General features: G+C 70.2%; 37 protein-coding genes and 2 tRNA genes. 17 read left to right on the top strand and 22 right to left on the bottom strand.

What is annotated here, in order from left to right; translation table 11 throughout:
* Positions 1–281 precede the first annotated feature (281 nt).
* Positions 282–734: a hypothetical protein gene (locus E1264_RS44485; RefSeq protein ID WP_207935754.1), complete on the top strand. Its 453-nt coding sequence runs from the start codon at positions 282–284 to the stop codon at positions 732–734.
* Positions 735–784: 50 nt separating this feature from the next.
* Here the strand turns inward: E1264_RS44485 and E1264_RS06645 are convergent, their stop codons facing one another.
* Complete coding sequence (locus E1264_RS06645; protein WP_132170628.1) at positions 785–1,465, bottom strand: hypothetical protein; 681 nt, start codon at positions 1,463–1,465, stop codon at positions 785–787.
* Between the two features lie 357 nt (positions 1,466–1,822).
* Between E1264_RS06645 and E1264_RS06640 the strand changes: the two genes are divergently transcribed.
* From E1264_RS06640 to E1264_RS06620, 5 genes are all read left to right on the top strand, one after another.
* Positions 1,823–2,128, top strand: coding sequence for a DnaB-like helicase N-terminal domain-containing protein (locus tag E1264_RS06640; protein ID WP_132170626.1), 306 nt, complete (start codon positions 1,823–1,825; stop codon positions 2,126–2,128).
* Positions 2,125–3,138: a helix-turn-helix domain-containing protein gene (locus tag E1264_RS06635; protein WP_132170624.1), complete on the top strand. Its 1,014-nt coding sequence runs from the start codon at positions 2,125–2,127 to the stop codon at positions 3,136–3,138. The genes E1264_RS06640 and E1264_RS06635 overlap by 4 nt, the downstream gene beginning before the upstream one ends.
* A complete protein-coding gene (gene dnaB, locus E1264_RS06630; RefSeq protein WP_243710792.1) occupies positions 3,135–4,532 on the top strand; it encodes a replicative DNA helicase in 1,398 nt (465 codons plus the stop codon). Before E1264_RS06635 ends, dnaB begins: the two co-directional genes overlap by 4 nt.
* Positions 4,533–4,753: 221 nt before the next feature.
* Entirely contained in the window at positions 4,754–4,978 is a 225-nt protein-coding gene (locus E1264_RS06625) for a helix-turn-helix domain-containing protein (RefSeq protein WP_132170622.1), read from the top strand.
* Complete coding sequence (locus tag E1264_RS06620; protein WP_132170620.1) at positions 4,978–6,204, top strand: site-specific integrase; 1,227 nt, start codon at positions 4,978–4,980, stop codon at positions 6,202–6,204. Before E1264_RS06625 ends, E1264_RS06620 begins: the two co-directional genes overlap by 1 nt.
* Positions 6,205–6,269: 65 nt before the next feature.
* On the opposite strand, the gene E1264_RS06615 is transcribed toward E1264_RS06620, so the two are convergent.
* The 3 genes from E1264_RS06615 to E1264_RS06605 all read right to left on the bottom strand — a co-directional run bounded on the left by E1264_RS06615 (position 6,270) and on the right by E1264_RS06605 (position 8,690).
* Positions 6,270–6,345, bottom strand: a tRNA-Thr gene (locus E1264_RS06615).
* Positions 6,346–6,410: 65 nt separating this feature from the next.
* On the bottom strand, positions 6,411–7,895 hold the full coding sequence (locus tag E1264_RS06610) for an alpha/beta hydrolase (protein ID WP_132170642.1): 1,485 nt from the start codon (positions 7,893–7,895) through the stop codon (positions 6,411–6,413).
* Between the two features lie 93 nt (positions 7,896–7,988).
* A complete protein-coding gene (locus E1264_RS06605; RefSeq protein ID WP_165964040.1) occupies positions 7,989–8,690 on the bottom strand; it encodes a TetR/AcrR family transcriptional regulator C-terminal domain-containing protein in 702 nt (233 codons plus the stop codon).
* Positions 8,691–8,793: 103 nt separating this feature from the next.
* Between E1264_RS06605 and E1264_RS06600 the strand changes: the two genes are divergently transcribed.
* The 4 genes from E1264_RS06600 to E1264_RS06585 all read left to right on the top strand — a co-directional run bounded on the left by E1264_RS06600 (position 8,794) and on the right by E1264_RS06585 (position 14,158).
* The gene (locus tag E1264_RS06600) at positions 8,794–10,278 is read left to right on the top strand and encodes a DHA2 family efflux MFS transporter permease subunit (RefSeq protein WP_132170616.1); all 1,485 of its coding nucleotides are present in this window, start codon (positions 8,794–8,796) and stop codon (positions 10,276–10,278) included.
* A gap of 49 nt (positions 10,279–10,327) precedes the next feature.
* Positions 10,328–11,074, top strand: a complete 747-nt coding sequence (locus tag E1264_RS06595; protein ID WP_132170614.1) for a DUF427 domain-containing protein — start codon at positions 10,328–10,330, stop codon at positions 11,072–11,074.
* 975 nt (positions 11,075–12,049) lie between these two features.
* Positions 12,050–13,039, top strand: coding sequence for a ferredoxin reductase (locus E1264_RS06590; RefSeq protein ID WP_243710791.1), 990 nt, complete (start codon positions 12,050–12,052; stop codon positions 13,037–13,039).
* A 12-nt stretch (positions 13,040–13,051) separates the two neighbouring features.
* Positions 13,052–14,158 (top strand): acyl-CoA desaturase, encoded by a 1,107-nt coding sequence (locus E1264_RS06585; protein ID WP_243710790.1) that lies wholly within the window; start codon positions 13,052–13,054, stop codon positions 14,156–14,158.
* Positions 14,159–14,259: 101 nt separating this feature from the next.
* Here E1264_RS06585 and E1264_RS06580 read toward each other — a convergent pair whose 3' ends face one another.
* The 12 genes from E1264_RS06580 to topA form a co-directional block, all read right to left on the bottom strand.
* Positions 14,260–15,096 carry a GNAT family N-acetyltransferase gene (locus E1264_RS06580; RefSeq protein WP_132170610.1) on the bottom strand — a complete coding sequence of 279 codons (837 nt, stop codon included), beginning with the start codon at positions 15,094–15,096 and terminating at the stop codon, positions 14,260–14,262.
* A gap of 169 nt (positions 15,097–15,265) precedes the next feature.
* Positions 15,266–16,351: a S1 family peptidase gene (locus E1264_RS43170; RefSeq protein ID WP_165964039.1), complete on the bottom strand. Its 1,086-nt coding sequence runs from the start codon at positions 16,349–16,351 to the stop codon at positions 15,266–15,268.
* Between the two features lie 339 nt (positions 16,352–16,690).
* Positions 16,691–17,401, bottom strand: a complete 711-nt coding sequence (locus E1264_RS06565) for a S1 family peptidase (protein WP_132170604.1) — start codon at positions 17,399–17,401, stop codon at positions 16,691–16,693.
* Positions 17,402–17,800: 399 nt separating this feature from the next.
* Entirely contained in the window at positions 17,801–18,649 is an 849-nt protein-coding gene (gene ricT, locus E1264_RS06560; protein ID WP_132170638.1) for a regulatory iron-sulfur-containing complex subunit RicT, read from the bottom strand.
* Positions 18,650–18,714: 65 nt separating this feature from the next.
* Positions 18,715–19,719, bottom strand: a complete 1,005-nt coding sequence (locus E1264_RS06555) for a hypothetical protein (protein WP_243710789.1) — start codon at positions 19,717–19,719, stop codon at positions 18,715–18,717.
* A 276-nt stretch (positions 19,720–19,995) separates the two neighbouring features.
* Complete coding sequence (locus E1264_RS06550) at positions 19,996–20,916, bottom strand: fructosamine kinase family protein (protein WP_132170602.1); 921 nt, start codon at positions 20,914–20,916, stop codon at positions 19,996–19,998.
* Between the two features lie 5 nt (positions 20,917–20,921).
* Positions 20,922–21,404, bottom strand: a complete 483-nt coding sequence (locus tag E1264_RS06545) for a low molecular weight protein-tyrosine-phosphatase (RefSeq protein WP_132170600.1) — start codon at positions 21,402–21,404, stop codon at positions 20,922–20,924.
* 7 nt (positions 21,405–21,411) lie between these two features.
* Positions 21,412–21,996 (bottom strand): permease-like cell division protein FtsX, encoded by a 585-nt coding sequence (locus tag E1264_RS06540; RefSeq protein ID WP_165964038.1) that lies wholly within the window; start codon positions 21,994–21,996, stop codon positions 21,412–21,414.
* Between the two features lie 196 nt (positions 21,997–22,192).
* Positions 22,193–23,764 (bottom strand): S8 family serine peptidase, encoded by a 1,572-nt coding sequence (locus E1264_RS06535; RefSeq protein WP_243710788.1) that lies wholly within the window; start codon positions 23,762–23,764, stop codon positions 22,193–22,195.
* Between the two features lie 331 nt (positions 23,765–24,095).
* Positions 24,096–25,235 (bottom strand): DNA polymerase III subunit delta', encoded by a 1,140-nt coding sequence (locus E1264_RS06530; protein ID WP_132170594.1) that lies wholly within the window; start codon positions 25,233–25,235, stop codon positions 24,096–24,098.
* 19 nt (positions 25,236–25,254) lie between these two features.
* Positions 25,255–27,312: a dTMP kinase gene (tmk, locus tag E1264_RS06525; protein WP_243710787.1), complete on the bottom strand. Its 2,058-nt coding sequence runs from the start codon at positions 27,310–27,312 to the stop codon at positions 25,255–25,257.
* 103 nt (positions 27,313–27,415) lie between these two features.
* Complete coding sequence (topA, locus tag E1264_RS06520; RefSeq protein ID WP_243710786.1) at positions 27,416–30,112, bottom strand: type I DNA topoisomerase; 2,697 nt, start codon at positions 30,110–30,112, stop codon at positions 27,416–27,418.
* A gap of 255 nt (positions 30,113–30,367) precedes the next feature.
* Here topA and E1264_RS06515 point away from each other — a divergent pair, with 255 nt between their 5' ends.
* On the top strand, positions 30,368–30,553 hold the full coding sequence (locus E1264_RS06515) for a DUF5703 family protein (RefSeq protein ID WP_132170590.1): 186 nt from the start codon (positions 30,368–30,370) through the stop codon (positions 30,551–30,553).
* Between the two features lie 345 nt (positions 30,554–30,898).
* Here the strand turns inward: E1264_RS06515 and E1264_RS06510 are convergent, their stop codons facing one another.
* From E1264_RS06510 to E1264_RS06500, 3 genes are all read right to left on the bottom strand, one after another.
* Positions 30,899–32,377, bottom strand: a complete 1,479-nt coding sequence (locus E1264_RS06510; protein ID WP_132170588.1) for a chaplin family protein — start codon at positions 32,375–32,377, stop codon at positions 30,899–30,901.
* Positions 32,378–32,540: 163 nt separating this feature from the next.
* A complete protein-coding gene (locus tag E1264_RS06505; protein ID WP_132170586.1) occupies positions 32,541–33,209 on the bottom strand; it encodes a hypothetical protein in 669 nt (222 codons plus the stop codon).
* A 79-nt stretch (positions 33,210–33,288) separates the two neighbouring features.
* Positions 33,289–34,635 (bottom strand): M20/M25/M40 family metallo-hydrolase, encoded by a 1,347-nt coding sequence (locus E1264_RS06500; RefSeq protein ID WP_132170584.1) that lies wholly within the window; start codon positions 34,633–34,635, stop codon positions 33,289–33,291.
* Positions 34,636–34,716: 81 nt separating this feature from the next.
* Here E1264_RS06500 and E1264_RS06495 point away from each other — a divergent pair.
* A tRNA-Leu gene (locus E1264_RS06495) sits at positions 34,717–34,802 on the top strand.
* Here E1264_RS06495 and E1264_RS06490 read toward each other — a convergent pair.
* From E1264_RS06490 to E1264_RS06480, 3 genes are all read right to left on the bottom strand, one after another.
* Positions 34,784–36,562: a recombinase family protein gene (locus tag E1264_RS06490; protein ID WP_207935752.1), complete on the bottom strand. Its 1,779-nt coding sequence runs from the start codon at positions 36,560–36,562 to the stop codon at positions 34,784–34,786. The genes E1264_RS06495 and E1264_RS06490 overlap by 19 nt on opposite strands.
* Before the next feature lie 604 nt (positions 36,563–37,166).
* Positions 37,167–38,048: a DNA methyltransferase gene (locus E1264_RS06485; protein ID WP_132170582.1), complete on the bottom strand. Its 882-nt coding sequence runs from the start codon at positions 38,046–38,048 to the stop codon at positions 37,167–37,169.
* Positions 38,045–38,998, bottom strand: coding sequence for a hypothetical protein (locus E1264_RS06480; protein ID WP_132170580.1), 954 nt, complete (start codon positions 38,996–38,998; stop codon positions 38,045–38,047). The genes E1264_RS06485 and E1264_RS06480 overlap by 4 nt, the downstream gene beginning before the upstream one ends.
* 1,462 nt (positions 38,999–40,460) lie before the next feature.
* On the opposite strand from E1264_RS06480, the gene E1264_RS06475 reads away from it, so the two are divergent.
* The 5 genes from E1264_RS06475 to E1264_RS06455 all read left to right on the top strand — a co-directional run.
* Complete coding sequence (locus E1264_RS06475) at positions 40,461–40,790, top strand: pilin (protein ID WP_207935751.1); 330 nt, start codon at positions 40,461–40,463, stop codon at positions 40,788–40,790.
* A gap of 350 nt (positions 40,791–41,140) precedes the next feature.
* Positions 41,141–42,490 (top strand): hypothetical protein, encoded by a 1,350-nt coding sequence (locus tag E1264_RS06470; protein WP_165964037.1) that lies wholly within the window; start codon positions 41,141–41,143, stop codon positions 42,488–42,490.
* Complete coding sequence (locus E1264_RS06465) at positions 42,487–43,476, top strand: PrgI family protein (RefSeq protein ID WP_132170576.1); 990 nt, start codon at positions 42,487–42,489, stop codon at positions 43,474–43,476. Before E1264_RS06470 ends, E1264_RS06465 begins: the two co-directional genes overlap by 4 nt.
* 89 nt (positions 43,477–43,565) lie before the next feature.
* Positions 43,566–45,311, top strand: a complete 1,746-nt coding sequence (locus tag E1264_RS06460; RefSeq protein WP_132170574.1) for an ATP-binding protein — start codon at positions 43,566–43,568, stop codon at positions 45,309–45,311.
* A partial coding sequence (locus E1264_RS06455; RefSeq protein WP_132170572.1) for a type IV secretion system DNA-binding domain-containing protein occupies positions 45,308–47,510 on the top strand: 2,203 nt, incomplete at its 3' end. The genes E1264_RS06460 and E1264_RS06455, both read left to right, overlap by 4 nt.

The following is a 47,510-nucleotide window of genomic DNA, read 5'->3' as shown; positions in this document are numbered from 1 at the left end:
CCCACCCCCACCTCGATCCGCCGCCCCGGGAACCGCGCAACCGGTCCCGGGGCCTTCTACTGCCCGAGAAAGACGGACCCGTCATGTCCAACCCACAGGACTTTCCGCCCGTCGAGCAATCGCCGGTGGTCACCTCGCCCGACTGCCCGTACTGCTGCACCGTGAACACCTGCTGGGCCGCGCTCGCCCCCGATACATGCGGCGACCTGTGGACCTGCGGCAACGGTCACGAGTTCGTCTTCACCCCCCGAGGGACTGATCATCCAGCCCGAGGACGCGGGATGAGGCCCACCATCCTGGCCACGACGTCAGGGGGCACGACGTCAGGGGCACCGTCGCACCGGGCGTGCCTGGCCTGCGACCCAGGCCTGGTCATGCTCGGATGCGACACCGCGCTGAAGCTGCTGGCCAGCCACTGCCGCGACCCATTCCCACTGTGCCGACGTTGCGGACGGCTGGGCGTGGTCTACCTGCTCCACTTCACCCGGCCCTACAAGCACGCCCGGCACTACCTCGGCTGGACCCGCGACCTGCCCGGTCGCCTCGCCCAGCACGAGACCGGCACCGGTGCCAGGCTGCTGCAGGTCGTCGCCGACGCCGGGATCGAGTGGCGGCTGGCCCGCCTTTGGCCTGGCGGCCGCCACCGCGAACGCGCCATCAAACGCCAAGGCGGCGCCTCCCGCTGCTGCCCCATGTGCGGCGTCCGCCCACGCCCCGTCGCCACGAGTTCGTAACTCTGGGGAGCCGGTGGGACGCCGTCACCCCCAGTGGTCCATCATCGGCCTCAATGCCCGGCCTCTAGGGCCGACTCCACTTCCGGGTTGTCCGCGAGGTAGGCAAGGCTCTCGTGCACACGCTGGGCCAGCCTGTGCAGCCCGGCGTCCCCCACACCTGCCTGTTCGGCTTCGTACCGTTCTCGTTCGCGGCGGACGCGTTCGGCGAATTCCACCAGGCCGGGCGACGCTTCGTCCGCTTCGACCCCGCCGTCTGGCCCCCAGAACGAGGACGCGTTACGGCCCCACGTCTGGGGGTGCCTGCGTTCCAGATAGAAGATCACCGCGCGCAGATTCGGCGGGGCCAGATCGGTTTCGGTCTCCTCCACCACCTGACCGGTGGCCGGATCGCGGTACCGCCGTGTTCGCGTCTTCACCGCGTACCCGCCTTCGGCGATCTTGCGGAGCAACGCCGCGTTGATTGCCCCGCCACGCGCGTGCGCGCGCATAGCCGACTGCCAAAACTGCCAAAAGGGCTCATCGGCCGGGTCCGGGTCCTCCCCGTTCACCACGGCCTGGGCGGCCTTCTCGCCGCGGCGCATCCACCGGTAGTACGTCCGGGGACTGATGCCCGCCGCGACGGCCGCGTCCTCGATCGTCGTGCCGTAGCCGATCGCCTCGATCAGCCGGTCGCGGAGCTGGTCGTCCAGCAGCTTCAGGGGCCGGCCAGGTTCCCGCACGTCATCGCTCACGGGTCCGACCGTAGAGAACCGTCCCGCCTTGGGTCTTGCCCTACGCGCCGCTGCACGACCCGGCGCCCGCGCATGGCCATGACGCAGCCCAACCCCGGCGTGCACGGGAGGACGAGACGTTAAGGGGTCCGGTCGGTCAAAGTACGGACGCCGCTGGACGCCCCAGGTGTTCGGCGGCCGCACGTGGACCACTCGAAACGAGGACGAATGGAGGTATTACGCCAGCTGGCAGGGCGGTCGCAGCCGCCCCCGGCCCCGGCGCACCGCCCTCTCGCGTCAGCTCAACCGGTGCCTCGCGAGCACCCGCATCCCGTCACTGAAGATCCATCGCCTGCCGGAATCCAAGGGGGAATCTGAATGGCCAACCTCACGGTCGTCGCCGACCCGGACGACAACGCCGACTTCTCCCGCACCCTGCCCCACGACATCGGCGCCGAACAACAGGTGCTCGGCGCGATGATGCTCTCCCCGCGCGCCGCCACCGAGGCCCGCGAGCTACTGGACGGCACCGAGTTCTACCGGCCCGCCCCCTCAATGGCCACCGCGCACTACCGAAGACGGATACAACGACGGCTTCATGCGGGACCGGGCCCGGCGCACGGCCAGGGTGTGGGAGCCGCTGCTGGGCGAGGACGGCAAGAACGTTGCGGAGGGCAGGGATGACTGACGCCCTCGCTGAGCCCCGCGTCGTGCGAGACGCCGCGCTGGACTGGGTGAAGTTCGATGCCCGGATCGCACGAGACGGGTCGATCGATCCCGTGGACAAGGCCCTGTATGCGGCCCTGGCGTCGTTCGCCGACTCCAGGGACCGCGACACCGACGGCGAAGACGTCCCCACCCGCGCGACCCTGGCCGCCTGCATCGGCCGGTCGGTGGACACCGTCGACAGGGCCACGCAGCGCCTGGAGAAGCTCGGGGTCGTCCGCGTCGAGCGGCGCCGCAACCCGAAGAACCCGAAGTCGCACCTGCCGAGCATCTACACCCTTCTCGATCACGAATGGTGGGACGACCGCGCCGCCGCACGGACGGCGCGCCGGCGTACGGCCAGGGGTAGCCGCACAGATGCGGCCAGGGGTAGCCGCACAGATGCGGCCAGGGGTAGCCGCACAGATGCGGCCAGGGGTAGCCGCACAGATGCGGCGGTTCTTCTTCCCCCCAAGAATGAAGTAAAGAACCCCCCTCCCCCCCAGGTCACACACACACCGCGGAGCGAGGTGGCTGGGGTTGAAACGGGGGAGGGGGAGGACCTAGTCCGGGACGACAAGCGGCCGGCCGTCGATGAGGCCCTTGTCGCTGACATCTTGAGGATGCGCAACGACTGGGTCCGGTCGGACGTGGTGAAGGCGCTTGGCCACCCCAGGGTCACCGAGCGGCCCGCCGAGTTGGTGGCCGCCGCGTTCCGGATCGTGGCAGGCGACGATGCCACCGATTCCCCCGGCCGCCTCACGGCGGCGGGTCCGTGGTGGGCCGAGGCCGCCCGCACCGCGCGTCCCAAGCGGCCCGCGCTGCCGGATCGGTGCGACGACGCCCGCCACGACGCAAACGTCCCCCACGACCGGATGCTGTACGACGACCAGGGACGCGCCTCGCGCTGCCCGATCTGCCACCCCGCAGTCGCCCTCACCGGTGCCCGGTCGCCATCCACACCCGCGCAGGAGGCGGTCACGCCGTGACCATCGAACCAATCAACCGCGACTTCGACGACGCCCCACCGCAGGAGGAGTACCGGCAGCCGCGCCACGATCTGGTGGCCGAGCGGTCCGTCCTCGGCGCGATCATGCTGTCCGGACAGATCCTGGACGAGATCACCTCCATCGTCCGGCCGGGCGACTTCTACCGCCCCGCCCACCAGATCATCTACGAGGTGATCACGGATCTGGCGCGGCGGGGCGCCCCGGTGGACGCGGTTGCCGTCCACTCCGCGATCCGGGACCGGGGCCTGCTGGGCAAGGTCGGCGGCGGCCCCTACCTTCACACTGTCCTGTCCACCCCACCCACCGCCGCGAACGGCGCCTACTACGCCCAAATCGTGCGCCGCTGCGCGAGGATGCGCGCCCTGGTCACCACGGGGACCTACCTGTGGCAGATGGGCATGGACGGCGACCCCGACCAGGTGGAGGAGTTCGTCGCCCTCGCCCACGAACGGCTGATCGCCCACGACGACGACAACGGCGACGCCCCGCCCCCCTTCGCCGAGGCGCTGATGAAGGTCCTGGACCGCATCGAACGGGGCGAGGACACCACCGGCCGCATCATCGCCCCCTACGCCGACCTGGACGGGCTTCTCGGCGGGTTCCGCCCCGGCCAGCTCATCACCATCGCCGCGCGGCCGGGCGGCGGGAAGTCCATAGCCGCGACCGACATCGCCCGGCACGCCGCGATGAAGCAAAACATGCCGGTGTTCATGTCCTCGGTGGAGATGAACCGCGAAGAGATCATGATGCGGATCGTGTCCGCAGAGACCCGTGTCGGTCTGCACGCCATCCGCAACGGCACGAACCTGACCGATGACGACTGGCGCCGGATCTCCGACATGGTCAACCGCACCACCGAGGCGCCCCTGATCATCGACGACACCCCGAACGTCACGCTGGACACGCTGCGCGCGTCGCTACGCCGCATGCAACGCCGCGCCGACGTCCCGCCCGCGCGGCTGCTGACCGTGGATTACCTCCAGCTCCTGAAGTCCATCGGCAAGGCCGAGAACCGCCAGGTGGAGGTGTCCGAGCTGTCCCGGGGCCTGAAGCTGATCGCCCGGGAGTTCCACATCCCGGTGGTGATGCTCGCCCAGCTCAACCGCAACCCCGAGGCCCGCGCCGACAAGACTCCGGCCGTGTCCGACCTTCGCGAGTCAGGCGCCGTCGAACAGGACTCCGACGTGGTGATCCTGATCCACCGACCCGACATGCACGACAAGGCACACCCCCGCGCCGGAGAAGCGGACCTGATCGTAGGCAAGAACCGCAACGGGCCCACAGCCACCGTGACCGTCGCGTTCCAGGGCCACTACTCCCGGTTCGCCGACATGGCCGCCGACCATCTCCACACGGCAGAGCGGCCCCGATGAACCTGGGACCGAACAAGCCGATGGAAGGCACTGTGGCTCGCCCACCGAATCGTCAACCGCGCCCTGACCAACGGCCCCGCCCGGCCACTCCCCGCACCCCGCGACCGACACACCAGCCGACGCCCTGACCACCACCCGAAGAAGTGGACGGCCCCGGCGGTGAACCACCACGAACACCACGCCGGGACCGCCACCTCCCTGACACGAGAGGCACCCTAAGCATGGACGCCACCAACACCGGCGCGCAGCCGCCCCTGGCCAAACTCTTCTACAAGATCCCCGAAGCCATAGCCGTCCTGTCCCTCAGCCGCAGCGTCATCTACGAGGAGATCCGCAGCGGCCGTCTCCGCACCGTGACCCGCGGCCGGACCCGCCTTGTCCCGGCCGCCGCCCTCATCGAGTACGCCGAGCTCCTGGAGCGCGAGGCCGAGGGCGAGGTGGCCTGATGGCCACGACCGCATCGGCCAGCTCCGAGGAACCCGACTACGACAAGCCGAGGAGGAACAAGGGCAAGCGGCGGAGCCGCGGGGACGGCGGGCTGCACTGGGACGAGAAGCGTCGGCGCTGGATCGCCACGATCACGATCGGGTACACGCCGGCGGGCAAGCGCATCACCCGGAAGGGCAGCGGGCGGACGAAGACCGAGGCCAAGAACAAGCTGAAGGAGAACCTCCGCGATCACGAGGACGGGCTGGCCGTCGCGCCTCACAACTACACGGTCGCGGACGCCGTCCGGGACTGGCTGCAGTACGGCCTCGTGAACCGGGACGAGGACACGGTCGTCAAGTGCCGCAGCCTGGCGCAGAACCACATCATTCCGGAGCTGGGTGCCCGCAAGCTCCGCGAGTTGTCGGCCGATGACGTGGATCGGTGGCTGGGGCGGAAGGCCAAGTCGCTGAGCACGGACACGCTCCGCCAGCTGCGGTCGATCCTGAAGCGGGCGATCAACCGGGCCCAGGCCCGGGACAAGGTCAAGCGGAACGTCGTGCTGCTGTGCGAGGTGCCGCAGGGGAAGGAAGGGCGCCCGTCCAAGTCCCTGACGATCGACCAGGCGGCGGCGGTCATCAGGGCGGCGGAGAGGACGGCCATGTACGCCTACATCGTCCTCTCGCTTCTGGTCGGTGCCCGCACCGAGGAACTGCGTGCGCTGACGTGGGCCCACGTGGACCTTGAGGGCCGGCCGGACGCCGAGCCGCCGGTGCCGCCGTCCATCCGGGTCTGGCGGTCGGTGCGACGGGGTGGGAAGACGAAGACCAAGAAGTCCCGGCGGACCTTGGCCCTGCCCAAGAGGTGCGTGGAAGCGCTGCGGTTCCACCGCGACCTCCAGGCCGGGCAGCGTGAGAAGGCGGGCACGGCCTGGAAGGAGCACGGCCTGGTCTTCGCCTCCGCCGTGGGCACCGAGCGCAACGCGAACAACGTGCTGCGGTCCTTCCGGACGGTCTTGAAGAAGACCGACCTTGACCCGGACGACTGGACGCCGCGGGAGATGCGGCACAGTTTCGTCTCGGTGCTTTCGGACGCGGGCGTGCCCATCGAGGAGATCTCGCGGTTGGCCGGTCACAAGAGCACCGAGGTGACCGAGACGGTTTACTGGCACCAGATCCGGCCCGCCCTGCTGGGCGGAGCGGAGGCGATGGACGAGGTGTTCCCGGAAGAAGACCACGAACCTTAGTCACTCAGTAAGTCACTCACTCGTTAGCAAGGGCCCGTTCCGAAGATCGGAACGGGCTCTTGACCTGGAGCCGCCTATCGGAATCGAACCGATGACCTATTCATTACGAGTGAATCGCTCTGCCGACTGAGCTAAGGCGGCGTGCCGTGCGAGGCACGGCGGGTTGCAGTCTACCGGGTCTCCAGGGCAGTGCGTACACCGGTTATTCAGCGGCAGGTGGTGCCGTCCTTGGGCGGGTCGGCGGTGATCAGGTACTTGTCGGCGGCGTCGGTGATGCAGCCGTTGCCCTGCAGATAGGCGGTGTGACCGTCGCCGTCGAAGGTGAGGAGGACGCCGTTGGAGAGCTGCTCGGCGAGGCCCTGGGACCACTTGTACGGGGTGGCGGGGTCGCGGATGGTGCCGATGACGAGGATCGGTGCGGCGCCCTTGGCGGTGATGGGTTTCGGCTGCTGTTCGTTCTGGACGGGCCAGTAGACGCAGGGCAGGCCGCCCCAGACGACGAACGGGCCGAAGCGCGGGGCGGCCTTTCCGGCTTCGGTGGCGGACTTGCCGTAGGTCTTGAGGTCGGGCGGGTTGGGCTTGTCGACGCAGTTGATGGCCATGTTCGCGTCGGTCTGGGTGCTGTAGGTGCCGTCGGACTTGCGCTCGACCATCTCGTCCGCGAGGGCCAGGAGCATCGTGCCGTCAGCGTTCTGGATGGCCTGGGTGAGGGCTTGGCGGAGGACGGGCCAGTACTCCTTGACGTACAGCGCCCGGGCTATGCCCATGGTCGCCAGGGATTCGGTGACCTGACGCGAGTCTCGGGTGTTCTTGAGCGGTGTCTTGTCCGTCTTGGTCAGGAAGGAGGAGATGGTGGCCACAACCGCGTCGACGGAGTCGCCGAAGCGGCAGAAGCCTGCTTTGACGCAGTCGGCGGCGAAGGCGCGCAGGGCCGTCTCGAAGCCCTTGGCTTGTTCGATCAGCATGTCGGTCGAGGACAGCCTGGGGTCGACCGCACCGTCCAGGACGAGGGCACGGACGTTCTTGGGGAACTGCTCGGCGTAGAAGGCGCCCAGGTAGGTGCCGTAGGAGGCGCCGTAGTAGGTGAGCTTCTGGTCTCCTAGGGCGGCGCGTAGGACGTCCATGTCGCGGGCGGCGTTGACGGTGCCCACGTGAGGGAGTTCGGTTGTCGCCTTGGTCTTGCAGTTGTCTGCGAACTGCTTGCCTTTGGCGGCGAGCGTGGCCGTCTCCTTCTGGTCGTCCGGGGACGAGTCGGTGGCGAAGAAGTCGTCGAGTTGCGCGCCGGTGTTGCAGCGGACGGGGTCGCTGTTGGCGACGCCGCGGGGGTCGAAGCCGACGATGTCGAACTTGCTGCGCAGGTCGTTGCCGAACGTCCGGGCCGCCTGGCGGACGAAGTCCGTGCCGGAACCGCCGGGACCGCCGGGATTGGTGAGGAGCGAGCCGATGCGGTCCGACTCGTCCTGTGCGGGGAGCCTGATGACGGAGATGCCGACCTTTTCGCCCGATGGTTTGGTGTAGTCGAGAGGTACCTGGACGGTTGCGCATTCAAATCCGCCCTTGCAGTCCTTCCAGGACGGTTTCTGCTTGTAGAACGAGTCGAGGCCGACCGGGACGCTCGCCGACGCGGTCGCCCTCTCACCGTCGTCGTCGCTGCATCCGGTGACCGCCGCCACCGTCAGCACGGCGGCCACGCTGATGAACTTCGCTGCCCACACCTGGAGACCCCGTCTCTTCGTAACGCCACGTACGCCGTCGCCTACGCTACGTCGCCACGACGGCGGGGGCTACTTCTGCCCGTAGTCGTGTTCTATGCCGTCGAGCAGCCAGTTGAGACCCTGCTCGAAGTTCGCGCGCCCGTAGAGGCCCCTCTCGAAGACGGGCTTGAGGTGCGGGAACTCTCCGCTCTCTAGGAGCGCGCGGATGTATTCGCGCTCCAGGAGGCTGGTGTGGGCGCGTTCCAGGCCGTTATCACCGATCTCCAGGACGTGCTGCTCACGCAACGTGTAGCCCAGCATGTAGTGGTCGACGGTGGTGATGATGGCCACCATGCTCTCTGGGTCGTCAGTGAGCCGTGCCGCGGCGGCCAAGGACTGCTCTGCGTGACGCAGCCCGTTCGGCCCCACGCGCGGGGAGCGGTGGGAGAGCTCGAACATCCAGGGGTGCCTGAGGCCGGTCTCGCGTTCCTTGTGGGTGATCTGGAGGAACGCCTCGCGCCAGTCGTCCGGCAGATCGCCCTTGACCAGCGCTTCTTCCGCGACCTCGTCGTACATGAGGTCGAAGATGTCCTCTTTCGCGTCGATGTGGGTGTAGAGGCTCATCGCGCGCACGCCCAGCTCGCTCGCGATGCGGCGGATCGACACGGCGGCCAGGCCGTCGGCGTCGGCGACCTTGATCGCGGTCTCGACGATCGCCTCCCGCGTCAGCTTGGGACGGCGTCCGCCGCGGGAACGCGTCCACACGTCGCCTGACCTCGCTGAACCTGCCACACCAAAGATCCTACGCGATACAGCGTATCGATACGGTGTACGGATCGAGTGAGACGGTGTATGGTGCTGGCGATACAGTGTACGGATTCGGAGAGGTGGCCGGATGACCAGCGCAACGACCGCACCTCCCGCCGGCCGGAAGGGCATCGACCCGCACCTGCGCAACCTCGCGGTCGTCGTGCTGCTCGGCGCGATCATGACGGTCCTCGACTCCACGATCGTCAACGTCGCGGTCACGGCCCTGGGCAGGAGCTTCGACACCTCGCTGTCGACGATCCAGTGGGTGGTGACCGGCTACACCCTCGCCCTGTCCATGGCGATCCCGCTGTCCGGCTGGGCGGTGCAGCGGTTCGGCGCCCGGACGATGTGGCTCGTCTCGCTGGGGCTGTTCATCGGCGGCTCCCTGCTGTGCGGGCTCGCGTGGTCGATCCCCTCGCTGATCGCGTTCCGCGTCCTGCAGGGCCTCGGCGGCGGGATGCTGATGCCGGTCGGGCAGATGATGCTCGTCCGGGAGGCCGGGCCGGAACGGCTGGGCCGCGTGATGAGCATCGTCTCGGTCCCCGCGATGCTCGCACCGGTGCTCGGCCCGCTGCTCGGCGGCGTGATCGTCGACAATTTGAGCTGGCGGTGGATGTTCTTCGTCAACGTCCCGTTCTGCGCGATCGCGCTGTTCGCGGCCTTGCGGATGCTCCCGCGCGACACCGACCGCAGTGCGGACGCCCGTCTGGACGTCGTCGGCATGCTGCTCCTGTCCCCCGGCCTGGCGGCCCTGGTGTACGGGCTTACGGAAGCCGGAAACGGGACGAGCCTCACCGGCGCCGGCTTCCTTGCCAGCGTCGTCGCCGGAAGCGTTCTGGTCGCCGCGTTCATCGCGCACGCGCTGCGCAAGGGGGAAGAAGCGCTCATCGACCTGCGCCGGCTGGGCACCCGGGCGTTCACCGCCGCCACCGGAGGTCTCTTCCTCTACTGCGGCTCGGTGTTCGGGCTGATGATCCTCATCCCGCTGTTCGCGGGGATCGTCCGCGGCGAGTCGGCCCTGGAGGCGGGCTGGCTACTGGCGCCGATGGGCATCGGCGCGATGATCACGATGTCGGTGTCGGGGCGGCTGGTCGACAGGTTCGGCGGACGATGGTTCGCCGTGGGCGGCGTGCTGTGCGTACTCGCCGGTGCCCTGGCGCTCACCACGCTCGACCCGGGGACCGGCTCCGGCATGATCATGGGCACGATGTTCGTCGTCGGGCTCGGCCACGGCATGATCGCCCCCAGCCTGATGTCGATGGCCTACCAGGGCCTGCCGCGCGAGACGGTGCCCGCGGCGACGACCGGCGCGAACATCCTGGTCCGCGTGGGCAGCTCCTTCGGCACGGCGGCGATGGCGGTCGTCCTGCAGATCGCCATCCGCGGCGAGATCCCCGGCGCGTCCGGCAACCTGTCCGAGGCCGCGGCACGGCACACGGCGGAGACGCCCGCACTCCTGACGAACGCGTTCACCGAAACGTTCTGGTGGGCGGCGGCGATCCTGCTCCTCGCCCTCCCCCTGATCCTCGCCGTCCCCCGCAGGATGTCCGGATCTGGGCGAGATTCGTGAAATGGGTGAGGGGGTGGCATAGGAGAAGGGGCGACGGGGTTGGCCAGGCATGAGCACATCGCAGAAGACGAAGATCCGGATCGAGAAGAGCGGCAAGCGCGTCCGGGCCTATCTCGGCGGCCGTCTGGTGGCGGACACCACGGGGCCGTTCCTGGTGTGGGAGGTCCCCTACTACCCGACCTACTACTTCCCCGAGGCGGACGTGCGGGCTGAGCTCGTCGAGGAGGGACTGGGCAAGCGGTCGCCGAGCCGAGGCGACGCGACCGCTTACACAGTGAAGGTGGACGGGGCCGAGGCACGGGGCGGCGCCGTCCGGTACACGGAGTCGCCCATCGAGGAGCTGCGGGGTCTCGTCCGCCTAGACTGGGCGGCGATGGACGCCTGGTTCGAGGAGGACGAGGAGGTCTTCGTCCATCCGCGGGACCCGTACACGCGCGTGGATGTGCTGGCCGCCTCGCGGCATGTGCGGGTCGAGGTCGACGGGGTGACGGTCGCGGAATCATCCAGCCCGAGGTTGCTGTTCGAGACGGGCCTGCCGGTGCGTTACTACCTGCCGAAGACGCATGTCCGGATGGATCTGCTCGAACACACCGACACGGTGACGCACTGCCCCTACAAGGGCACTGCGGAGTACTGGTCGGTGCGCGCGGGCGAGAACGTCCATGAGGACCTGGCGTGGTCGTACCCGACCCCGCTGGACGAGAGCCGCAAGATCGCCGGTCTCGTCTGCTTCTACAGCGAGAAGGTCGACATCTTCGTCGACGGCGTCCTTCAACCCCGCCCGTCCGCGCGGTAGGTGACCGCCGGTGTGTTGGCGGCGATCGGGTGGTATGCCGACCGCCGTCCTCCCCTGTCGGGCGTAAGGCGGACTTGGTCTTCACCCACCCGGGAACGTCATGGCGGGCGTGGTCCGGTCGTGTGTCCGAGGTGCAGAGCCACGCCGCCCGCGCGGGACGGCTGACTTGCGCGACGGCGTAGCCGAAGAGTGAGTCATGCGGCCCACGCGGGACGGGCGACCGCCCCGCGTCGCCCCGAGCACGGGCGGGGCGGGGCCGCGTGGCAGGAGCAGTAAGGCGGGCCGCCCCAAGTCGTCCCTGCGGAAATGGCGAACCAGCTGGCTGTGGGCCTCTCGCCACTCGGGAGCACGGCCGCGGTAAGCACGGCAGTCGTGCGGGAGTGCGGCCCCAAGTCGTCCCTGCGGAATGGCGAACCAGCTGGCTGTGGGCCTCTCGCCACTCGGGAGCACGGCCGCGGCGAGCACGGCAGTCGTGCGGGAGTGCGGCCCTAAGTCGTCCCTGCGGAATGGCGAACCAGCTGGCTGTGGGCCTCTCGCCACTCGGGAGCACGGCCGCGGTGAGCACGGTAGTGGTGAGGGAGTGGGCTGGGTGGCCCAGGCTGTGGAGGGAGTTGGCTTCTTGGGCTACGGATGCGTGGAGATGAAGACGTCCGGCGTGGCTTTTGGCGTGGTGGTGATGGGGGCGTCCCGCGTCGGTGGGGTCTGGGGTGATGTGTTCTGCGTGGTTTGGGGGCTGCCCGAGAGGCGTGTGGGGGCGTGACAGTGGTGGATGGGACATTGCGTGGTGGTGTGATGCCTGTCGCGTTTTCGGGTCGGGGTCTTGAAGACGTCCTTACGGCTTCGTAGGTTACGCAAACGTAAGTTAGCGTTCCTTCGGGAGGGACCTTGGCCACCTCATCGCGGCGATCCGTAGCGGGGCCTCGCGTGACGCTCCGGGGATTTGAGGCGGCTGTACGGCAGCTGACCACGCCGCTCTTGCCCGAGGACTACCTGGGGCTGTTGAACCCGCTGTGGTCGACGGTGGAGCTTCGGGGGCGGGTCGAGGCCGTCCGGCATGAGGCTCCGGACGTGGCGACGCTGGTGATCAAGCCCGGGCGGGCGTGGCGCGGGCATCAGCCGGGGCAGTGGGTCAAGGTCGGGGTGGACGTCGACGGTGTCCGGCATTGGCGGACGTTCTCGCTGTCGTCCCCGCCGAGGCGGGACGGGCGCATCACCATCACGGTCAAGGCCGCGCCGGACGGGTTCGTCTCCGCGCATCTCGTCAGGGTGGTCCGGCCGGGTGTGATCGTGCGGCTGGGGCAGGCGGACGGTGAGTTCGTCCTGCCCGCGAAGGTTCCGCGCAAGCTGCTGTTCGTTACGGCGGGGAGCGGGATCACGCCGGTCATGGCGATGCTTCGGCGGCTTGGCGGTTCGGCGGGCGATGTCGTGGTCGTTCATTCGGATCAGACGGCCGGGCACGTCATTTTCGGCGCCGAACTTCGTGCCCTGCGGGGAGTGAGACTGCATGAACGGCACACCTTGGTGGAAGGGCGGTTGAAGCCGTCCGACCTGTCCGGGATCTGCGCCGACTGGGCGGAGCGGGAGGCGTGGGCCTGCGGGCCTGGGGAGATGCTGGACGATCTCCTCGCGCACTGGCGTGCTGCTGGGGTGGAGGACAGGTTGCGTGTCGAGCGTTTCCAGACCGTCCTGGACGGGGGCGGTGACGCGCAGGGCGGGCGTGTGACGTTCAGCAGGAGCGGTGTGGAGGTCGACGCGGACGGGGGTACGCCGCTGCTGGTGGCCGGGGAGGGCGCCGGGGCTTTGCTGCCGAGCGGATGCCGGATGGGCATCTGCCGCAGCTGTGTCGGCCGCCTGTGCTCCGGGAAGGTCCGGGACCTGCGGAGCGGTGAAGTGCACGGGGAAGAAGGCGACATCGTCCAGACCTGCGTCTCGGCCGCGGCCGGGCCTGTGGAAATCGAACTCTGAAGGAGCACGAGGATGACCGCCACGACCATGAGTGCCGTCGTGTCCACGACCGGGCATCTCAAGGACGACGACTATGAGGCCATCGCCCGTGAGCTGGACGCGCTCCGGGAGGAGATCATCGGCGGCCTCGGGGAGCGCGACGCGGCCTACATCCGCCGGGTCATCCGCTGGCAGCGCGGCCTGGAGATCGGAGGCAGGGCGCTGCTGATGGCGTCGTCGCTGCCGCCCGCCTGGATCGCCGGGACCGCGACGCTGGCCGTCGCGAAGATCCTGGAGAACATGGAGATCGGGCACAACGTCATGCACGGCCAGTGGGACTGGATGCGCGACCCGAAAATCCATTCGACGACCTGGGAATGGGACAACGTCTCCCCCTCCGACCAGTGGAAACACACGCACAACTTCGTCCACCACACGTTCACCAACATCCTCGGCAAGGACAGGGACATCGGCTACGGCCTCCTGCGCGTCTCGCCTGAGCAGGAATGGAGCCGCGCCCACCTCGCGCAGCCGATCTACAACGTGCTGCTCGCGATGTTCTTCGAGTACGGCGTCGCGATGCACGACCTGGAGGTCGAGGAGATCCAGGAGGGCACGGACGACAAGGAGGTGACGAAGGCGAAGCTGCGCGCGATCGGGCGCAAGATCCTCCGCCAGTGGGGCAAGGACTATGTCGCGTTCCCGCTGCTCAGCGGCCCGCAGTTCCTTTCCACGCTGGCCGCGAACTTCACCGCGAACGTGGTGCGGAACGTGTGGGCGCACGCGGTCATCTTCTGCGGGCATTTCCCCGGCGATATCGAGGTGTTCGAGGAGGAGCGGCTGGAGGGCGAGACGAAGGGCGAATGGTACGTCCGGCAGCTCCTGGGGTCGGGCAACATCACCGGTGGACGCCTGTTCCATCTGATGACCGGGAACCTCAGCCACCAGATCGAGCACCATCTGTTCCCGGACATGCCGAGCAACCGGTACGCCGAGATCGCGCCGCGCGTCCGGGCCCTGTGCGACAAGTACGGCGTGCCGTACCACACGGGTTCGCTGTCCAAGCAGGTCGGCAGCACCTGGAAGAAGATCTTCCGCTATGCCCTCCCGAACGGGAAGACGGCCGTCCGGGCCCGCTGAGCTCGCGGAGGGCGTCCGGCCGCGTCTGGCCGCGTCCGACCGCGTCCGGCCTGCCAGGCGGACGGACGTGGCGGGCTTGGGGCGGTTGGTGGTTCAGCCGGTTAGCCCAAGGCTTGGGCTATGGGGACGTAGAGGCGGGACGGGTCGCCGTTGATGGGAGCGCCATATTCCATGATCGTGGTGGTGAAGGCGGGTCGCAGACCGTGGGCCTCCGCCCAGGCGATCAATTCCGGGTGGCGGTGGTCGACGTCTAGGCGTACCGGGCCTGGTGGGGTGACTTCGTCCACGAGGGTGAGGGCGGTTTCGGTGTCTTGCGCGATGACCGGGCCGACCGGGGTACGGTCCTCGTTCTTCCAGGCTCCTGCGAAACCGGCGATGCCGTGTCCGTGCCGGACGACGCGGAACGATTCGCAGAAGGACGGGAGGCCCTTGACCACCTCTGAACGGTCGGCGCCGAAGACCTCTGAGTCGAGCTCGTGAATGGCGGGCATGTCTCTCGCCTCTGCCGGGACGGACACTCCCCGCTTGGACAGCCCCTCGGCCACGCCCGTGTACGCCGTGCAGAGCGCCACGGATCGAAATCCCAAACGCTCGTATAGGGGACGGCCGTAGTCGGTGGCGGTGAGGCAGAGGCTTGCCGTCTCCGTGTTGTCCATGGCGTGCCGCATCAACCGTCCGCCCAGGCCGCGCCGCTCGTAGCGCTTGGCGACGAGGACCATGCTTATGGCGGCGACGTCCTTGCCGTAGGGCGTCGATATCACCGTGCCGGCGAGTTCGCCGTTCCCGTCGTCGATGCCGTAGACGTCGCCGACGGAGAACAGGAACCGCCACTTGTGGTCTTCGCGCCCCCAGCCGCGGTCTTCGGCGAGGCGCTGGCAGGCGGGGAGGTCCTTGATTCCGAGCAGCCGCACGGGGGCGTCCGGCACGGGTGAGTCCATGATCGGACGCTAGAGCGGCAGCGTCCGACCGCACAACCGAATTAGCCGCCGGCGGGTGTCGGCGGCCTGCGAGCGGCCGGGGCGTCGGCTTTCGGTTGGCGGTCGGGGAGCTGGCTGCGGTCGGGTGCTGGATGGCTGTGGTGGTTCAGAGGGTGGTGGGTGTGTGTGTTCAGTAGACCTCGACGCCGAAGGCCTTCAGGGCCTTTTCGACCGGCTGGAAGTACGTCGATCCGCCGCTGGAGCAGTTCCCGCCGACGCCGAATCCCAGGCCGAGCGCCAGGGGCCCGGAGAGGAAGGGCCCCGCAGGGGTGTCGCCGGGCTCTGTGCAGATGGTGGTCTTCGCGAGTCCGGTGATCGTCCCTTCGGGGTAGGTAACGCTCGTGTTGAGCGCCGTTACGGTGCCGCACTGCTTGCCGGTGTCGGGGCTGATACGGCAGACCTGCTGGCCGATCTTCGGGCTCTGCGAACCGATGACGTCCTGCGACCCCGTGGGCGTGCCCACGCTGCCGGGCCTCTCCACGTGGGGGCTGACATAGCGGACGAGGGCGGTGGTGCCGTTCGTGACCGACACGACGGTGCCGAGCTTGATGATCAGCATCGGGTCGGCGTAGAGCTTCAGACCGACTTTGGCGCAGGCGCCCGTGGTGAGGAAGTAGTAGCTGTCGTCCTTGCGCACGTTGAAGCCCAGGGTGCAGCGGATGCCGTCGCGCGCGAAGATCGTCTCTCCGCCCTCGGGGTCCGGCGGGCCGATGAGGCCGTGCGGCTCGTCCGGATCGGGTTCGGGGTCGGGTTCATGGCCCGGTGGGGGGCCGTCGTCGTCCGGCGAAGGGTCCGGGTCCGGCGTCGGGTCGTCGTCGGGTGAGGGTTTCGGGTCCGGCGTACGGCCCTGGTCCGGCCCAGGATTGGGCTTCGGTGCCGAGCCGGAGCCGCCGGGCGGCGAGCCGGGTGCGGGCGCGGCTACGACCGGAGGCGCGACGACGGACGCGCGGCCGTCATCGCTCCGGCGGGCGTCGCCGTCTCGGCCGCGGGCCGGGTCGGAACCGGAGGCGCGGGCACCGTAGCCTCGCCCCGACTCGTCGCCGGAGTCGCTCTCCGGGACGGGTTCGGTGTCGGGCACCGGCTCGGACTCGGGAGCGGGAGCCGGGGCCGGAGCGGGGGCGGACACGACATCGGGAGCCTGGGTGATCATGTACGGAGCCGCGGCGACGATGATGGCCGTGCCGCTCACCAGCATTGTCAGGGGGATGGGTCTCACGGGGCCTCCTGGGGATGGCGGGTGAGGGGGAGTCGGCCCAGGATGACGACTTTCGGGAATAGTGCAGAAAAGACGACATCCATAACAAGGGTTGAAACTGCCAAGATTCTCGGTTGCCGTCTATCAAATGCCAGGCGAAGACCAGTGAGATCGAGGAACGCCGTTGGACGTTGGACAAGGACCGGGCCTGCATTAATAGCCGCTCGGCTCCTAATGCGTCACTGACCGTGAGCCCCGGCGCGCCATTCGGAGTCGGGTCGGCTCTTTGCCGGGCGCACGGCTCGGCGACACGGCCGGAGTGGGCGAACGCGGGCGAGGAACGGCGAACCTCGGCGAACCTCAATACACGTTGACGTCGTAGGCGCTGAGGATCTCGTTGATCGGCTGGTAGAAGGACGTCCCGCCGCTGGTGCAGTTGCCGCTGCCGCCGATCCCGACGCCGAGTGCCAGGGTGCCGGCGAAATAGGGCGCGCCGGGGTTGTCACCGGGCTCCGAGCAGATGTTCGTCCTCGCCAGGCCGGTCATCGTCCCTTCGGGGAAGCTCACGCTCTGGTTGAGCGCCGTCACGGTGCCGCACCGCACGCCGGTGGTGGAGCCGCTGCGGCAGACCGGCTGGCCGACGGTCGCCTGGCCCGGGCCCGTGATGTCCCGGGACCCCGGGTAGCCGAGCACGCTGCCCGGCCTCTCCACATGCGGCTCGACGTAGACGACGAGCGCGACGGCGACGTTCGTGACCGAGACGACGGTGCCGAGTTCGACGGTCAGCCCCGGATCGGCATATATCTTCTGTCCCGATTTGGCGCAGCCACCTGCAGTAATGAAGTAGTAGGTGTTGGACTTGCGCACATTGAAGCCGATGGTGCAGCGGACGCCGCCTTTCGCGAAGATCGGCTGGCCGCCCTCCCCGCTGGGCGGGGGTTTGGCGGCGGCGGAACGTGCGTCCTGGCCGGTCGCGGCGGTGGGAGCGGTTGCTGCCGCGGCGGGAGCGAGGGCGACCATGGCGGCCGTGGCCATGGCGACGGTGGTGATCACCGAAAAGCGGGGTCTCACAGGGCCTCCTGCGGAAGTGGCCGGGGGGGGAGATGGGATGCCCAGGACGACGACTTTCCGGAATAGTGCAGAGGAACGAAGGTCCTTACAAGGGGACGAATCTGCCAAGGTTGATGGCGGTCTTGTATCAACTGCGATGCCCTGGCCAGCGAGAGGCTTCGCGACCGCCAGCGGACGGCTGCGCAACGCGGCGCAGCGGGCCGCAACGCCGCCCGGCGCAACGCGGCGCAACTCAGCGCAGCGCAACGCGGCGCAACTCAGCGCAGCGCAACGCGGCGCAACTCAGCGCAGCGCAACGCGGCGCAACTCAGCGCAGCGCAACGCGGCGCAACTCAGCGCAACTCAGCGCAGCGCAACGCGGCGCAACTCAGCGCAGCGCAACGTGGCGCGGCGCGTTGGTCAGGGCTGGGTGTCGTCCTCGTTGGAGGAGGCGGGGTTGTCGTACATGGCCTCGTGTTGCTGGCGTGGGGAGCAGACCGAGGCGGACGGGCAGGAGCAGCGGCCGCCGCTCGCCAGGCGGACGGTCACCTTGTCGGACGGGACGTTGCGTCCGACCACCTGGCCAGGGCCGTTAGGCGTGTCCACACGAGAGCCCAGCGCGGGCATCGATTCGTGCGCTTTCACGTAGAGGGGGTGCTCGTATTTGAGGCAGCACATCAGGCGCCCGCACGCGCCCGCGATGCGCAGCGGGTTCACGGGAAGGTCCTGTTCCTTCGCCATGCGGACGGAGACGGGCTCGAAGTCCTTCAGGAAGGTGGCGCAGCACAGGTCGCGGCCGCAGGGGCCGATGCCGCCCTGGAGGCGGGCCTCGTCGCGGGGGCCGACCTGGCGGAGCTCGACGCGGGCCTTGATGCCGCGGGCCAGGTCGCGGACGAGGGCGCGGAAGTCGACGCGGTGCGGGGCGGTGAAGTAGATCTTGAAGACGTTGTCGTGGTCGAGGAAGTCGACGCCGATGACCTTCATCGGGAGGTCGTGCTTGCGGATGAGGCGCTTGGCGATCGAGCGGCCCTCGGCGCGGCGGCGGCGGTTGGTGTCGTCGCGGGCCAGGTGCTCGTCGGTGGCGGGGCCGGCGCATTCGGGGAGGCCGCCGATGTCCTCGGAGACCCATTGGGGTGCCCAGACGCACTCGGCGACCTCGGGGCCGGAGTCGGTGGGGACGAGGACCTTGTCACCGACCTTCGGGCTGTGCGTACCTGGGTCGAGGTAGTAGAGGCGGCCGTAACGGGTGAAGCTGACTGCCATCACCATGCCCACGGTTTCGCTCCGTTCGCCCGATTCCGTGCGACCCACTTTAGGCCGTCCGGAAGCCGGGCTCACCAGGCCGCGTCGGCGAGATCCTGCCCAGGGACGGCGGCGTCCGCCGTATAGAGGTCTCCGGCGGTCGCCAGTAGGGCCCTGCCAGTGTGCGCGGTGTCGAGGCTGGTCAGTTCGTCCTTCACTGTCTGGTTCCACAGGAGCTTGGCGGGTTCTCCCGCCACACTGAGCGCCTGCACGGACATCTGGGAGCCTTTCACGATCCCGGCGAATACGGTCTTGCCGTCAGGGCTCAGGATCGCCGTGGTGCTGCCCTCGGGGAGTGTCAGGACGGCCTTGCTCAGCTTCAGGTCGCCCGTAGCGCCATCGGTGTTGAGGGTCCGGAGCTGGTGTTTGGATTCGACGACGTCGCCGCCCGCCGTACGGGCGACCGGGCTCCACACGAACGAGAGCGCCGCGCCCGACCAGGACAGGCTGCTCACGCGGGCGGGCAGCTTCGTCGTCCACACCCTGTGGGCGCCGGTGCCGGCGGTGACGACGTCCACGCGGCCGCGGGCACGCTGGTAGGTGACGTAAGCGATGCGGTCGCCGTCCGGGCTGACGGCCAGGTCCGACCATGACGTGGACACGCCGGGGACGGTGGCCTTCGGGATGTCCGTGAGGTCTTCGGGGCGGCCGTCGTCCTGCAGCGTGAGGCGGTGGAACGTCACCGCGCGGTCGGCGTAGGACGCGACGACGTAGGAGCCGTCCTTCAGTGCCGCGACGCGGTGGAAGCGGCGGCCCTGCGGCGCGGCGACGGGCAGCCCGATGTCCTTGCCGCTGCGGACGTCGCGGACGATGAGCGCCGTGCCCGACGCGGCGACGCCGACGACGAACCGGGGCATGGTCTTCTTGGACTCGGCGGCGGGCGCGGCCTCGTGCTCCTTCTCGGGGGCGCGCTGCTGCCGGTGGACGATGTCCATCCCCCCGGCGACGAACAGCGCCATGGCGGCGGCGACGGCGACCGGGATGAGGCCCCTCCAGGGTGGATTCTCGCGCCTGCCGTCCATCGGCTCGTCCCGCACCTGCCTTTCCGCTGCTCAGTAGACCTATCACACGCCACGGGCCGGTCGGGTCCGTCGCGCCCAGTGATCGTTTCGCTTCGGGTCCGTGTCGCCCGTCGTTTCTACCTCATCTCCATCGCGACAAAAACCCATGAACGCGGAGTTACCACATCGAAGTGAAACCGGATCGGGGTGTGTCGGCCGCGCCCCGCGCGAGCCGCATCAACCGGCCACCGCACGAGCCGCGTCAAGCGAGCGCCGCACGAGCCGCGTCAGCCTAGCCCCGCACGGGCCGTGTCAGCCGAGTGCTGCGCGGGCTGCGTCTACCAGGGAGGCGCGGTACGACGTGCCGAACAGCGCCACGTGCACCAGGAGGGGATGCAACTGGTGCAGCGGGACGCGGGCGCGCCATCCCTCGGCGAGCGGCGCGGCCTCGTCGTAGGCGGCGAGGATCCGGTCCAGGTGCGGCGTCCCGAACAGCGCCATCATGGCGAGGTCGGTCTCGCGGTGGCCGCCGTGGGCGGCCGGGTCGATGAGGAGCGCCCGACCGTCCGTCCACAGGATGTTGCCGGACCACAGGTCGCCGTGGATGCGGCTCGGCGGCTCGGGCGGGCCGGCGAGGGTCTCGATGTCCGCCATGACGCGTTCGACCAGGCGGACGTCGGCGGACGACAGGTGGCGGGCACCCAGGCGAAGGAACGGTTCCAGGCGGCGTTCGGCGTACCAGCCGGGCCAGCCACGGTCGTCGGCCGGTACCAGGGTGTTGTCGAGCGGGAGGTCGGCGATGTAGCCGTCCCAGCGCGCGCCGTAGGCGGCGGGACGGGCGGTGGTGTGAAGCGCGGCCAGTTCCCGTCCGAGACGTTCCGCGGCGGACGGGTCAGGCGGCGCGGACGCCAGCCACGGCAGGACGAGCATGTGCTCATCCGCCGCCACCACTTCCGGAACGGGTGCCCTGACGCCTGACTCGGGAGCGGCGGCCTCGGACAGCCAGCGCAGGCCCGCCGCCTCTGCCGCGAACACACCGTCCAGTTCCCCATCCCCGGCGGCCCGGGTGGATTTGTCCGCCGCCTTGACGAACACCTCGCGGCCGTCGGCCAGGGACGCGCGGTGCAGCGTCCACGAGTGGCTGGACCCAAGGCCGTCCAGGCCGTCCACCCCGACCCCGAGAAGGCGCTCGACCCGCTCGCGTACCCGGCCGGACGGCGCCGTGCCGCGCACGCGGCTCAGCGCTCCTTGAGCGCCGTGCGGATCTCCTCCAGGAGGCCGGGGACGGCCGCCTCCACCTGCTCCAGGACGAGATCGAAGTCGGCCCGGCCGCCGTAGTACGGGTCGGGGACGTCGAGGTCCGACGGGTCGGCGTCCGGGTCGAACTCGCGCAGCAGCCGGATCCTGCCGCGGGTCTCCTCGTCCGGCGCCATCGCGCGCAGCGCCCGCCGGTGCCCCTCGTCCAGCGCGATGATCAGGTCGTAGCGGCCGAACCAGCCCGGCTCGAACTGCCGGGCGATGTGGGCCGACCGGTATCCGGCACGGTGCAGCGCCGCGACCGTCCGCTCGTCGGCCTCGTCGCCGACGTGCCAGCCGCCGGTGCCCGAGCTGTCCACCTCCACGTCGAGGCCCTCGTCCTCGATGTGCTGGCGCAGGACCCATTCGGCCATCGGCGAGCGGCAGATGTTCCCCGTGCAGACGAAAGTGACGCGATACGGCATCCCTCCATCATGCACGAGGCGCGACGGGGTCGATGACGACGGTGTCCACGCCGGGGGCGCCTTCGATCGCTGCCTTCACCGCCTTCGCGGCCTCCTCGTCCGCGACCTGGACCCGGAACGAGTCGGGAAGGTCGCTCATCCGGGTCCTCGCCATGAACTCCTCATCATGGGCGTACAGCTTCTTGAATCTCTCGTACGCCTGCTGCTGCGACTCGTAGGTGACGCGCCGCACCTGCGGCATGGCCTCCAGCCGCCGCTTGATGTCCTGCTTCTGGAGCTCGCTCGCCGTCTTCGTCACGCAGGCGGAGTTGGTGGTCGTCGGGACGCACAGGAAGACCGACACCCCGCGTTCGCCGGACGCGGCGTTCTCATCGCCGAACGTCCGGTCGACGACGAAGTAGCCGGTCGCGGCCACGCCGGCCAGAAACACGACGAACGCGGTGATCAAGGCGCCCATGACCAGCGGGCGCGAGAAGCCCGACGCCGCAGGGGCCGACGCCGCGGGGGCCGACGCCGCGGGGGCCGACGCCGCGGAGGGCGACGCCGCGGGGGTCGACGGCGCGTCCGGCACACCTTCTTCGGGCTCGTTCACTGTTCCTCTTCCTCCTCCAGGACCCGGGGCAGTGCGGCGATCGCCCGGGCCATGCGGGATGAGCGTGAATCGGCGGGGACGGCCAAGGCTAACGAAGCGGCCCAGGACCGGTCTCGGTCCTGGGCCGCTTCGCTACGCGATACAGCTCGGGTCAAGCGACGCCTACGTCACTGGCGCCGCCCGCCTGACGGCGGCGTCAGTGGCTGACGGCGTTCAGCGCGTCGACGATGCCGTTGCCGAAGAACCCGTTGCGGGCCTTCGAGCCCTCGCAGGTCTGCGTCGACGTGTTCTTCACCCACTTGCCGTCCACCAGCGTGTACCAGACGTACTCGTAGGCGCGCGGGCTCGGGCATTCCTTCGCGGTCGCGGTGCCGCGCAGGATCCCTTCCACGGCCCGCGGGTCGAGGGTGAGGCCGCCGCGGTCGCGCTTGCCGTACTTGCTGACGATGAGCGCGGCGACGCCGACGGCGTGCGGCGACGCCATCGAGGTGCCCTGGATCGACTGGTAGTAGGCGCAGTCGTCGCCCTTGCAGCTGCGGATGATGTTCGGCGTCTTCGGCGTGCCGTCCGGGTTCAGCTCGCCGCGCTCCTTCGCGAGGCGCTCGGGGTAGGCGGCCCAGACTCCGGCGCGGTCGTCCGGACGCTGGTCCGCCGTGTCGACCTTGTCGCCGCCGGGCGCGGCCACCGCGACGTACCCGTTGCCGTAGCTGCTGAAGTACGACTTGCGGGTGCTCGGGCCGGTCGAGGAGACCGGGATGACGTGCTCGCCCTCGGACGGCATCGACACGCAGCTCGCCGGGATCGTCCGCTCGTACGGCTTCTCACCCGGGACGGACGGGAAGTCGGGGCTGGAGTCGTCGATGTTCGTCTTGGTGTAGTCGACGCGCTCGTTCCCGGCGGCGGCGATCAGCGTGACGTCCCGCTCGTGCGCGAAGTCCAGCGCGCGCTGCACGGCCGTGGCGATCGTGCGCTGCTCCAGCTGGTCCTGGGGGCTGTCGGCCGGGTTGTTGCCGCAGTTCCAGAGCCACGGGTCCACGTAGTAGGACATGTTGACGACGTCGATGCCGTTCTTGGCCGCGTACGTCAGGCCGTCCACGGTCGGCTGGGTGAAGAAGTAGCCGGAGTCCTGGCCGACGCGCAGGTTGACGATCGACACGTTCGGCGCGACGCCCGCCATGCCGAGCCCGTTGCGCGGCGAGGCGATGGTGGACGCGACGTGCGTGCCGTGGTCGTTGTCGTCCCAGTCGTTGGGGTCGACGCAGCCCTTGAACTCGCACGGCCCGTCGACCTCGTTGCCGTCGGCGTCGGCCGGGATGTCGGTCGTGAAGTTGCGGCTGAGCTGGCGGTTGAAGTTCGGCTTGATGTCGGGGTGGTCGCCGTCCACACCGGTGTCGAGGACGCCGACCAGCACGCGCTTGTCGCCCGGCTCCTTCTTGTACGAGCCGTCCGCCGTCGCGTGGATCTGCTTCATGTCCCACTGCAGATCGGCCAGCGGCTCCTTGTCCTTGGACGGCTTCCCGGCGAGGGCCGCCGCCCCGTTCTTCGTGCCGACCAGCTGCTCGACCTTCGCGGACTTCTTCTTCGCGGTCTTCGGCGCCTGGCCGATGATCCGGTTGTGCGCGACGCCCACCAGGGCGCGCTCGTCCATGGCGTCCTGGACGAACGCCGGGTTGCCCGACCGGACGGTCGCGACGCCCACGTCCCGGTTCTCGTGGACGATCTCGCCTCCGGCCTCCCGGACCGCACGGTGGGCTTTGCCGGTGGACACGCCCTCCTTGTAGAGGACGATGTATTCCGAAACCTCACCCTTCGTCTGCGCCGGGTTCGGAGCCGCTGACGCTGGGAACGCGAGGGCCGTCACCGTGGTGACGGCGCACGCGGCGGAAATCAAGGCTCGCCGCAAGGCAGACCTCCTGGCAGTGGGGGGAGCAGGCCCGGGATCGGGTGCCTAAGCGAGGAGCAAGGTACGTATGTTCCCGTTGAGAGATGCGAACGGTTATATAACGAAAAGGGAGACCTCTTGTAAGGCACCGGTTTCGGACGTCCGGACGGGAGTACTCGGTCGTCCGACCAAGAGAACCCAGGGGCCGGAACCCGGCTCAGCCGGTGCGCAGCGCCAGGGTGAGCGCCTCGACGGCGAGCTGCGGGTTGACGTTCAGCTCCAGCCGCTCCCGGCACTCCATGATCGCGTCCAGCCGCCTGAGCGTGTCCTCGGGACGGCCGTCCGCCGCGGACGCCCGCAGCTCGGCGGCGAGATCGACGTTGAACAGCTCGCTTCCGGCGCCGAGCTGGAGCGTCAGGACGTCCCGGTAGTAGGACGCGAGGTCGAGCAGCGTCCGGTCCAGGGCGTCGCGCCTCACCCGGGTGGCGCGCGACTTCTGCCGGTCCGCGAGTTCCTTCAGGGCGCCTGCCGTTCCGCGCGGCATACGCCCCTTCTCGCTCTCACCGAGCGCCTTCCGCAACGCGGAGGTCTCCTCGTCGTCCAGTTCCTCCGACTGGTTCTGGGCCTCGTCCGCGGCCGCCTTCACGATCGCCTCCGCGGCGGCCACCGCCGCGCTCACCGACGTCAGGCGGCGCGGGACGGCCATCACCGAGGCGCGCCTGTTCCGCGCCTCGGGATCGGTGGCGAGCCGCCGCGCCCGGCCGATGTGGCCCTGCGCCACGCGCGCCGCCAGATCGGCCGTGTCGCGGTCGACGCCGTCCCGCTGGAACAGCACGTCCGCGACGGCGGCGACCGGCGGGGTGCGCAGCGTCACGACCCGGCAGCGGGACTTGATCGTCACCAGCAGGTCCTCCGGCGACGGCGTGCACAGCAGCCAGATCGTCCGGGGAGGAGGCTCCTCGATGGCCTTCAGCAGCACGTTCGTGGCCGTTTCCGTCGCCCGGTGCGCGTCCTCGAAGAGCACGATCTGCCAGCGCCCGCCGCTCGGCGACGAGGCGGCGCGCAGGACCAGCTTGCGCGCCTGGTCCGCGCCGTAGGAGAGCCCCGTCGGACGGATGACGTCCACATCCGCGTGCGTGCCCTGGAGGACCTGGTGGCAGGACGGGCAGTGCCCGCATCCGCGCGGCGCCTGCTCGCACTGCAGCGCCGCGGCGAAGGCCCGCGCCGCCGTGGCCCGCCCGGCGCCGGGAGGGCCGGTGAAGAGCCAGGCGTGGGCGAGGCCCGTGCCGTCCGACGCGGCGGACGACAGTTGCGCGACGACGGGCTCCTGCCCCACCAGGTCATCCCAGACGCTCATGAGTACGAGGCTAGCCGGGTCAGAGGTCGGTGATGATGGGGAACGTGCTCGTGACGTCCTCGGTCCCGGCCGGGATCGGGTCGGGGAGGATCTCGCGGATGCGGTACTGGATCTCCCGGCTCAGCTCGCCCTGGGGGCGGCTCGCGTCCAGGATCAGGTAGCGGTCCGGGTCGGCCTCGGCAAGGGCGCGGAAACCGGTGCGGACGCGCTCGTGGAAGTCGTCCGACTCGGACTCGATGCGGTCGGCGGGCGCGGACAGCCGGTCGAGCCCGGCGCGCGGCGGGATCTCCAGCAGGACGGTCAGGTCGGGGACGAGGCCGCCGGTGGCCCAGGCGTTGACGCGGGCGATGTCCTCGACCCGCTGCTGCCGTCCGAAGCCCTGGTAGGCGAGGGACGAGTCGACGTAGCGGTCGCTGACGACGATGGCGCCGCGGTCCATCGCGGGCTTGATGACGTTCGCGATGTGGTCGGCGCGGTCGGCCGCGTACAGCAGGGTCTCGGCGCGGTCGGACAGGCCCGTGGTGTCGCGGTCGAGCAGCATCGCGCGCAGCCGCATGCCGATCTTGGTGGCGCCGGGCTCGTGCGTGGTGACGACGTCGTAGCCGTGGTCGCGGAGCCAGATCGCGGCGAGCCGGGCCTGGGTGGTCTTCCCGGCGCCCTCGCCGCCCTCGAACGCGATGAACACGCCGCGCTGCCCCCGGTGGACGGGCTGGGCGGCGGCAGCGGCCGCGGCCTGCTCCGGCGGCGTGTAGACGTCGCCGTGCAGGGCGGCGCGCAGGTCGGGGACGAGCGGGATGCCGTGCCGGTCGTCCAGCCGCTTGTAGGCGACGAAGCCGGCGAGCAGGGCCAGGACGGCGGCGATGAGCAGCGCGGCGCCCGTCCCGTCGACGTCGTAGACGGCGCCGCCGAGGTCGAGGCGGTGCGAGCCGGCCGCCCCGGCGATCAGCGGGACGACGGCGAACGCGACCACGCCGGTGACGAGCGCGACGGAGCGCAGGTAGTCCGACGGACGGCCGTCGTCCGCCCGGTCCGGGTCGGTGAGGACGGTCGCGGCCGTCGTCCAGGCGGCCCCGGCGAACACGCCGAGCAGGCCCGTGGCGAACACGACGACCACGAGGTTCTGGACGAGCGCGAGCACCACGAGCGTGACCGCGGCGGCGAGGACGGCGAGGCCGAGGAGCCTGCGGCGGCTGAACGGGGCGAGCACGCGCGGCCCGAGAAACAGCCCGGACGCGACGCCCAGCGTGAGCGCGGCGAGGATGCTGCCGTAGCCCGCGTCGCCGCCGCCCAGCTCACCGGTGTGGACGCGCGCGACCGCGACGACCGCGCAGGCCATGAGGGACGCCGCCGTGACGGCCAGGCCGAGGCCGCGCACGGCGCCCGCCCCGCCGCCGCTCGCACCGGCGCCCGCCGCGCCGCCCGTCCCGGCGCTCGTCCTGGGGCCCTGGAAGATCAGCTTCAGCGGCGACGTGACGTGGATCGGCACCGAGGCGGGAATGTCGCGGATCGCGGCGACGACGGCGGCCGAGACGAGGAACACGGCGGCCGTCACGAACGCGGCGAGGTCGGCGCGGGAGTCGTCGCCGAGCGCCCCCTCCGCGATGAGGGCGATGATCGCGAACAGCAGCGCGGCGACGGGGGCCGGGCCGGCCACGACGCGGATCGCCGACCGGTGGGCGCGGGCCCGCGGCTCCGGGTCGTCCGGGACGAGCGCGGGCAGCGACGCGCCCGCGGCCGGCGTCCACAGCAGGCCCACGAACGCGACCAGGAACGCGGCGGCCATCGTCCACGGCAGCGTGCCGACGAGCGGGACCGTCACGAGGAGCACCAGCCGCAGCACGTCCGCGATGAGCAGCATGAGGCGGCGGTCGACGCGGGCGGCGAGCATCCCGCCGACCGGGGCGAGCAGCACCGCGGGCAGCAGCATCAGCGCGAGCACGGCGCCGACCGCCTGCGCGCGGGCCGCGGCGTCGTCGTCGCGGGTCAGCGCCGCGGCCATCGCCGTCAGCGCCGGGATGCTGAGCCACAGGCCGAGACCGGACAGCGTCAAAGCGGACCGCAGCCGCCGGAACGGCACGATCCATGAGAGAGACGAAACGCCCGGCGGCGGTGACGCTGCGGGGTGCGGCCGGGGTGCGCCCGTTCTGGTCATGTCGGTCAGGGTATCGGCGTAGTTGTCCCTAGGAGCCGGACTTCGCGGAGGTTCGACGGCGGGTTGCCGGCTTCTTCTTCCCGCCACCCGCGGCCACCTTCTCGCGACGCTCCGCGAGCAGCTCCGCGGCCCGCTGGATGGTGATCGACTCGACCTCGTCGCCCTTGCGGAGGCTCGCGTTCGTCTCGCCGTCGGTGACGTACGGGCCGAACCGCCCCTCCTTCACCACCACCGGCTTCTCGCTCGCCGGGTCCTTGCCCAGCTCGCGCAGCGGCGCGGCGGCCGCGGCCCGGCGCCCGCGCTGCTTCGGCTGCGCGAACAGCTCCTTCGCCTGCTCCAGCGTGACGGTGAACAGCTCGTCCTCGGAGCCGAGCGAGCGGCTGTCGGTGCCCTTCTTGATGTAGGGGCCGAAGCGTCCGTTCTGGGCGGTCACCGGCTCGCCGTCCAGCTCGCCGAGCGTGCGCGGCAGCGACAGCAGCTTCAGCGCGTCGTCGAGCGTGATCGTGTCGAGCGACATCGTCTTGAAGAGCGAACCGGTGCGCGGCTTCAGCGCGTCCGCCTTCTTCGTGCGCTTCTTCTTCTCGCCTTCGGCGGGCGGCGCCGGCTCGGGGAGGATCTCGGTGACGTACGGGCCGAAGCGCCCCGACTTGGCGACGATCGTGTGCCCGGTCGCCGGGTCGGTGCCGAGCTCGCGGTCGCCGGACGGCTGCGCCAGTAGCTCCTCGGCCTTCTCGGCGGTCAGCTCGTCGGGGGCGATGTCGTCCGGGATGTTGGCGCGCTCGCCGTCACGGTCCAGGTACGAGCCGTACCGGCCGACGCGCACCATGATGTCGGAGTCCTTGATGGGGAACGAGCTGATGCCCTTGGCGTCGATGTCGCCGATGTCGCCGACGAGCTCCTTCAGCCCCTCCTCGCCCTCGTCGCCGAAGTAGAACCGCGTCAGCCAGCGGACGCGCTCCGCCTCGCCGCGGGCGATCTCGTCGAGACCGTCCTCCATGTGCGCGGTGAAGTCGTAGTCGACCAGGTTGCCGAAGTGCTGCTCCAGCAGGTTGACTACGGCGAACGCCAGGAACGACGGGACGAGCGCCGTGCCCTTCTTGAACACGTACTCGCGGGCCAGGATCGTCCCGATGATCGAGGCGTACGTCGACGGGCGCCCGATCTCCCGCTCCTCCAGCTCCTTCACCAGGCTCGCCTCGGTGTAGCGCGCCGGCGGGCGGGTCGAGTGGCCCTCCGCGTCCACGGCCGTGGCGGTCAGCGGGTCGCGCTCGGCCAGGTTCGGCAGCCGCCGCTCTTGGTCGTCCCGGTCGGTGGACGGGTCGTCCGCGCTCTCCACGTACGCCTTGAGGAACCCGTAGAACGTGATCGTCTTGCCGGTCGCGCCGAACTCGGCGCGCTCGTTCCGCGTCGACAGCCCGGTCACACGGACCGACACCGACTGGCCCGTCGCGTCCTTCATCTGGGACGCGATCGTCCGCTTCCAGATCAGCTCGTACAGCCGGAACTGGTCGCCGGACAGGCCCGTCTCCGCCGGGGTGCGGAACGTGTCGCCCGCCGGGCGGATCGCCTCGTGCGCCTCCTGCGCGTTCTTCACCTTGGACGCGTAGACGCGCGGCTTGTCGGGCACGTACTCGCCGCCGAACAGCGACGCCGCCTGCCGCCGCGCCGCCGTGATCGCCGTCTCCGACAGCGTGATCGAGTCGGTTCGCATGTAGGTGATGAAGCCGTTCTCGTACAGCTTCTGCGCCACCGACATCGTGTACTTCGCGGAGAAGTTCAGCTTCCGGCTCGCCTCCTGCTGGAGGGTCGTCGTCCGAAACGGGGGGTACGGGCGGCGGGTGTAGGGCTTGCGCTCGACGGACTTGACCTCGTACGGCCTGTCCCGCAGCCGCTCCGCGAGCGCGCGGGCGGCGGGCTCGTCGAGGTGGAGCGCGTCCCGCGTCTTCAGGGTGCCGTCGGACGCGAAGTCCCTGCCCTGCGCGACGCGCTTGCCGTCCACGGACACGAGCCCGGCCTTGAACACCTTCGGCTCGTCGTCCTTGCCGGTGTCGAACTGCGCGGCGATGTCCCAGTAGTGGGCCGGGACGAACGCGATCCGCTCCCGCTCCCGCTCGACCACCAGCCGCGTCGCGACCGACTGCACGCGGCCCGCCGACAGCTTCGGCATGACCTTCTTCCACAGGACGGGGCTGACCTCGTACCCGTAGAGGCGGTCCAGGATGCGGCGCGTCTCCTGCGCGTCCACCAGCCGCATGTTCAGCTGCCGCGGGTTCGCGGCGGCGCGCTGGATCGCGTCCTTGGTGATCTCGTTGAAGACCATCCGGTGCACGGGGACCTTCGGCTTCAGGACGTCCTGGAGGTGCCAGGCGATCGCCTCGCCCTCCCGGTCCTCGTCCGTCGCGAGGTAGAGCTCGTCGGCCTCGGCGAGCAGCTTCTTCAGCTTCTGGACCTGCTGCCGCTTGTCGGAGTTGACGACGTACAGCGGCTCGAATTCGCGCTCGACGTTCACGCCGAGCTTGGCCCACGGCTCGCCCTTGTACTTGGCCGGCACCTCCGAGGCGCTGCCCGGGAGGTCCCGGATATGGCCGATACTGGACTCCACGATGTAGCCGCGCCCCAGGTACCCGGCGATCGTCTTCGCCTTGGCAGGCGACTCGACGATCACCAGACGGGTACCGGCGCCGTTGCTCCGGCCACTGTTCGCGGTGCCGTTCTTGGCTGGCACAGTCGCTCCAACCTCGCTGTCTTGGTCCTCTTTGAACAGGCTCTTTCGTACAGACTTCGTATAACGCCGACGGACGGCGCGTTCATGCCCGCGGGTCGCCCCGGCCGTCCCACGATCATCGCTCCGCCCCCACGGACGAACGGGATTCTCACCGCCGCACGCCCCAGACAGGATGACATGCCGCCGCCGGACGTGCGGACGGGGTCGCCACGGTACGGTGCCGCGTCCCTGGCAGACCACGTAATAATGGTCGCAATGGCGGAGTACACCTACCTCGTCCTGTCACTGCCGCGCGGCACTACGCGTGATGCCGCCCGGCAGATCCTGACCGAGCACGCAGAGCGCGGCGGCTGGGAAATCGATCGGTTGCGCCTCTACCCGGACGGCCGCCGCCGTATTCAACTCCGTCGCAAGGTCATCCGCGTCGTCCGCACGTTCTGAACGTCCGTCCACACGTTCTGACCGTCTGCACGATCTGAACGTCCGTCCGCGCGTGCCGACCTGTCCTCCGGCCCCCCGCCCGCCGCCGATCGGCCGACGAGCGTCGCTCGACCGAAACCGGCGGTCCGCCCGGGAGTGTAGCACTACGTACGTTCGCCTTGACGGACGGTGAATCCCCGGCCTCATGACAGGGCTTCGCCCGTCCCGGACCGCGCCTTCCGGGACGGGCGAAGCGTCCTCAACGCCGTGGCGTCACGACCATGCACACCCGGCCATCACGCCCCAGCGACACCTCAGTCACCAACCGGCCTGTCCGTCGACACCTCGACGGCCCGGCCTGAACGGTCAGTGGCGGGCCGGGCGGACGCGGCGGCCCAGCCCGAGCGCACCGGCCACGGCGGCCAGCATTCCGGCGACCGCCAGCGTCCACATCGAGCCGGCCTCGGCGCCGTCCGCGATCGTCTCCTGCGCCGCGACGTGCTCGACCTGCCCGAGCTTGCCCGTGTCCGGCAGGCCCTTGGTCGCCGTCTTGAGCTGCGGGACGACGGGCTTCGCCGGCAGGACGTGCCCGTCCGGCACGCCGGGGACCTTCGCCGCCGCCAGGTGCCGCGACGCGCCGCCCGCGTGCAGCCCCTTGACCAGGCCGTCGGTCTTGGGGAGGGCGCCGGTCTTGGGCAGGGTGGACGTCGGGGACTGGCGGCCCGTCTGGGGCACGCCGCCCGTCTTCGGCAGACCGTGGCCCTTGAGCAGGCCGCCGGTCTTCGGCGTGGCCGCGCCACCGACCTTGGGCAGCTCGGCGGCCTTGACCGCCTCGCGCTTGCCCGACGCGGAGCCGGCGACCCCGTTCAGCCCGTCCACCTTGGACGGGACGGGCAGGGTGGACGCGCCGGGGAACGGTTCACCGGCGAGGGCCATCCGGTGGTGGGGGTAGCCGTCGTCGCCGCCGGGGTAACCATCGTCGTCGCCGGGGCCGCCGTCGCACAGCGCGGCGGCGAAGCCGATGACGGCGGCGGCGTTGCCGCACACGGTCGATTCGAGACTGATCGGCGCGTTCGCCTGGTTGCCGGACAGGACCCCGCCGGCGCCGGACGTGACCTGGTCGCCGGAGCCGCCGCCCGCGTGGGCGCCGCCCTCGCAGAACGCGGCGGCATGGCCGACCACGGCGACGGCGTTGCCGCAGATGGTCGGGACGATGCTGATCGGGGCATTGACCTGGTTCCCGGCGAGGACACCGAAGGCGCCGTCGGTGAACTGGCCGCCCGAGCCGCCGTCCCCGGTGGACGCGCCGCCCTCGCAGCCGGCCAGCGCGTGACCGGCGACCGCGGCCGCGTTGCCGCACACGCTCGACGCGGCGCTGACCGGCGCGTTCGCCTGGTTGCCCGCGAGGACGCCGCCCGTCCCGTCGCTGACTTGGCCGTTCGTGCCGCCACCGGTCTCGGCGCCGCCCACGCAGGCCGCGTCCGCGTGCCCGATGACGGCGACCGCGTTGCCGCAGACGTTCGGCGCGACGCTGATCGGCGCGTTGGCCTGGTTCCCGGAGCCGATGCCGCCCGTACCGGACGTCGCCTGCCCGCCGGAACCGTGCTCGTGGACCTTGGCGCCGCCCACGGAACCGCCGGACGCGGCGCCGATCGCCGCCACGGCGTTGCCGCTGACGTCGGCGGGCGCGGAGATCGGCGCGTTGATCTGGTTGCCGCCGAGGACGCTGCCGCTGCCGTCCGTGATGCCGGTGGAGGCGCTGGCCGGGATCGCGCTGACGCCGAGAGCGACAAAGCCCGCGGCGAGCACCGCGGCACGAGATGTGCCCTTTGCCCACGTTCGCATGATGCTCCGTTCATGAAATGGGGGGATCGAGACGCACGGTCGTGTGGGTCTCGTGGGGGGACGACATGCCGCGCGGAAGTCAGGGCACGGCACGTCCCGTCCCGGACAGGAGGGGCCCCGGGCATGCCGGGCCGGCCCCTGCCGGGGAGTCAGTGATCAGTGATCAGTCGGGCGCGAAGGACGGCTCGTCCGCCGCGGTGCGGACGGCCGGTGGCACGGCACCCGGAAGGCGCCCGGAAGGGGCTCGCGCCGGGACCGGCGCCCACGCCACGGCGCTGGGAAAGCCCGCGGTGACGCCGGACATGGCGAGCCCACCGGCGACAGAGTGATCGTCGGGCCGCTCAGGCGCAGGCACGGGCGCCGGATGGTGCCGGACGGTGCGCTGCACGGACTGGCCGCCGTCCGTCCCTACGGACCGGGCGGACACGGCGTCGGGCGTCCACCGATGGAGCGGCACGGACACAACACCGGCGTCGGGCACGCTCGCGGAGACCTCCGGCTGGAGGGGCGCCGCATCGGGCGTCACCAGCTCCACCGCAGGCTCCATGGCCTCCCCGGCGTCGGCCGGTGGCGGGCTCTCCACCACGGCCTGCACCACGTCCGGCATGGGCGGGCGCTCGGTCGCGGTCTCGACCGCGCGCTCCAGCGCGGGCGCCTCCGCGACCACGTCCGGGGAGGGCACGGGCACCTCGTCGGCGTGCGCCGACTGCGCGACGCACCCGAGGATCCAGCCCGCGATCAGCAGCCCGCCTAGAACGAGCAGCCGCCGGACGACCGCGACGCGGCGCGACGGGACGGCGACCGCCCCAGCCCGCGCCGCGTCACGTGCCACCGATCAACCTCCGTCGCGCCCAGAACGTCTTCAACGAACGGTGACGTTAGCACCACGGAGCGCATTGGCGCGGGCGAATTCAGGACCGATCAAGGAATTTGTCGAGAACCCGGACGCCGAAGCGAAGGCCGTCCACGGGAACGCGCTCGTCGACGCCGTGGAACATTCCGGAAAAGTCCAACTCTGGGGGAAGTTTCAGCGGCGCGAAACCGAAGCATCGCATTCCCAGCCGGGCGAACGACTTGGCGTCCGTCCCGCCGCTCATGCAGTAGGGAACCGGCAGCGCACCCGGATCCTCCGAGGTCAGCGCCGCCTCCATCGCCGCGACGAGCGCCCCCTCGTAGTCCGTCTCGAGCGCCTGGTCATGGACGACGAAATCCCGCTGGACGTCCGGACCGAGAAGTTCGTCCACTACCGCGAAGAACTCCTCCTCATATCCTGGAAGGAACCGTCCGTCCACCTGCGCGGTGGCCGTCTGCGGAATGACATTCGTCTTGTATCCGGCATCCAGCCGCGTCGGATTGAGCGTGTTCTTCAGGGTCGCGCCGATCATGCGCGCCATCGGCCCGATCTTCTCCAGGGCCTCCTCCGGCCGCTCCGGATCGAACTCCACCCCGTAGGCCATGCACACCCGCTCCAGGAACGCCCGCACGGACTTCGTCAACCGCACCGGGAACTCGTACGCCCCCATCCTCGCGACCGCCGCCGCCACGGCCGTCACCGCGTTGTCCGGGTGCACCATCGACCCGTGCCCGGCCGTCCCGTTGGCGGTCAGGTTCATCCACGCGATGCCCTTCTCCGCCGTCTCGATCAGATACATCCGCCGGTCCCCGGGCACGGTCAGGCTGAACCCGCCGACCTCCCCCACGGCCTCGGTGCACCCCTCGAACAGCTCCGGATGCTCCCTGACCAGGTACTGCGCCCCCCACGTGCCGCCGGCCTCCTCATCGGCCATGAACGCGAGCACCACGTCCCGCGGCGGCCGCCGCCCCTCCCGCAGCCGCTGCCGCACCACCGCGAGGATCATCGCGTCCATGTCCTTCATGTCCACGGCCCCGCGCCCCCAGACGCACCCGTCCGCGATCTCCCCGCTGAAGGGATGCCGCGTCCAGTCCTCCTTGCGCGCGGGCACCACATCGAGATGCCCGTGCAACAGCAACGCGTCCCGTCCCGGGTCCTCCCCTTCGATCCGCGCCACCAGACTCGCCCGCCCCGGATGCGACTCGAAGATCCGGGCCTCCAGCCCGACCTCCTCAAGCTTCTCCGCGACGTACTCCGCCGCCACCCGCTCCCCCGGCCCCGAATGATCTCCCGGGTTGCTGGTGTCGATCCGGATCAACTCCTGGCAGAACTGGACGACCTCGTCCTCAGCGGTCGGCTGCTGGGCCACAGTGCTCACCTCGCGTAGTCGCGTACCCCGTCCCATGGTGCCCGTCGATCGACTTCGCCGCGACTCGCCACCTTTGGTATGGTGAACCCCGCCGCAGCCCACTGCGGCCTGCAACCGGTCCGGGTGGCGGAATAGGCAGACGCGCTAGCTTGAGGTGCTAGTGCCCTTCACGGGGCATGGGGGTTCAAGTCCCCCCTCGGACACGCACCGACCGCACATGTGGGGGCTCCGGGATCACACGGGCCTCCACTACGTGTTTCTGGGGATAGTAGGTCATCACCAAGCCCAGTTGCTGGTAGAGGTCGGCTTTGTCTTCGGGATTGGCGTTGATGGCCAGTTGTGCCAGGTCCCCGGTTCGCTGGAGCAGGTCGGCGATTTCGTCCCGGGAGATACCTGATCCGCGTGGGATGGTCTTCGCGGCGTGTTCCAGCCGGGCGCGTTCTTGCTTAACGTCGTTGATCCAGTTGGTGACTTCCGCCGGGTCGGCTCCCGCGTCCAGCGCCGCCCGGTACTGGGCAAGGCTGCGATCACATCGGGAGAGTTGTTTGCGCAGGTCGGCAGCCTTCTGCGCGTCGGGATCGGTCATCTGGTCGGTCATCATGTCGATGACCGACGCGATCCGGTCCGGCGTGAACGCGGTCGCCAGCCATCCGTCGACCTCGCCGAGGATCTCCGCTTCACGCAGGTAGACCACTTTGGGATGGTCCAGCTCGTTGACCACGGCGTATTCGGTGGGGAACCGGCACCGGTAGTAGGCCTGCTGGTTGTTCCAGTTCCCCTGCATCTTGCGGGTGCAGTAGCCACACGAGAGGCACCCTCGGAAAGCATACGGGCGCGGGGTCGGGTTCCCCTTCTTGGTGTAACTTCCACGGGCTCGTGATTGCCGGAGTTGCTGGGCTCGTTCGAAGTCCTCGATGCTGACGAGAGCGTCGTGAACCTGGTATTCGGACCAGATCCAATCGGCGCGGTCGTTCCATCGCATCTTGGTGGTGTGCCCGAGGGCGACGTCATCGACGTCGATGAGGACCTCGTCCTTGCGTTGCTTGTTCCAGATCTCCCGGCCGGTGTACCGGGGGTTGTTGATGATCGTCCGGACGGCCGACTTGGACCAGGCGAGCTGATTGCGATGCGGGTTGCGCGCCGGGTCGCTAGCGGAGGGGCAGGGGATGCCTTGCCGGGTCAGTTCCTCGGCGATGTCCATCAGCCCGCGCCCCCGCTGCTTGATGTACTGCGCGAAGATCCACTTCACCACCAGGGCGTGGACCGGATGCGCCGCCAGCCGCTTGAGCCGCTTGCCATCGGCTGCCTTGGCGGGATTGGGATGTGGACCTGCGTCCACGAGCTGGTAGCCGTAGGGCGGACGCCCACCGAGGTAGCGGCCTTCGGTGGCCGTGATAGCGGCCATCGCCGACCGAACCCGGACCTTGATCCGGTTCCGCTCGCCCTTGGACAGGCCCCCGAACACGCCCATGATCATGTCGTGAGCTTCGTTGCCGGGGTCAATGGGCCCGCCGACTTCAGGTACCCAGAGCGGGACCTTGAAGTGTTCGAAGATCGGGAAGGTCAGGGAGTACTGGTTGCCGTAGAAGGCGCGGTGCGGCTCGCCGATCACCACCGCGTCGAAGTTGCGCCGGAGGTCTTTGAGTTCCTCGATCAGCAGCGAGGCGTGCGGACGTCGCGGCCAAGGAATCGAGCGGGACTTATCGACGTCGAAGAACTCGGCGACGATCACCCCGTCCTTCGGCTCGATGAGCCCGCGGGCGCGGCGGAGTTGCCAGGCTCGCGAAGCCTGGGGGTCTTGGTTGTCCTCGGTCGAGACCCGACCGTAAAACGCGAACCGAAGGCGCGGCAGGACTGCAGCGGCGGGTTTCACCACAGCGGCGCCGGCCTCCGGTAGTGCGGAGGGTCTGCTGGCGTGGTTTCGCACGGTCTGGTGCTGCGGATCGATGTCCTTTTCGGTCACGACGTGCTCCCCTTGGTGATGGAGTACGCCGGATGGCGAAGCGTTCTCCGATCCGTACGGCTATTGATCGTGAACCTGATCATTTCTTGCCTGGCGCCTTTCAGCTCCTGATGGGTCTTCAGCGGCTTTGAGCAGGATTCGCAGCAGCACCTTGGCGGCACCAGGGTTAAGCCGTGGAGGCTGGTCTGGTGGGACCAGGTGCAGCTTCCTTCCATTGCCAGTCACGGTCGTCCCGCGGAAGAACCAGCACCCATGCGGCGCGCGTGCCCTGAGGGGTGGCCGCTACCGCGGGAACCGCGACGGTTCCGGTATCGACGCTGGTCTCGGCCGTGGAGGTCAAGCCTCATCCATGCCCGGATGTGGGGCACCGTGACGGGTGGAGCGATGCATTGGGGTCGGCCCGGCGGGGTGGTCAGGTGCCAGGCGTCACCACACCGATAGGCACGCAACCGGCTGCCGGGGGCGGCGATGCGCGCGGCATGGCGGGCCGTGCGGCGTGTGGTGTAGCGGGCGCGTCCGCACCGTCCGCACAAGCCGAGTTGGAGGATGGCCAGCATCTCCAGCACGCGGTTGTGCCCTGCGTGCTTGCCGTGTCGGTTCTCGGTCATCGGCTTGCCTCCGGCAGGTCCGTGGCGCGGTGGAAGATCAAGAGGTCTTCGTGTGCGGTGGCGCAGGCCGGAATGCCTCGGTCGCGGGCCCGGCGGGTTTCGAGCATCTGGAAGAAGGACGCCCGGTTGACCAGCCGGCCGTCACGCAGGCCGGCCAGTAGGGCGGCGCACCGCCCGACGAGCACAAGACCGTTTCTGGTTGCGGTGTCGATGACCTGGCCGGGTAGATCGATCAGCTCGCCATGGACGCGGATGGGGCGGACGGTCACCGCGATCACGCCTCGGGGCCGGAGCAGGTCGGCGCTTCCGGCCAGGATCTGGCCGAAGCCGTCCAGGAGACCCGGGAGGGGTTGGTGGGCGAGGTTTCCGCGGTCGGTGGAGTACCGGCTATTGCGCTTGATGATCTTGCCGCCGCCGTTGTCGCGGCCAGAGCGGATGTGCCCGTGCGTGCGAGATCCGTACGGCGGTGAGGTGAGCACCAGCGCTACCTGGCCGTGCAGGGAGCGGTAGATGGTGGCGATATTGCGGGCGTCGCCGCACGCCACCTGTGCCCGGCCGGTGGCGCCGTGGGCGCGGGCGTGCCGCAGGTTGCCCAGGGTGAGGTGGACGAAGTCGGGTTCGTACTCCACCCCGGCGGCGTCGCGGCCCAGGTGCGCGGCTTCGACCAGGGTGGTGCCGATCCCGCACATCGGGTCGACGACCAGGTCACCGGGGCGGGTGAAGGAGTCGATGACGGTGGCGGCGATGGCGGGCAGCATCTTGCCGGGGTGGCGCATCGATTCGGGCGTGTAGCGGCCCTGGCGTTGCAGCCGGGAAGGCCGCTGCCCGGTGGCCAGTACCGATGCCGGCAGCGGTGAGATGGGGACGTTCTGCTTCATCGGGCGTCCCCGTCCTGCCGGTCCCGGAGGTCTGTGGTCGGTTTGGTGAACAGGCACACGTCGGCGTGGACGCTGACGGGCGGCGGCAACGCACCGGAACGGGCGTCGCGCAGTTCGGCCAGGTCGGCGGGCCCGGACTGGACGACCAGGGCGTCCCCATCGACCGGGACGCGTAGCGCGATGACGTGCTGGGCGTACCGGAAACCGAGCCCCTGGGCCTGGCGGATGATGCGCGGCGCCGGGTCGATGAGGCGTCCGGCCTGGTGGCGGGCGGTGGTGATGATCGCCAGGACCCCGCCAGGGCGCAGCACCTTCCACGCCGCGGCCAGGAACAGGCCGAGCTGTTCGGCGCTGAGCATCCACAGGTCGGCCCGGCACGCCGGGCAGCCGCGGTCCCCGACCCGGCGAGGCGAGCGTCCGCCGGTCTCGTACGGTGGCGGTGCGGCGATCACCAGCGCGACATCGTCGAGGTGGTCGGCCAGGCCGCGGACCATCTGATCCGGGCGGGTCGGGCGCATCTGCACCCGAGCAAGCTGGGCTGGGGTGAGGGTGGTGCGCAGCCGGGTTCCGATGTGCTGGGCGAGCGGGAAGTGCGGGACCAGCGCGATGCCGCGTCGGTCGAGGTGAGCGGCGGCGGTCAGGGTGGCTTCGCTGGTTGTGAATCCTTCAGCGACCAGGTCACCCTCGCGGGTGCAGGTGTCGATCAGGTGCGCGGCCAGTTCCCGGCCGACCGACCGCCGGTGCGCCAGACAAAGCCGCTTGGTGGCGACGACCGTCTGATCAGGGTCATGCGCGCGGTCGGCGACGCCGTGGTGGCGGGTGCTGGGCGGTGTGGAGTCGCTGATGTCCGAGCACAGCCAGACGGTCAGCGGCACCATCCTGCGCCCGGCGGGGCCGGTGGTGCCGGTTCCTGTGGGTGAGTGGTTCGGGTTGGACGGTGTGTGGTTCATCTGCTGGGTGACCCGAGACGGCCACCCGATCCCCGTGCACCGATGAAGCACCGCCATCCGGCCCGATCTTCACCCCGGACCCGGGTCACGGTCCGGTCAAATTCACGCCGCCGCCCGCCTCTGGACCACGCCCGGGACGCATCAATCCGCAGCACGGAGCCAGAGGATGTTCGATGCGGCGGTCACCAAGCCGAGCGTGACACCGTGGGCGGCGAGCAGCCCCAGCGTGACCGCGGCGTGGCCATAGGCGATCGGCCTTTAGGAACGACTCGCGGAGCTCGTTGGTGGCGGCGGTCGGGCTCTGATCCATCGCCAGCGAGCCTGATTGTCGCAGCGGTATCACTCTTGGTAGCCACGTGTGGTGATCAATGACCGGAGTTCAGATCCGAAGGCGCGTGTGCCTCCCTTGCCCGACGAGCCGTGGCGTGTTCGCCCTCACCGTCGTCTGAGGCGGCGCCGCGGCCTCCGCCTGGGTGCGCCTCTGATCAGCGCCATGGTGGCTTCCGTCGGCACTGCAGCCGTGCTGCATCTCGGCGACGCATCGCCTCCGGGGTCACCGCGCCCTGCCCCGACGGCAAGCGCGGGGACGAGCAATGGCCTGCGGCCCAGCCCGTCCAGGTCCGCGCCACCTCTCGTCCACGAGCAGCCCGAACCTCGCGGCCGCACGCAGGCCCAGGCCGGCCATGGTGACCGGTCGGCATCCCCAGAGAACGGTCCCGGACAGCCTGAGGCCACCGGTGCGCGGCGCTCTCGGGCGCCACGCCCTCGGACCGGGAAGGGCCGCAACAGCTCGATCCCGCACCGCTCCGTTTCACCATCTCTTCAGCCGGAGAGGCCACGTCGGGCACCGGCGTGGGTTCACGACGAATGCCACCGCCGGTACCCCCACGACTCCACCCGCCGAACCGCGTGCATCGCCGCACTAGGCGACTACTTCCGCCGGTGACCGGCATCGCGCCGCCGTGACCGGCTGACCGAGCGCTGAACTCCAGCAGCCGTCGTCGACCGTGACCCAGGCGCCCGGCTTGTACTTGTGGCCGAAGAACTTCTGAGAGCTTCCGGGTCCTTCTTCATCGATCGCGGTCTGGTCAAGTCTTGGCAATCGCTCTCGGTTGGTCGGCGAATTCTGGGCCCGAGCGCGGTGCTTCAGGGGTGCCTGTCGAGATCACCGGTGCTGGTGGAGCCGACGCGGACGGTCTCAACCCGGTCCCCGCCGCATCCAACCGTCACCTCGCGTTCCTTCAAGGAGGACACCCACGCGCGCCGGTCGCACCGTCACCGGTGATCTCGCCTGGCAGCTCCTACTCGCCGTCGAACATTCAGGAGACGCGCTGCCATGCACTCCCACAACCGCTCACGCCTTGCCATCCGTCGCGCGCAGCGACCCACAACCGGCCAGCCTGCCGCAGGGCTTTCCACACCTGAGAGCCAAGGGGGTCGGCGTCCCGGTCGGGGCCGTCTGGTGGCGGCGTCACTGTTGTGGACGGGCGGGTGCGCGGCTGCAGCGCTTCTGGTGCCGGGGGTCGCCGAGGCTGGCACGAGTTTGGCCGCGGCGGGGTCGCTGGATGAGGTGATCCGCAATCTGCGGAACGTGATCGTCGGGCTCCTGGTGGGGTTGGCGACGTTGTTCGCCACGATCGGCGGCGCCCGCCTCATGCTTGCCGGAGGCGATCCGGGTGAGGTGGAGGCCGCCAAGAGAACGCTGCGGTACGCCGCGATCGGGTACTCGGTCGCGGTGCTTGCTCCGGTGCTGGTCAAGCTGCTGCAGACCATCGTCGGCGGGCCCTCGTGACGCCCTCCACCATCCCGCCTCCGCCACCCTGGGCAGTCGGGCTCAGGTCACTGCGGACCTGCGCGGCCAGGGTCGCGGCGATCGTGGCGTTGGCGGCCTGCGCCTGGTTGTGGGTGTCGGTACAGCCTTCTCGCGCCGGAGCCGATCCCGCACCGAGCCCGACCCCCGCGGCACCCGTGCAACCTTCACCGGGAGTACCTCCCACTCCCCCTGCACCGCAGCCGTCGTCACCGTCACCGTCACCGTCACCGGGATCACCACCGACGCCGACCGCCCCAGGCGCCCCTGGTACGGGCGGGCAAGGCGCAGGTGGTGCAGAGGACGAGTGCGGGTTCGCCGATGTGAGCTGTATGGCCAAGCGCGCGGTGAACGGCTGGTTCTCCGATCTGGTGTCGTCTGCGGCCAAGCCGATCTTCGGCACCCTGCATCAGTCCGTGCTGGGCACCCCGGAGATGGACTCACCGCAGATGACGCGGGCGCGTGACTTGTGGGCCGTGTCGCAGACGATCGCCAACACCTGCTTCGTTCTGCTGATCACCGCGGGCGGTGTATGGCTGATGGCCGGGCACAACCTGCCCGGCGCCGAACTCACCCCCGCCCAACTGGCCGTCCGGATCGTCGGGGCGTTCCTGGCCTCCAACCTCAGCCTGATCCTGATCGGACACGGCATCAGTTTCGCCAACGGCCTCGCCGGAGCGTTCCTCCACGCGGGCGCGGAGTCGACCGATCCGAGTGTGGTCGCCGACATTGTCGCGGGATTCGTGGCCGCGAGCCTCATCCCGGGTTCACCGTTCGGCGCACTGATCGCGCTGGGCGTGGTGGTGCTGGCGCTGGGCGTGGTGTTCACCTACGCCATCCGGCTGGCACTGACCATGGTGCTGATCGCGGCGGCACCGGTGGCATTGATGTTCCACGCGCTGCCGCTCACCGACGGGCTGGCGCGGCTGTGGTGGCGCGGGATGAGCGGGCTGCTGGCGATCCAGGTGTGCCAGGCGCTGGCGCTGGCGACCGCCTACCGGCTGCTGTTCACCGAAACCGACGACACCAGCGACCAACTCCTCGGGATGCCCACCGACAACGACTTCACCGATCTGCTGGTGGCGGGATGCCTGCTATGGGTGCTGCTGCGGATCCCGTCCTGGGTCGCGCGCACCGTCTGGCGCCCCGCACAACCGCGCATGCTCGGTGGCCTGCTGCGCAGCCTGATCGTCTACCGGGGCCTGGGTGCCTTGCTCGGCGGCCGACGCCGCACCGCCGTACCCGCGTCGGTGGAGAACCCGCCGCCTGTCCAACCACCGCCAGCACCGCCGCGCCGACCACAGCTGCCCAGCCCTCGACCTCCGCTTGCTCTTCCCGCAGGCCCCGCAGGATCTGCGGGACCTGCGACGCCACCACCGCCGAATGAGCCAGGCGAACCCGAGACCGGACCCGAAGGAGACCCACGACCGATGCAACTGGCGCTCCCGATCCCGCACCCGCCTGCACCCGCAAGGCCGGGGACCCAACGGCCGGTGCAACTGACCTTGCCGATCCCGGTCACCCGTGTCCGCCAGCCGACTGTGCCGCCGCCGGCCGCCGCTCCGGCGCGGCCTCGGGCGCGGTCGCGGCAGCTGATGTTGCCCGGAATGCCCAGACGGCCGGTGCCGCACCGGCAGCTGACCTTGTGGATCGACCCGCCCAAGCGCCGGAGGAGCAAGTGAGCAACGAGCAGGGCCAGCGGCCGATGGCTGTGAAGATTCCGGCTGACGTCGATCAGCCCGACAAGATCCTTTATGGGCTCACTGCCCGGCAGCTGGCGATCTTGGGCGGGACGGTTGCGGTGGTGTTGTGGCTGTGGCTCACCTTTCAAGCGGTGGTGCCGTTCCCGGTCCTGGTCGCGGTGGCGACGCCGGTCGCGGCGGCCGGGATCGTGCTGTCGGTCGCCCGCCGTGACGGGATGGGCCTGGACCGCTACGCGGCCGCCGCCCTGGCGTTCATGCGGAGCCCGAAGGCGCGGGTTGCGGCGGGTGAGCCGGTGCAGCCGCCGCCGTCGTGGTGCCGGATGCGCGGCCGGTTGCCTGCGCCGTTGCGGCTCCCGGTCCGGGCCGTTCGCCATGACGGGGTGATGGAACTGGCCGACGGCGGTGGTGTCGCGGTGATCGTGCGGGCCGGCACGGTGGCGTTCAGCCTGCGTACGGCGGGTGAGCAGGCGAGTCTGGTCGCCGGGTTCGGGCGGTGGCTCAACTCGCTGGACTCCCCGGTGCAGTTGCTGGTCCAAGCCCGTCCGGTCGACCTGTCCGGTCTGGCCGACCACATCACCGCTCAGGCGCCGGAGCTGCCGGATCCCGCTCTGGAGCAGGCGGCGGGTGAGCATGCGGCGTTCCTGACCGAGATCGGTACCGCGCACGATCTGCTCGTCCGGCAGGTCCTCATCGTGATCAGCGACGGCCCGCCTGTTTCTGCCTCCGTGCCGTGGTCGAAGGCCCAGCGGCAGCGAACCACCCGGGAAACGGGGGCGCAGGTGGTATTGCGACGCGCCGCCGAGGCCGTGCAGGCGCTGGCCACGCTCGGCGTGGCCGCCGAGGTCCTGGATGCCGATGCGTGCGTGGCGGTGCTGGCCGAGTCGCTATCCCCAGGCGGGCCTCGTCCTGTGGATAACGCCGCTCCAGATGAGCTGATCAGTGTCAAGCAGGAAGGCACCACATGATGCGCGGGCCCGGCGGCCGTCTCGGAGTCCTGCATCGGTTCAGGTCTGGCGCTGGCCCCGGTGAGGTCAGCGATGGTGATTTGTCGGGCATGGCCGGGCCCGGCGCGCTGCGGGTGAGACCGCAGTCGGTGGAGTTGCCGGACGGGGTGTGTGCCTCGTTCACGGTGGCTGGGTATCCGCGGGAGGTCGGCGCAGGCTGGCTGGAGCCGCTGCTGACCTACCCGGGCCGCCTGGACGTGTCCCTGCACGTGGAGCCGGTGCCGCCGCTGATCGCGGCGCAGCGGCTGCGCAAGCAACTCGCCCGCCTCGAATCGGTCTCCCGTACCAACGCCCAGCATGGGCGGCTAGCCGACTTCGCAGCCGAAGTCGCCGCCGACGACGCGGCCGAACTCGCCGCCTCACTCGCGCGCGGGCACGGCCGATTGTTTCGGGTCGGCTTGTACCTGACCGTGCACGCCGCCGACGACGCGAGCCTCGACGGCGAAGTGCAACGGGTGCGGGCACTAGCGGCCTCGCTCCTGCTGGACGCCCAACCCACCACCTTCCGCGCCCTGCAAGGCTGGACCACTACTCTGCCCCTCGCGCACGACAGCGTGAAAGCGCGGCGAGTGTTCGACACCGCGGCGCTGGCGGCGGCGTTCCCGTTCACCTCCCCGGATCTGCAACCGCGGCTCGGCGATACTCCGGTGCTGTACGGGCTGAACGCCTACTCCTCCGGCGTAGTGGTGTGGGACCGGTTCGCCCAGGACAACTACAACTCGATCACCATCGCCCGCTCGGGCGCGGGCAAGTCCTACTTCACCAAACTCGAAACCCTGCGGCTGCTCTACCAGGGCGTGCACGTCGCCGTCATCGATCCCGAAGACGAGTACCGGCGCCTGGCCGGCGCGGTCGGTGGTGCCCACATTCCGCTCGGCGCGCCCGGGGTGTGTTTTAACCCGTTCGATCTGCCCGCCGGGCGGGGTGAGGACACGCTCATCCGGCGGGCGCTGTTCCTACAGACGCTGATCGCCGGAATGCTCGGTGAACCGCTGCCCCCGGCGGCGCGGGCGGTGCTGGACCGGGCGACCCTCGCCGCCTACCAGGCGTGCGGCATCACCGCCGACCCGCGCAGCTGGAAACGCCGCGCACCGGTGCTGGCCGATCTGGCCCTCGAACTGGAGCGCATGGGCGAGGGCGGCGAGGTGGAGGCGACGGATCTGGCCGCGCGGCTGGCGCCGTATGTGACCGGGTCCTATCGAGGACTGTTCGCCGGGCCGACCACCACCCGCCCCGAGGGCCACCTGATCGTGTTCTCGCTGCGGGACCTGCCCGAGGAGACCCGCAAGGTCGGGATGCTCCTCGCCTTGGACACGATCTGGCGGCACGTCACCGACCCTTCCGATCGGCGCCGGCGGCTGGTGGTGGTCGATGAGGCCTGGACGCTGATGCGCGAGGACGAGGGCGCCCGGTTTCTCTATCGGTTGGCCAAGTCCGCCCGCAAGCACTGGGCCGGGCTCGCGGTGGTCACCCAGGACGCCGCCGACCTGCTCGGCTCCGATCTGGGGCAGGCGGTCATCGCCAACTCCGCGACCCAGATCCTGCTCCGCCAAGCACCCCAGTCCATCGACCGTATCGCCGCCGCGTTCGACCTCACCGACGGGGAGAAGGCGTTCCTGCTCACCGCCGACCGCGGGCAGGGGCTGCTGTGCGGGACCGCGACCGGTGCCGATCGGGCCGCCTTCAGCGGCATCGCCAGCCCGCACGAGCACCGGCTGACCACGACAGATCCCGCCGAACTCGCCGCCGTCGACCGTGATGACACCACCGACGTGCGAAGGGAGACTCTGCCGTGAACGTGCCGTTGCAGGGCACCGCGGATCTGATTCCAGGACTGCCGCAGGATCCTGGCCAACTCCTTGAGCTATTCACGCACTACGGGCCGGGCGTCGCGATCGGCGTTTTTGCCGGTGCTTCGGTGGTGGCGGCCGCTCGGTGGACGGTGTGGCGGTGGCGCAACACCCGGCTCGCGCCCGGCGCACGGATCATCGAGATCGCGGTCCCGCCGAAGGTCGAGGACGGCAGCGCCGCCGCCTGGTGGGCGCACCTGATCGGTCTCACCCTGCCCGCGTGGAAACGCGTGCTGTTCGGGCAGCCACATCTGGCATTTGAGTACTTGGCCGACCACACCGGTGTCCGTTTCCAGGTCTGGGTGCCCGGCACCGTCCCGCCCGGGCTGGTGGAGAAGACGATCCGGTCGGCCTGGCCCGGCGCCACCCTCACCACCCGCGCCGCCACGGGACCGCTCCCCGTTGACGCCCAGGCCGCCGGGGGACGGCTGGTCCTCGGGCGTGCAGAGCACTTCCCGCTCACCCACACCCACGACTCCGATCCGCTGCGAGGGCTGCTGGGCTCAGCGTCCGGACTCGCCGACGGCGAGCACCTGGCCGTGCAGATCCTGGCCCGCCCGGCGACCGGGCGGCGGTTGCGGCGCGCGCACCGGGCCGCTGCCGCACTGCGCGGAGCCCACTCCACCGCACCCCAAGCCGCCCTGTTCGACCTGCTCACCCCCGGCATGACCGGCCGCCGGGAACCCGCCGACCTGGCGCGGCAGTTCCCCGAGCGGGCCGAGCAGGTCCGCGCAATCCTCGCCAAGGCCGCCCAGCCGCGGTTCGAGACCGCGATCCGCTACGGCGTCGCCACCCGCCACCCCGATCAGGCCGAGGCAGGGTGGCTGCGCGCGCACGCCCACGAAGTGGCGTCCACGTTCGCGCTGTTCACCTCCGGCCACCAACACCTCCGCCGCAGACGCCTCCGCCGCCCCGCCGCCCGGCTCGCCGACCGCCGCCTGCACCGCGGCTTCCTGCTGTCGGTGCGCGAATTGGCGGCGCTGGCGCACTTGCCCTACGACCTGGCCGCGCCGGGTGTCACCCGCGCCGGCGCCCGCCCCGTCGCGCCCTCTCCCGCCGTCCCGGTCTCCGGCCCCGGTGTCCGTGTGCTCGGCGACTCCGAGGCCGGGGCACCGCGACCGGTCGGGCTGACCGTCGCCGGCGCCCGCCAGCACCTGCACGTCCTCGGCCAGACCGGCGTCGGCAAATCAACCTTCCTGGCCAACCTCATCCTGTCCGACGCCGCTGCGGGACGCGGCGCACTGGTCATCGACCCTAAAGGCGACCTGGTTACCGACGTACTGGACCGGCTCCCCGACCGCGCCATCGACCGGACCGTGCTATTCGATCCGGCCGACCGGGGCCGCCCGCCCTGTCTCAACGTGCTGGCCGGAGCGGATCCGGCGTTCGCGGCCGAGTCGATCATCACCACCTTCCGCCGCTGCTTCTCCTCCTCCTGGGGGCCACGCCTGGACGACCTGCTCCGCTCGGCCTGCCTCACCCTCACCCGCGTCAACGGCACCCGCGCCACCCTGGCCGACATCCCCCGCCTGCTGGTCGACACCCCCTACCGCGCCCGCGTCACCGCACGGCTGGAGGACGAACTGCTGCGCGGGTTCTGGGCGTCCTACGACGAACTCACCCCCGCCGCCCGCGCCTCGGTGATCGGCCCGGTAATGAACAAACTCCGCGCCGTCCTGCTGCGGCCCTTCGTCCGCGACACCCTTTCTGGCGGCGCGTCCACCATCGACCTGGGCGGCATGCTCGGCACCGGCGGCCTCATCCTCGCCCGCCTCCCCAAAGGCGTCCTCGGCGAGGACGCCGTCCGGCTGCTCGGTTCGCTGCTCCTCGCCCACACCTGGCAGGCCATCACCCCACGCGCCACCCAAGCCGAAGTTGAACGCCGCGACGCGGCCGCCTACATCGACGAAGCCCACAACTTCCTCAACCTGCCCGGCTCCATCTCCGACATCCTCGCCGAAGCCCGCGCCTACCGCTTCAGCCTCACCCTGGCCCACCAGCACCTATCCCAACTCCCCAAAGACCTCCGCGACGCGATCTCCGCCGACGCCCGCAACAAGATCTACTTCGCCGCCTCACCCGAAGACGCCACCGACCTCGCCCGCCACACCGCACCCCTCCTCGGCCCGCATGACCTGTCCCACC

The sequence above is a fragment of the Actinomadura sp. KC216 genome (genome assembly GCF_004348535.1).
Classification (GTDB): Bacteria; Actinomycetota; Actinomycetes; order Streptosporangiales; family Streptosporangiaceae; genus Spirillospora.
The sequence above is the reverse complement of the archived record's forward strand: the minus strand, read 5'-3'. Positions and strand labels throughout refer to the sequence as shown.

Coding starts and splice junctions, on each gene's coding strand:
- E1264_RS44485 (WP_207935754.1), top strand. CDS start 282: ATGAGGCCCACCATCCTGGCCACGACGTCAGGGGGCACGACGTCAGGG.
- ricT (WP_132170638.1), bottom strand. CDS start 18,649: ATGGTGATGGCAGTCAGCTTCACCCGTTACGGCCGCCTCTACTACCTC.
- E1264_RS06640 (WP_132170626.1), top strand. CDS start 1,823: ATGGCCAACCTCACGGTCGTCGCCGACCCGGACGACAACGCCGACTTC.
- E1264_RS06470 (WP_165964037.1), top strand. CDS start 41,141: ATGGCCAAGCGCGCGGTGAACGGCTGGTTCTCCGATCTGGTGTCGTCT.
- E1264_RS06460 (WP_132170574.1), top strand. CDS start 43,566: ATGGCCGGGCCCGGCGCGCTGCGGGTGAGACCGCAGTCGGTGGAGTTG.
- E1264_RS06480 (WP_132170580.1), bottom strand. CDS start 38,998: ATGAACCACACACCGTCCAACCCGAACCACTCACCCACAGGAACCGGC.
- E1264_RS06500 (WP_132170584.1), bottom strand. CDS start 34,635: ATGGGACGGGGTACGCGACTACGCGAGGTGAGCACTGTGGCCCAGCAG.
- E1264_RS06485 (WP_132170582.1), bottom strand. CDS start 38,048: ATGAAGCAGAACGTCCCCATCTCACCGCTGCCGGCATCGGTACTGGCC.
- E1264_RS06585 (WP_243710790.1), top strand. CDS start 13,052: ATGACCGCCACGACCATGAGTGCCGTCGTGTCCACGACCGGGCATCTC.
- E1264_RS06515 (WP_132170590.1), top strand. CDS start 30,368: ATGGCGGAGTACACCTACCTCGTCCTGTCACTGCCGCGCGGCACTACG.
- E1264_RS06510 (WP_132170588.1), bottom strand. CDS start 32,377: ATGCGAACGTGGGCAAAGGGCACATCTCGTGCCGCGGTGCTCGCCGCG.
- E1264_RS06580 (WP_132170610.1), bottom strand. CDS start 15,096: ATGGACTCACCCGTGCCGGACGCCCCCGTGCGGCTGCTCGGAATCAAG.
- E1264_RS06595 (WP_132170614.1), top strand. CDS start 10,328: ATGAGCACATCGCAGAAGACGAAGATCCGGATCGAGAAGAGCGGCAAG.
- E1264_RS06545 (WP_132170600.1), bottom strand. CDS start 21,404: ATGCCGTATCGCGTCACTTTCGTCTGCACGGGGAACATCTGCCGCTCG.
- E1264_RS06635 (WP_132170624.1), top strand. CDS start 2,125: ATGACTGACGCCCTCGCTGAGCCCCGCGTCGTGCGAGACGCCGCGCTG.
- E1264_RS06620 (WP_132170620.1), top strand. CDS start 4,978: ATGGCCACGACCGCATCGGCCAGCTCCGAGGAACCCGACTACGACAAG.
- E1264_RS06530 (WP_132170594.1), bottom strand. CDS start 25,235: ATGAGCGTCTGGGATGACCTGGTGGGGCAGGAGCCCGTCGTCGCGCAA.
- E1264_RS06600 (WP_132170616.1), top strand. CDS start 8,794: ATGACCAGCGCAACGACCGCACCTCCCGCCGGCCGGAAGGGCATCGAC.
- E1264_RS06625 (WP_132170622.1), top strand. CDS start 4,754: ATGGACGCCACCAACACCGGCGCGCAGCCGCCCCTGGCCAAACTCTTC.